Origin of the sequence: Methylobacterium aerolatum (genome assembly GCF_022179085.1) — a bacterium.
Lineage (GTDB): Bacteria > Pseudomonadota > Alphaproteobacteria > Rhizobiales > Beijerinckiaceae > Methylobacterium > Methylobacterium aerolatum.
The window spans coordinates 1-56,241 of the sequence record NZ_BPQE01000033.1; the positions used below are offsets into that span (position 1 = coordinate 1).

The 56,241-nt window shown below is 71.2% G+C and carries 54 protein-coding genes (1 of these 54 only partly in view); 37 read left to right on the top strand and 17 right to left on the bottom strand.

The annotated features are described in order from the left end of the window. Nucleotides 1–396 (top strand): DUF1036 domain-containing protein (locus tag MFF06_RS19780; protein ID WP_238207219.1); only part of this gene is annotated, 396 nt, incomplete at its 5' end. Between the two features lie 151 nt (nt 397–547). Then, nucleotides 548–1,984 (top strand): pyruvate kinase, encoded by a 1,437-nt coding sequence (pyk, locus tag MFF06_RS19785; protein WP_238207220.1) that lies wholly within the window; start codon nt 548–550, stop codon nt 1,982–1,984. A 10-nt stretch (nt 1,985–1,994) separates the two neighbouring features. Here pyk and MFF06_RS19790 read toward each other — a convergent pair whose 3' ends face one another. From MFF06_RS19790 to ubiG, 5 genes are all read right to left on the bottom strand, one after another. After that, complete coding sequence (locus tag MFF06_RS19790) at nt 1,995–3,008, bottom strand: alpha/beta fold hydrolase (protein WP_370876598.1); 1,014 nt, start codon at nt 3,006–3,008, stop codon at nt 1,995–1,997. A 40-nt stretch (nt 3,009–3,048) separates the two neighbouring features. After that, nucleotides 3,049–3,672 carry a tetratricopeptide repeat protein gene (locus tag MFF06_RS19795; protein WP_238207225.1) on the bottom strand — a complete coding sequence of 208 codons (624 nt, stop codon included), beginning with the start codon at nt 3,670–3,672 and terminating at the stop codon, nt 3,049–3,051. Between the two features lie 200 nt (nt 3,673–3,872). Next, entirely contained in the window at nt 3,873–3,998 is a 126-nt protein-coding gene (gene ykgO, locus MFF06_RS19800; protein ID WP_238207227.1) for a type B 50S ribosomal protein L36, read from the bottom strand. A 202-nt stretch (nt 3,999–4,200) separates the two neighbouring features. Further along, nucleotides 4,201–4,764, bottom strand: coding sequence for a YbhB/YbcL family Raf kinase inhibitor-like protein (locus MFF06_RS19805; protein ID WP_238207230.1), 564 nt, complete (start codon nt 4,762–4,764; stop codon nt 4,201–4,203). A 46-nt stretch (nt 4,765–4,810) separates the two neighbouring features. After that, nucleotides 4,811–5,596 (bottom strand): bifunctional 2-polyprenyl-6-hydroxyphenol methylase/3-demethylubiquinol 3-O-methyltransferase UbiG, encoded by a 786-nt coding sequence (ubiG, locus tag MFF06_RS19810; protein ID WP_238207232.1) that lies wholly within the window; start codon nt 5,594–5,596, stop codon nt 4,811–4,813. 271 nt (nt 5,597–5,867) lie between these two features. Here ubiG and MFF06_RS19815 point away from each other — a divergent pair, with 271 nt between their 5' ends. From MFF06_RS19815 to MFF06_RS19840, 6 genes are all read left to right on the top strand, one after another. Continuing rightward, a complete protein-coding gene (locus tag MFF06_RS19815; protein WP_238207234.1) occupies nt 5,868–7,103 on the top strand; it encodes an aspartate kinase in 1,236 nt (411 codons plus the stop codon). 142 nt (nt 7,104–7,245) lie between these two features. Continuing rightward, the gene (gene ptsP / locus MFF06_RS19820) at nt 7,246–9,507 is read left to right on the top strand and encodes a phosphoenolpyruvate--protein phosphotransferase (RefSeq protein WP_238207236.1); all 2,262 of its coding nucleotides are present in this window, start codon (nt 7,246–7,248) and stop codon (nt 9,505–9,507) included. Nucleotides 9,508–9,658: 151 nt separating this feature from the next. Further along, a complete protein-coding gene (gene prfA / locus MFF06_RS19825; RefSeq protein WP_238207238.1) occupies nt 9,659–10,744 on the top strand; it encodes a peptide chain release factor 1 in 1,086 nt (361 codons plus the stop codon). After that, nucleotides 10,741–11,634 (top strand): peptide chain release factor N(5)-glutamine methyltransferase, encoded by an 894-nt coding sequence (gene prmC, locus MFF06_RS19830; RefSeq protein WP_238207240.1) that lies wholly within the window; start codon nt 10,741–10,743, stop codon nt 11,632–11,634. Before prfA ends, prmC begins: the two co-directional genes overlap by 4 nt. A 503-nt stretch (nt 11,635–12,137) precedes the next feature. Beyond that, complete coding sequence (locus MFF06_RS19835) at nt 12,138–13,304, top strand: DUF4167 domain-containing protein (RefSeq protein WP_238207242.1); 1,167 nt, start codon at nt 12,138–12,140, stop codon at nt 13,302–13,304. 206 nt (nt 13,305–13,510) lie between these two features. After that, nucleotides 13,511–14,404, top strand: a complete 894-nt coding sequence (locus MFF06_RS19840) for a cell envelope integrity EipB family protein (protein WP_238207244.1) — start codon at nt 13,511–13,513, stop codon at nt 14,402–14,404. A gap of 132 nt (nt 14,405–14,536) precedes the next feature. On the opposite strand, the gene MFF06_RS19845 is transcribed toward MFF06_RS19840, so the two are convergent. Then, entirely contained in the window at nt 14,537–14,839 is a 303-nt protein-coding gene (locus MFF06_RS19845; RefSeq protein ID WP_283207295.1) for a DUF3572 domain-containing protein, read from the bottom strand. 73 nt (nt 14,840–14,912) lie between these two features. Here MFF06_RS19845 and MFF06_RS19850 point away from each other — a divergent pair, with 73 nt between their 5' ends. The 5 genes from MFF06_RS19850 to MFF06_RS19870 all read left to right on the top strand — a co-directional run bounded on the left by MFF06_RS19850 (nt 14,913) and on the right by MFF06_RS19870 (nt 20,634). Continuing rightward, nucleotides 14,913–15,284, top strand: coding sequence for a response regulator (locus tag MFF06_RS19850; protein ID WP_238207247.1), 372 nt, complete (start codon nt 14,913–14,915; stop codon nt 15,282–15,284). A gap of 83 nt (nt 15,285–15,367) precedes the next feature. After that, nucleotides 15,368–16,741, top strand: a complete 1,374-nt coding sequence (locus MFF06_RS19855) for a PleD family two-component system response regulator (RefSeq protein ID WP_238207249.1) — start codon at nt 15,368–15,370, stop codon at nt 16,739–16,741. A 133-nt stretch (nt 16,742–16,874) separates the two neighbouring features. Further along, entirely contained in the window at nt 16,875–17,837 is a 963-nt protein-coding gene (locus MFF06_RS19860; protein ID WP_238207251.1) for an acetyl-CoA carboxylase carboxyltransferase subunit alpha, read from the top strand. Further along, complete coding sequence (locus tag MFF06_RS19865) at nt 17,834–18,577, top strand: DUF1796 family putative cysteine peptidase (protein WP_238207253.1); 744 nt, start codon at nt 17,834–17,836, stop codon at nt 18,575–18,577. The genes MFF06_RS19860 and MFF06_RS19865 overlap by 4 nt, the downstream gene beginning before the upstream one ends. Nucleotides 18,578–19,023: 446 nt before the next feature. Then, a complete protein-coding gene (locus MFF06_RS19870; protein ID WP_238207255.1) occupies nt 19,024–20,634 on the top strand; it encodes a L,D-transpeptidase family protein in 1,611 nt (536 codons plus the stop codon). A gap of 10 nt (nt 20,635–20,644) precedes the next feature. On the opposite strand, the gene MFF06_RS19875 is transcribed toward MFF06_RS19870, so the two are convergent. Then, nucleotides 20,645–20,818: a YqaE/Pmp3 family membrane protein gene (locus MFF06_RS19875; RefSeq protein ID WP_238207257.1), complete on the bottom strand. Its 174-nt coding sequence runs from the start codon at nt 20,816–20,818 to the stop codon at nt 20,645–20,647. Nucleotides 20,819–20,936: 118 nt separating this feature from the next. Here MFF06_RS19875 and MFF06_RS19880 point away from each other — a divergent pair, with 118 nt between their 5' ends. Both MFF06_RS19880 and MFF06_RS19885 read left to right on the top strand, forming a co-directional pair. Continuing rightward, nucleotides 20,937–21,242, top strand: a complete 306-nt coding sequence (locus MFF06_RS19880; protein ID WP_370876597.1) for an AbrB/MazE/SpoVT family DNA-binding domain-containing protein — start codon at nt 20,937–20,939, stop codon at nt 21,240–21,242. Beyond that, nucleotides 21,239–21,637, top strand: a complete 399-nt coding sequence (locus MFF06_RS19885) for a type II toxin-antitoxin system VapC family toxin (protein ID WP_238207259.1) — start codon at nt 21,239–21,241, stop codon at nt 21,635–21,637. Before MFF06_RS19880 ends, MFF06_RS19885 begins: the two co-directional genes overlap by 4 nt. Before the next feature lie 22 nt (nt 21,638–21,659). Here the strand turns inward: MFF06_RS19885 and MFF06_RS19890 are convergent, their stop codons facing one another. The 8 genes from MFF06_RS19890 to MFF06_RS19925 form a co-directional block, all read right to left on the bottom strand. Next, nucleotides 21,660–23,237, bottom strand: a complete 1,578-nt coding sequence (locus MFF06_RS19890) for a cytochrome c (protein ID WP_238207261.1) — start codon at nt 23,235–23,237, stop codon at nt 21,660–21,662. 25 nt (nt 23,238–23,262) lie between these two features. Next, nucleotides 23,263–23,628 (bottom strand): hypothetical protein, encoded by a 366-nt coding sequence (locus tag MFF06_RS19895; RefSeq protein WP_238207263.1) that lies wholly within the window; start codon nt 23,626–23,628, stop codon nt 23,263–23,265. Then, nucleotides 23,628–24,116 carry a TspO/MBR family protein gene (locus MFF06_RS19900; protein WP_238207403.1) on the bottom strand — a complete coding sequence of 163 codons (489 nt, stop codon included), beginning with the start codon at nt 24,114–24,116 and terminating at the stop codon, nt 23,628–23,630. The genes MFF06_RS19895 and MFF06_RS19900 overlap by 1 nt, the downstream gene beginning before the upstream one ends. After that, nucleotides 24,116–25,384: a geranylgeranyl diphosphate reductase gene (locus MFF06_RS19905; protein WP_238207265.1), complete on the bottom strand. Its 1,269-nt coding sequence runs from the start codon at nt 25,382–25,384 to the stop codon at nt 24,116–24,118. The genes MFF06_RS19900 and MFF06_RS19905 overlap by 1 nt, the downstream gene beginning before the upstream one ends. 4 nt (nt 25,385–25,388) lie before the next feature. Then, complete coding sequence (locus MFF06_RS19910; protein ID WP_238207267.1) at nt 25,389–26,711, bottom strand: BCD family MFS transporter; 1,323 nt, start codon at nt 26,709–26,711, stop codon at nt 25,389–25,391. After that, nucleotides 26,711–27,595, bottom strand: coding sequence for a chlorophyll synthase ChlG (gene chlG / locus MFF06_RS19915; protein ID WP_238207269.1), 885 nt, complete (start codon nt 27,593–27,595; stop codon nt 26,711–26,713). The genes MFF06_RS19910 and chlG overlap by 1 nt, the downstream gene beginning before the upstream one ends. Before the next feature lie 244 nt (nt 27,596–27,839). Then, nucleotides 27,840–29,279, bottom strand: coding sequence for a transcriptional regulator PpsR (gene ppsR / locus MFF06_RS19920; protein WP_238207271.1), 1,440 nt, complete (start codon nt 29,277–29,279; stop codon nt 27,840–27,842). 35 nt (nt 29,280–29,314) lie between these two features. After that, nucleotides 29,315–30,136 (bottom strand): cobalamin B12-binding domain-containing protein, encoded by an 822-nt coding sequence (locus tag MFF06_RS19925; protein ID WP_238207273.1) that lies wholly within the window; start codon nt 30,134–30,136, stop codon nt 29,315–29,317. A gap of 315 nt (nt 30,137–30,451) precedes the next feature. Between MFF06_RS19925 and bchF the strand changes: the two genes are divergently transcribed. The 22 genes from bchF (at nt 30,452) to MFF06_RS20035 (ending at nt 55,132) form a co-directional block, all read left to right on the top strand. Then, the gene (bchF, locus tag MFF06_RS19930) at nt 30,452–30,970 is read left to right on the top strand and encodes a 2-vinyl bacteriochlorophyllide hydratase (protein WP_238207275.1); all 519 of its coding nucleotides are present in this window, start codon (nt 30,452–30,454) and stop codon (nt 30,968–30,970) included. Between the two features lie 8 nt (nt 30,971–30,978). Continuing rightward, nucleotides 30,979–32,253, top strand: coding sequence for a ferredoxin:protochlorophyllide reductase (ATP-dependent) subunit N (locus tag MFF06_RS19935; protein ID WP_238207405.1), 1,275 nt, complete (start codon nt 30,979–30,981; stop codon nt 32,251–32,253). Between the two features lie 4 nt (nt 32,254–32,257). Next, nucleotides 32,258–33,829 carry a ferredoxin:protochlorophyllide reductase (ATP-dependent) subunit B gene (gene bchB, locus MFF06_RS19940; RefSeq protein WP_238207277.1) on the top strand — a complete coding sequence of 524 codons (1,572 nt, stop codon included), beginning with the start codon at nt 32,258–32,260 and terminating at the stop codon, nt 33,827–33,829. After that, nucleotides 33,804–37,610 carry a magnesium chelatase subunit H gene (locus tag MFF06_RS19945; RefSeq protein ID WP_370876596.1) on the top strand — a complete coding sequence of 1,269 codons (3,807 nt, stop codon included), beginning with the start codon at nt 33,804–33,806 and terminating at the stop codon, nt 37,608–37,610. The genes bchB and MFF06_RS19945 overlap by 26 nt, the downstream gene beginning before the upstream one ends. Further along, nucleotides 37,607–38,500, top strand: coding sequence for a ferredoxin:protochlorophyllide reductase (ATP-dependent) iron-sulfur ATP-binding protein (gene bchL, locus MFF06_RS19950; RefSeq protein ID WP_238207281.1), 894 nt, complete (start codon nt 37,607–37,609; stop codon nt 38,498–38,500). The genes MFF06_RS19945 and bchL overlap by 4 nt, the downstream gene beginning before the upstream one ends. 16 nt (nt 38,501–38,516) lie before the next feature. Further along, nucleotides 38,517–39,227: a magnesium protoporphyrin IX methyltransferase gene (bchM, locus tag MFF06_RS19955; protein ID WP_238207283.1), complete on the top strand. Its 711-nt coding sequence runs from the start codon at nt 38,517–38,519 to the stop codon at nt 39,225–39,227. After that, on the top strand, nt 39,224–40,615 hold the full coding sequence (locus MFF06_RS19960) for a BCD family MFS transporter (RefSeq protein WP_238207285.1): 1,392 nt from the start codon (nt 39,224–39,226) through the stop codon (nt 40,613–40,615). The genes bchM and MFF06_RS19960 overlap by 4 nt, the downstream gene beginning before the upstream one ends. 18 nt (nt 40,616–40,633) lie before the next feature. Then, on the top strand, nt 40,634–41,413 hold the full coding sequence (gene puhA / locus MFF06_RS19965) for a photosynthetic reaction center subunit H (RefSeq protein WP_238207287.1): 780 nt from the start codon (nt 40,634–40,636) through the stop codon (nt 41,411–41,413). Then, entirely contained in the window at nt 41,410–42,063 is a 654-nt protein-coding gene (gene puhB / locus MFF06_RS19970) for a photosynthetic complex putative assembly protein PuhB (RefSeq protein ID WP_238207289.1), read from the top strand. Before puhA ends, puhB begins: the two co-directional genes overlap by 4 nt. A 10-nt stretch (nt 42,064–42,073) precedes the next feature. Beyond that, the gene (puhC, locus tag MFF06_RS19975; protein ID WP_238207291.1) at nt 42,074–42,583 is read left to right on the top strand and encodes a photosynthetic complex assembly protein PuhC; all 510 of its coding nucleotides are present in this window, start codon (nt 42,074–42,076) and stop codon (nt 42,581–42,583) included. Beyond that, entirely contained in the window at nt 42,583–42,879 is a 297-nt protein-coding gene (locus MFF06_RS19980) for an O2-dependent cyclase accessory protein (protein ID WP_238207293.1), read from the top strand. The genes puhC and MFF06_RS19980 overlap by 1 nt, the downstream gene beginning before the upstream one ends. Continuing rightward, a complete protein-coding gene (gene acsF, locus MFF06_RS19985) occupies nt 42,876–43,964 on the top strand; it encodes a magnesium-protoporphyrin IX monomethyl ester (oxidative) cyclase (RefSeq protein WP_238207295.1) in 1,089 nt (362 codons plus the stop codon). Before MFF06_RS19980 ends, acsF begins: the two co-directional genes overlap by 4 nt. Nucleotide 43,965: 1 nt before the next feature. Continuing rightward, nucleotides 43,966–44,754 (top strand): putative photosynthetic complex assembly protein PuhE, encoded by a 789-nt coding sequence (puhE, locus tag MFF06_RS19990; protein ID WP_238207297.1) that lies wholly within the window; start codon nt 43,966–43,968, stop codon nt 44,752–44,754. 134 nt (nt 44,755–44,888) lie between these two features. Further along, a complete protein-coding gene (gene hemA / locus MFF06_RS19995; RefSeq protein WP_238207299.1) occupies nt 44,889–46,106 on the top strand; it encodes a 5-aminolevulinate synthase in 1,218 nt (405 codons plus the stop codon). Nucleotides 46,107–46,245: 139 nt separating this feature from the next. Then, complete coding sequence (gene bchI, locus MFF06_RS20000) at nt 46,246–47,256, top strand: magnesium chelatase ATPase subunit I (protein WP_238207301.1); 1,011 nt, start codon at nt 46,246–46,248, stop codon at nt 47,254–47,256. Between the two features lie 176 nt (nt 47,257–47,432). Further along, a complete protein-coding gene (locus MFF06_RS20005; RefSeq protein ID WP_283207296.1) occupies nt 47,433–49,103 on the top strand; it encodes a magnesium chelatase subunit D in 1,671 nt (556 codons plus the stop codon). Between the two features lie 48 nt (nt 49,104–49,151). Next, nucleotides 49,152–50,084 (top strand): alpha/beta fold hydrolase BchO, encoded by a 933-nt coding sequence (gene bchO / locus MFF06_RS20010; protein ID WP_238207305.1) that lies wholly within the window; start codon nt 49,152–49,154, stop codon nt 50,082–50,084. A gap of 42 nt (nt 50,085–50,126) precedes the next feature. After that, entirely contained in the window at nt 50,127–50,894 is a 768-nt protein-coding gene (locus MFF06_RS20015) for a gamma-glutamyl-gamma-aminobutyrate hydrolase family protein (protein ID WP_238207307.1), read from the top strand. A gap of 80 nt (nt 50,895–50,974) precedes the next feature. Next, complete coding sequence (gene larC, locus MFF06_RS20020) at nt 50,975–52,303, top strand: nickel pincer cofactor biosynthesis protein LarC (RefSeq protein ID WP_238207309.1); 1,329 nt, start codon at nt 50,975–50,977, stop codon at nt 52,301–52,303. Continuing rightward, nucleotides 52,300–53,121, top strand: a complete 822-nt coding sequence (larE, locus tag MFF06_RS20025; protein WP_238207311.1) for an ATP-dependent sacrificial sulfur transferase LarE — start codon at nt 52,300–52,302, stop codon at nt 53,119–53,121. The genes larC and larE overlap by 4 nt, the downstream gene beginning before the upstream one ends. A gap of 137 nt (nt 53,122–53,258) precedes the next feature. Then, a complete protein-coding gene (larB, locus tag MFF06_RS20030; protein WP_238207313.1) occupies nt 53,259–53,945 on the top strand; it encodes a nickel pincer cofactor biosynthesis protein LarB in 687 nt (228 codons plus the stop codon). Between the two features lie 77 nt (nt 53,946–54,022). After that, nucleotides 54,023–55,132: an aldo/keto reductase gene (locus tag MFF06_RS20035; protein WP_238207315.1), complete on the top strand. Its 1,110-nt coding sequence runs from the start codon at nt 54,023–54,025 to the stop codon at nt 55,130–55,132. A gap of 247 nt (nt 55,133–55,379) precedes the next feature. Here MFF06_RS20035 and MFF06_RS20040 read toward each other — a convergent pair whose 3' ends face one another. Then, nucleotides 55,380–55,970, bottom strand: a complete 591-nt coding sequence (locus MFF06_RS20040) for a histidine phosphatase family protein (RefSeq protein WP_238207317.1) — start codon at nt 55,968–55,970, stop codon at nt 55,380–55,382. 43 nt (nt 55,971–56,013) lie between these two features. Then, a protein-coding gene (locus tag MFF06_RS20045; RefSeq protein ID WP_238207319.1) for a VOC family protein crosses the window boundary here: on the bottom strand, nt 56,014–56,241 show its 3' portion. 171 nt of this gene lie beyond the right edge of the window; only the last 228 of its 399 coding nucleotides appear in the window; its start codon lies beyond the right edge, outside the window; it ends in the stop codon at nt 56,014–56,016.

A 56,241-nucleotide genomic window follows, 5' to 3' on the forward strand; every position in this document is an offset into this window, starting at 1 on the left:
CTCGCCGTTTCGGCCCCCGCCCGTGCCGACCTCCGCCTCTGCAACCAGACCGAGAGTAAGGTCGGCGTCTCCCTCGGCTACAGGGACACGCAGGGCTGGGTCACGGAGGGGTGGTGGGACCTGAAGCCGAAGGGCTGCGAGACGCTGCTCTCCGGCTCGCTCGCGGCACGCTTCTACTATGTCTACGCCGTGGACTACACGCGCGGCGGCGAGTGGGGCGGGCGGGCGATGATGTGCACCCGCGATCCGGAATTCACGGTGCGCGGCATCGAGGATTGCCTCGCCCGCGGCTTCGACCGCAACGGCTTCTTCGAGGTCGATACGGGCGAGCAGAAGAACTGGACGATCCAGCTCACCGAGCCGGACCGGACGCCGAAGGCGGGACCCAAGCCTTAGAAACGCGCCGGGCTCGCCGGCGTAAACTCTCACGATCGTTGGCGGCGCAGGACGCTTGACGCCGCCGGCGCCGCGATGCTCAGAGCGCAGGCCGCGTCGGCGAAACGCGCCACCCCGCACCGCCGCAGACGCCATCCCGGAGGATTGCCGCTTGAAACGTTCCCGCCGCACCAAGATCGTCGCGACGCTCGGCCCCGCCTCCGACTCGCCCGAGATGATCGAGCGGCTGTTCCGGGCGGGCGCGGACGTCTTCCGGCTCAACATGAGCCACCTCTCCCGGGAGAAGCTGCCCGAAAAGGTGGAGGTGATCCGCGCCATCGAGCGCGAGGCCAAGCGGCCGATCGGCATCTTGGTCGATCTCCAGGGACCCAAGCTCCGGCTCGGCACCTTCGCCGAGGGCGCCGTGGTGCTGGAGGAAGGGGCGTCCTTCGTCCTCGACGGCGACCCGACGCCCGGCGACGTCACCCGGTGTCACCTCCCGCACCCGGAGATCCTCGACGCCCTGGAGCCGGACCACGCCGTCCTCCTCGACGACGGCAAGCTGCGGTTGTCGGTGGTTGAGGTCTCCGAGCGGCGCGCGCTCACCCGCGTGGTCGTCGGCGGGCGCATCTCGAACCGCAAGGGTGTCTCCCTACCCCATACGGTGATCCCGGTCCCGGCGATGACCGAGAAGGACCGCTCGGATCTGGAGGCCGGGCTCAATGCCGGGGCCGACTGGATCGCGGTGTCCTTCGTCCAGCGGCCGGAGGACGTGGCCGAGGTCAAGAAGGTCTGCGCCGGACGCGCCCTGGTGATGGCCAAGATCGAGAAGCCGCAGGCGCTCCTGCGCCTCGACGAGATCGTGGAGGTCTCGGACGGGCTGATGGTGGCGCGCGGCGACCTCGGCGTCGAGATGCCCCTCGAGCAGGTGCCCGGCGTCCAGAAGCGCCTGACCCGCAGCGCCCGGCGCTCGGGCAAGCCGGTCGTCGTCGCGACCCAGATGCTCGAATCGATGATCACCGCCCCGGTGCCGACCCGCGCCGAGGTGTCGGACGTGGCGACCGCCGTCTACGAGGGCGCGGACGCGGTGATGCTCTCGGCAGAAAGCGCGGCGGGCGATTACCCGATCGAGGCCGTCTCGACGATGAGCCGCATCGCCGAGCAGGTGGAGAAGGATGCCCTCTACTGGTCGATCATCCGCGCCCAGAAGGACACGCCCGACCAGACCGCCGCCGACGCCATCGCGGCGGCCGCGCACCAGATGGTGGATGCGCTCGACCTCGACGCCATCATGGCCTGGACGAATTCGGGCTCGACCGTCCTGCGCCTCACCCGCGAGCGTCCCAACGCCTCGGTGATCGCCCTCACGCCCCGCCGCGAGACCGCCCGGCGGCTCGCCATCGCCTGGGGCGTCCACCCGATCGTCACCAAGGACGCGAGCGACGTGGACGACATGGCCTTCCGCGCCGCCAAGTTCGCCGTGCGCGAAAGATTCGCGGCGGTGGGCGACCGGATCATCGTCGTGGCCGGGCTCCCCTTCGGCACGCCGGGCGCCACGAACCTCGTACGCCTGACGTTCATCACCCGGGAACACGCCGACAAGGCGTGACGTCTTCCCCTCATCGCGTTCCGGCCGGCTCCGGCTCCGGCCGCTGACGGGGGGCGGCGAGGCCGGCGACCGCGTCCGCGAGGGCCTCCGGCTGCGTGTAGTGGAGCATGTGCCCGGTGGCGGGCAGGAGCACGAGGCGCGCGTGGGGAATCGCCTGCGCGAGGCGCTTGGCCTGGAGATCGGGCTTCACGATCGGATCATCGGCGCCCGAGACGACCGTGGTCGGAACGCGCAGGGTTCCATAGCGCGGGCTGAGGGCGGCGAGGGCTGAGGGCAGGCCGACGAGGTCCTGAACGTTGGCGAGCAGGGTGTCCGGCCGCAGCACCAGGGCGGCGCGCGACGCCACGAGGTAGCCCGGCACGGGCTCCTCCGGCTTGAACACGCGGGCTCCGGCGTCCCGCAGGAAAACCATCGCCATCGGCGGACCGACCGTCCGGCTGAGCAGCCAGAGGACCGGGGGCTTGAGGGCCAGGTTCCAGTACCAGGGCAGGGTGATCGGCCCCGGCATCGGCATCCCGACGCCGGCGGCCAGGACGAGGCCGGAGACCCGTTCGGGGTGGTCGAGGGCGAGGGCGAGGGCCAGGGCTCCGGCCCAGGAATGGCCGAGGACGATCGCGGGGCCGACACCCATGGTTTCGAGGGCGGCGGCGATCAGCCGGGCCTGGGCGGCGGGGTCGGCGTCGGCGCCGCCGCCGGGCCTGTCGCTCCAGCCGAAGCCAGGCCGGTCGAAGGCGATGACCCGGTAGCCGCGCGACGCGATCAGGCGGCCGACGCCCTCCATCGGGTCGGAGGCGTTGGCCGAGGCGCCGTGCAGGAGCACGACCGGAGGGCCGTCCGCCGGTCCCGCCTGGATCGTGGCGAGGCGGCCGCCCGGAACGGCCACGAACGGGCCCTCGGGCGGATGCTGCGCCCCGACCCGCAGGGTGATGATGAGGCTCGCGACGGCGCCCAGCGCCAGGACGGCCGCCACCGCTAGGACGGGGAGGGAGAGCAGCACGACGAACGCCGTCATGGCGCGGGGCATCACCGGAACCGGTCCCGGCCGGGCAGTCCGCCGCCCGGCCTCACAGGTCGCGGCCGTCCACGGACGGAGCGAGGCGGTCCACCGCCTCCTTCACGCTGTCCATCGTCGGGTAGATCGCCAGCGCCCGCCGGTAGGCCGCCAGGGCCCGCGCGTCGTCGTCCATCGATTGATAGATCTTCCCCAGAGCCGACCACGCCTCGAAATGCCTCGGCTCCAGCACCAGGGCCCTCTGGAGATCGGCCACAGCCTCGCCCTTGTCGGAGAGGAGCCAGAACACCGTCGCCCGGCGGTTCCAGCCCTCCGCCCAGCGCGGCTCCAGGGCCGTGGCCCGGTCCATCAGTTCGGCGGCGAGGGCGAAATCGCGGGACACCATCGCCTGACGGGCACGGCTGGTGAGGAGGTCGACGGTGGCGCTGCCGGAGCGGTCGAGCCGCTGTTCGATGAGCTTGGCAATGCCCTTGGCCTCGGCCACGTCCTCCGTCGCCTTCAGGCGTGCGAACAGGTCGTCGAGGCTCGGTGGCTTCGGCGCCGTCTTCTCCGGCGCGGCCTTGCCGGGCGCGTCCCGGTCGCCGGCGGCGCGGCCGTTCGGGGCGGCGAGGGCGACGCCGCAGGCGGGCAGAACCGTCAGGAGGAGCGCGAGGGCGAGCGGGCTTCGGCGCGTCATCGCCCTAAGCTGTGCCGACCGGAGGCGTCCGTCAACGCGCCGTCGTGCCGCGCAGGACGCCGGAGTTCGAGACCTCCGCGCAGAACACCCGCCCGAGGCCCCCCGGCCGCACGGATGGCCAACGCAGGAAAGCCGCGCCCTCGCGGACGCGGCTTCGCAGAAACCCTGATTTAGAGCCCGGCCGGAGCCGGGCCTCGGCCTCAGCCCTGGCGGGCCTTGAAGCGCTTCTGGGTCTTGTTGATGATGTAGACGCGGCCCTTGCGGCGCACGAGCTGGTTGTCCCGGTGACGGCCGAGCAGCGACTTGAGGGAGTTACGGATCTTCATCGGTCTCTCGGCCGCGGGCGGCCGTCCAAGAAAGGGTTCGTCGAAAACGTCCGGCCGGTCTCGGGACGCGCACGGCGCGCCCGGCGATGACGGCACAGGCATCGCGGGATCGGCGTCGCCATATCAGGATTCGCGCTTCGGAGGCAAGCCTCGGCGGGGGAGCCAGCTCCGCGAGCGCCGTCACTGACAAGGACGGGTTGGCTCACGCCCGCGCATAGGTGCCGATCAGGGCCCCCTTCGCAAGGGTGCATCCCTCCATGGCCGCCACCACCGCCTCGCGACCGCTGCCCGCTTCGAGGTCGAGGCGCCGGGAGAGGGCGTAGACCTGGAACAGGTAGTCGTGGTCGCCATGCCCGGTGGGCGGGTCCGGCGGCAGCCAGCCCGACTTGAGGAAGCTGTTCTTGCCGAGGGCGAAGGCGGCCGTCTCCTCGACCGATGCGGCCCCCTCGGTGAGGCTCCCGGCCGGATCGATGTTCCAGGCGAGCAGGTGGACGAGGGGCTTCGGTGTCGGGCTGCCCGCATCTTCCACGATGACCGCCACGGACACCGTGCCGCCGGGCAGGCCGTCCCAGGCGAGCGGCGGGGACACGCCGTCGCCGTCGGCCGTCGTGCGGGCGGGCAGGGCGCCCCGGTCGGTGAAGGCGGAACTCGTCACGCGCACGCCTTCGGCCACGCCGGACAGGGCGGCATGATAGATGGTCCCGTCGAGGCCGGCCTTCACGCCGGACAGGGCCTCCCCGAGGACACGGGGCATCTTCTCCAGCATGGTGCACTCCTTCTCGCGCCGGACAACGGCGGAGGGAGACGCTGGTTCAGACGGGCGTGCTCATCGGCGGCTTGGCCGCGTGCAGCATGTAGTTCACCGCCTGGTCGCGGCTCAGGCGCCAGCCGTCGGTGAGCGGATTGTAGGCGACGCCGGTGGTCTCCTCGACGGTGAGTCCGCCCGACCGGATCGCGGCGGACAGTTCGTCCGGCCGGACGAACTTGTCCCAGTCGTGCGTCCCCTTGGGCAGCCAGCCGAGGACGTATTCCGCGCCCACGATGGCGAGGGCGTAGGACCGGAGTGTCCGGTTGAGCGTGGCGGCGAAGAGCAGCCCGCCGGGCTTCACGGCGGCGCAGGCGCTGCGCACGAAGGCGGGCATGTCGGAGACGTGCTCCACCACCTCCATGATCAGCACCGCGTCGAAGGTTTCGCCGGCGGCGACCACCTCCTCGATCGTCCGTGCCCGATAATCCACCGCAATGCCCGCCGCCTCGGCATGGGCGCGGGCGACCTCGAGGTTGCGCGCGGCAGGGTCGAGCCCCGTCACCGTCGCGCCCAGCCGGGCCAGCGGCTCGGAGAGCACGCCGCCGCCGCAGCCGACGTCGCAGATCCTCAGCCCGTCGAGGGAAAAGGGCGCCTTCGCGTCCCGGCCGAGATGGCGGCAGAGGGTGTCGCGAATGTAGCCGAGGCGCACCGGATTGAACCGGTGCAGCACGCGCATCGGGCCGGCCTCGTCCCACCATGTGGCGGCCAGCGCGTCGAATCGCGCCACCTCGTCCCGATCGACGAACCCGCCCGCGCCCGTCCCGTCCGTGTTTCTGCTGCCCGAGTCCATGCCGTCCCGCACTCCCGATCCCACCCGACCACCATCCCATCCGGCGGTCCGGCGCAAGCCGCGTCATGCGCGCATCCGGCCCTCCGGTTTCCGAGGAATTGCCGCGCATTCGGGCAAATCCACCACAGGTTGAATGAGCATCGTCTGGCATACCTGGCCGGGCGTTGACAGGGTGGACCGGCGCAGTTACCCGCAGGCCCCGTCGGGGTGGGCCGCCGAGGCTCCCGGCATCTGCCCGCTCCGCCTGTACGGGCCTGGAATCGTTCGAAGAATGCCCCGTCTGGTGATGAAGTTCGGCGGTACGTCCGTCGCGAACGTCGATCGTATCCGCAACGTGGCGCGCCACGTCGCCCGCGAGGTCGCGGCGGGGTACGACGTCGCCGTGATCGTGTCGGCCATGTCGGGCAAGACCAACGAGCTGGTCGAGTGGGTGAAGGACGCCAACGCCCTCTACGACACCGCCGAGTACGATGCGGTGGTGGCCTCGGGCGAACTCGTCACGGCCGGCCTGCTGGCCATCGCCCTGCAGAAGGAGGGCCTGAAGGCCCGGTCCTGGCAGGGCTGGCAGATCCCGGTCCTGACCTCCGACGCCCACGGCTCGGCGCGGATCGCCGACATCCCCTCCGCCAACCTCGATGCGGGTTTCGCCCGAGGCGAGGTCGCGGTGATCGCGGGCTTCCAGGGCATCCATGCCGAGACCGGCCGGGTCACGACGCTGGGGCGCGGTGGCTCCGACACCTCGGCGGTGGCGGTGGCGGCGGCCATCGGGGCCGAGCGCTGCGACATCTACACCGACGTGGACGGGGTCTACACCACCGACCCGCGCGTCGTGCCGAAGGCCAAGCGCATGGAGCGCGTCACCTTCGAGGAAATGCTGGAGATGGCCTCGCTCGGCGCCAAGGTGCTGCAGGTGCGCTCCGTCGAACTCGCGATGGTGCACCGGGTGCCGACCACCGTCCGCTCCTCCTTCGACCCGCCGGACGCGGCACGGCCGGGCACCCTCATCTGCGACGAGGACGACATCGTGGAACAGCAGATCATCACCGGGATCGCCTTTTCCCGGGACGAGGCGCAGATCACCCTGCGCCGGGTCAAGGACAGCCCCGGGGTCGCCGCCGCGATCTTCGGGCCCCTGGCCGACGCGAACATCAACGTCGACATGATCATCCAGACGGTCTCGGGCGACCAGTCGACCACCGACATGACCTTCACGGTGCCCTCCGCCGAGTACCAGCGCGCCCGCGCGATCCTCGACGAGGCCCGGAGCCAAATCGGCTACGCGCAGATCGAGGGCGCGACGGACGTGGTGAAGGTTTCGGCCATCGGCGTCGGAATGCGCAGCCATGCCGGCGTCGCCGCCAAGGCGTTCCGGGCGCTCGCCGAGAAGGGCATCAACATCCGCGCGATCACGACCTCCGAGATCAAGTTCTCGGTGCTGATCGAGGCCGCCTACACCGAGCTCGCGGTGCGGACGCTGCATTCGCTCTACGGCCTCGATCAAGCTTGACCGTGCCGGCATCCGGCCATCCGAAAGCCGTGATGATCTGAACTAAACGCCCCGGGCCGGATTGCCGTCTCGGGGCGATTGGCGCCAAGGTTGCAGGACGGTCGACGCCACGGCCGCCCGCCGACGCTGGAACGACGACACGATGCCCGCTGCGCCCGGAGGTCCGCGCCTTCTGCTGCGCCGTCTCCGCGAAGCGATGGCGGAGCCGGTGAGCCCGCAGGCGCGCCTGGACCGCATCGTCGTCCTGATCGCCGCGAACGTGGTGGCCGAGGTGTGCTCGGTCTACGTGCTGCGCGACGACAACACCCTCGAACTCTTCGCCACCGAGGGCCTGAACCGCGAGGCGGTGCATCTCACGCGGATGCGGGCCGACGAGGGCCTCGTCGGCCTGATCGCGTCCACCGCCGAGCCCCTGGCCCTGTCGGACGCGCAGACCCACCCGGCCTTCTCCTACCGGCCGGAGACGGGCGAGGAGATCTACCACGCCTTCCTCGGCGTACCGCTCCTGCGGGCGGGCAACACGCTCGGCGTCCTCACCGTCCAGAACAAGACCTACCGGGTCTATTCCGAGGAGGAGATCGAGGCGCTCCAGACCACCGCCATGGTGCTCTCGGAGATGATCGCCTCGGGCGAGCTCGACGGGCTCGGCTCCCAGGCCGCCTCCGCCGCAAGGCGGCCGGTGATGGCCCGCGGCGTCGCCCTCTCCGAGGGGATCGGCCTGGGCCACGTGGTGCTGCACGAGCCGCGCCTCGTGGTGAAGACGCTCATCGCCGAGAACGTCGAGAAGGAGGTCGCCCGGCTCGATCAGGCGATCGAGGGCGTGCGCTCCGCGATCGACGCCCTGGTGGAGCGCGGCGACCGCATCGGCACCGCCGAATCGCGGGAGGTCCTCGAGACGGTGCGTATGTTCGCCCACGACCAGGGCTGGCTGCGCCGGATGCGCGAGGCCGTGACCTCGGGCCTCACCGCCGAGGCGGCGGTGGAGCGGGTGCAGTCCGACAACCGGGCGCGGATGCTCCGGCAATCCGATCCCTACCTGCGCGAGCGCCTGCACGACCTCGACGACCTCGCCAACCGCCTCCTGCGGGCGTTGATCGGCCCCGGCGCGGCGGGCACGGCGCCCCTGCCCGAGAACGCGATCCTCGTGGCCCGGACCATGGGGCCGGCGGCGCTGCTCGATTACGACGCGGGGACGCTGCGCGGCATCGTGCTGGAGGAGGGCGGCCCCACGAGCCACGTCGCCATCGTGGCACGGGCACTCGGCATCCCCGCCGTGGGCGAGGTGGAGAACGCCACGGCGCTCAGCGAATCCGGCGACGCGATCATCGTCGATGCCGTGGCAGGCGAGGTCCATGTCCGGCCGGGGCCGGAGATCGAATCCTCGTACGCCGAGATGGTACGCCTGCGCGCCCGGCGCCAGGAACAGTACCGGGCGCTGCGCGACGTGCCCGCCGTCACCCGCGACGGGGTGAAGATCGGCCTCAACCTCAATGCCGGGCTGCTCATCGACTTCAGCCACCTGGACGAGACCGGCGCGGAGGGCGTCGGCCTGTTCCGCACCGAGTTGCAGTTCATGGTGGCGCAGCGGATGCCCTCCGCCGCCGAGCAGCAGGCCCTTTATAGCCAAGCCTTCGCCGCCTCGGGCGGGCGGCCGGTGACGGTGCGGACCCTCGACATCGGCGGCGACAAGATCCTGCCGTACATGGCCAAGCTCGAGGAGGAGAACCCGGCGCTGGGCTGGCGGGCGATCCGCATCGGCCTCGACAGGCCCGCCCTGTTGCGGATGCAGCTGCGCGCCCTCCTCAAGGCCGCCGAGGGGCGGGCCCTGAAGATCATGTTCCCCATGGTCGCCACTGTGCACGAGTTCACCCAGGCCCGGGAGATCGTGGAGCGCGAGAAGGCCCACCTCGCCCGGCACGGCTACAGGCTGCCGTCCCCCTGCGAGCTCGGGGCGATGGTGGAGGTGCCCTCGCTCCTCTTCCAGATCGACGAGATCGCCAAGGAGGCGGACTTCCTCTCCGTCGGCTCCAACGACCTGATGCAGTTCCTCTTCGCCGTGGACCGGGAGAATCGCCGGGTCGCGGAGCGGTTCGATCCGCTCTCGGTGGCGGCGCTGCGGGCCTTCCGGCTGATCGCCGAGCGGGCGAACGCGGCGGGATGCCCGGTCACGGTCTGCGGCGAGATCGGCGGACGGCCCCTCGACGCCATGGCGCTGATCGGGCTGGGCTTCCGCAACCTCTCGATGTCGCCGGCCGCGCTCGGTCCGCTCAAGGCGATGGTGCTGAACCTCGATGCAGGCGATGTCGCGCGCCTGATCGACGCCGAGATGGCCACGATGCACGACGGCCAGACGCTACGCCCGGCACTCATCGCTTACGCGCACGCGCACGGGGTGCCGATCTAACCGACTGCCGACGGTGTCTCGCCGGCTTTGCGAGGGGCGCGAAGCTCGGACGGCGGTCCATTGAGACCGGTCTTGCGGAACCTTCCGCTGGGGTTGTACCCCCACGCAGAATTGGGGCGCCACACCGACGTCACCTCAGAACAAGCGGGCAATGATCCCTTTCCCCCCCGAACGCCTCGACGCCATCCTCGTCCGGCACGACATGGTCACCGGCCAGCTCGCCACGGGCGAGGGCGATGCCGAGACCGTGGTGCAGCTCTCCCGCGAGCTGTCCGACCTCGATCCCGTCGTGGCCGCGATCCGCGCCTACCGGGCCGCGCTGGACAACCTCGCCGGGATCGAGGCGATGATCGACGAGGCCGGGACCGACCCCGAGATGCGGGCGCTGGCCGCCGAGGAGAAGCCGGAGGCCGAGGAGGTTCTGGAGGGAGCGCACCGCGCCCTCCAGCTGATGCTGCTGCCCAAGGATGCGGCGGACGAGAAGAGCGCAATCCTCGAGGTCCGCGCCGGGACGGGCGGCGACGAGGCGGCGCTGTTCGCGGGCGACCTGTTCCGCATGTACGCCAAGTACGCGGAATCCAAGGGCTGGAAGGTGGAGGTGCTGTCGGAGAGCGAGGGCACCGTCGGCGGCTACCGGGAAATCGTCGCCGAGGTGAAGGGGCGGGGCGTCTTCGCCCGCATGAAGTTCGAGAGCGGCGCCCACCGGGTCCAGCGGGTCCCGGACACCGAGACCCAGGGACGCATCCACACCTCCGCCGCCACCGTCGCGGTGCTGCCGGAGGCGGAGGATGTGGATATCGTCGTCAACGACGCCGACCTGAAGATCGATACGATGCGCGCGCAAGGGGCGGGCGGGCAGCACGTCAACAAGACGGAATCCGCGATCCGCATCACCCACCTGCCGACGGGGATCGTCGTCTTCGTCCAGGAGGAGCGCTCGCAGCACAAGAACCGCGCACGGGCCATGTCCCTGCTGCGGGCGAAGCTCTACGACGCCGAGCGCAGCGCCAAGGACAATGCCCGCGCCGCCGACCGGAAGGCGCAGGTCGGCTCCGGCGACCGCTCGGAGCGCATCCGCACCTACAACTTCCCGCAGGGGCGGGTGACGGACCATCGCATCAACCTCACCCTCTACAAGTTGGAGGAGGTCATGGCCGGCACCGCCCTGGACGAGGTGGTGGACGCGCTGATCGCCGAGCACCAGGCCGAACTGCTCGCCGCCGAGGGCATGGCGTGACGGGGCGAGGGGGGCCGGGGGGGCCGCCCGTCGACCCCGCCGCCACCCGCCGGGCCGCCCTGCGCGAGGCGGGCGCTTACCTCGCCGCCGCGGGCATCGCCGACGCGGAGCGGGAGGCCCGCTTCCTGCTCCTCGGCCTGCTCGGCCTGGAGCCCCGCGACCTCGCCCTCGCCGGGGACAGGCCCCTCGGCCCGGAGGGGGCGGCGACCCTCGCGCCCGCCCTCGCCCGGCGGGCGGCGGGGGAACCGGTCGCCCGCATCCTCGGGCAGTGGGAGTTCTGGGGCCTGCCCTTCGCCCTCGTGCCGGAGACGCTGGTCCCCCGGCCGGATACGGAGACCGTCGTGGAGGCGGCCCTCGCCGCCTTGCCCGCCCGCGACGCGCCACTGCGCCTCCTCGACCTCGGCACCGGCTCGGGCTGCCTCCTCGTGGCCCTGCTCAGCGAGTTGCCGGCGGCCACCGGCCTCGGGATCGACCGGTCCTTCGCCGCGCTCGCCGCCGCCCGTCACAACGCGGCCGCGAACGGCGTGGGCGAGCGCGCCGCCTTCGCCTGCGGCGACTGGTGCGACGCCCTCCGTGGTCCCTTCGACCTCGTGGTCTCGAACCCGCCCTACATCCGCGCCGCCGTCATCCCCGGCCTCGACCGGGAGGTGGCCGCACACGACCCCCACGCCGCCCTCGACGGCGGAGAGGACGGGCTCGATGCCTACCGGCCGATCCTCACGCAATTGGGAACGGGCGGGATCCTGGCGTCCGGTGCGACGGCGGTCGTGGAGATCGGCTACGATCAGGCTGAAGCCGTGAGCGCCCTGGGGTGCCGGGCGGGCCTCGGCCCCGGACGCCTCGCCCGCGACCTCGCCGGCCACCCGCGCGCCATCACATTTCAACGGTGAATTGCACGATCCGGCACGACAATCCGGTCTTCGTTCTTGAAATCGAACCGGTCCATGCGAGATTTGGTGCCACCGCAAAGCCCGCCCTGCGGCGCGCGAGGCAAAAAATGCTTGTTGCGGCGTACGGGAGACGATAAAGTCCGCTTGAAGATCGCGAACGTTTCGTTAAGACGAACGGCGATAGGGTCGGTGTGGACCTCGGCCGTACGTAGTTCGCCGATCCCCTAACATTGCCGGAGTACGATGCGCGCGGAGCCCGCGCGTCCGTCCGGCACCGCTCGAACCTGACAACCGGCTGGTGTTTCGCGCTTCACCGCAAGTGCGCGGCGCGAGGGATGGATCAGGCAGCCGGTGAGGCCCGTGCAGAGACAGCCCGGGCGCCTCCGCGCGGCATGTGCCGGATCGGCACGTCGGCGCCGCGCCGGAAACCGGACGCCCCTTTGACTAGTCTGGCGTGAACTGAGGGTCACTGAAGACCGATGAGACCGAACCAGAATCGACGGATGCGTGGCCGCAACCGGCCCAAGGGTCCCAATCCGCTCACCCGGTCGTACGAATCGAACGGCCCCGACGTCAAGATCCGCGGTACCGCTCAGCACATCGCCGACAAGTACGCGCAGCTGGCCCGCGACGCCCTCGCGGCCGGCGATCCCGTTGCCGCCGAGAACTACTTCCAGCACGGCGAGCATTACTTCCGCATCATTTCCGGCGCGCAGGAGCAGACCCGCCCGGCGCAGAGCGGCTACGCGGCCCGTCCCTTCGACGACGAGATGGACGAGGGCGAGGAGGAGAGCCAGGGCGGCCAGTCGAACGGCCAGGGCTATAACGGCCAGGGCTACGCCCAGGACGAGTACGCCGACCCGGGCCAGCAGCCGCAGCCCTACGAGGGGCGGCAGGACAACTACCAGGAGGGCCGCCAGGGCCGCGACCGGTTCCAGAACCGCGACCAGCGCCGCTTCGACCAGAATAACCGCTTCGACGGCCAGGGCCGGCAGGATTACGGCCGGGATCGCCAGCGCCAGGATCACAACCGGCAGGACGGCAACCGTCAGGATTACGGGCGGCAGGACTATCGTGGCCAGGAGGGCGGTCGCCAGGACGCCCCCCGCCAAGACGGCCCCCGCCAGGACGGCCCCCGCCAGGACGGTGCCCGCTACGAGAACGGGCGGCAGGATCATTCGCGCCAGGACTTCGACCGGGGCAACGCGCCCCGCGGCGAGCGCCAGGACTTCCGCAACCAGGAGTCCCGCAGCCAGGAGCCGCGCTCTCAGGAGCCGCGGAACCAAGAGACGCGGAGCCAGGAGCCGCGCACTCAGGAGCCACGCACTCAGGAAGGGCGGGCCGAGCGCCAGGACCGGCGCGAGTACCGTGGCGACGCCCCCCGTGCGGACTACCAGCGCCCCGAGGGCTCGTCCCGCCGCGAGCGCCGTCGCGAGGAGCCCGCTCCGGTCGCCGCCGAGGAGGCTGCGGGCCTGCCGGCCTTCCTGATGGCGCCCGTCCGTCCGGCGCCCGCCGCCGCTGCGCCGGAGCCGGAGCAGCCCTCCGTCGTGGAGAGCGCCGAGGAGGCCCCCGCGCCGAAGCCCCGGCGCCGCCGCCGTCCGCGCTTCGAGGGCACCGCCGAGGGCGCCGAGCCCGCCGCCACGCCGTCGGACGACTCGTCGGCCGAGTGAGCGCGACGGGCCGCGCGGCCGTCTCCCCCGCCGCGCGACCCGTTTTGCCCGTGGCCTTCGCCTTGACCGGAGGCCCCTGCAACGACAGGTTGGACATCCCGCATCCCCCGCCCAGGACCGCACGGTCACCGGCGGAGGGGTTCCTCCAGGATCGTCCTGACCCGCGCGACATCCCGCTCGCGCGTTCGCCCAGAACGGGGCTTTCGATGGTTCACCTGCCGCGCGGCGTCTTCGCCGCTCTGTTGCTCCTCGCGGGCCCTGCGGTGGCGGCGACGCCCGCCGCGCCGCCGGAGAGCCCGGCCGGGGCCGACAAGGCGACCGCCCCCATCGTGCTCGCCAATCACCGCGCGGTCTACGACCTGTCGCTCGCCAGCAGCACGGGCACCCGCCCCGTGGAGGGCGCCCGCGGCCGGATCGTCCTCGATTTCCGGGGCGATGCCTGCCGCGGCTACACGATGCAGACGCGGCAGGTCACGGAGCTGACCTCCGGCGAGAGCGGCACCCGCCTGTCCGACCTGCGCAGCACCACCTTCGAGGGCGGCGACGGCAAGGAATTCCGGTTCAACACGACGACCTCCTCCGACAACCAGAAGGCCGCCCCGGTGGAAGGGTCGGCGACGACGGACGACGGCAAGCTGACGATCCGGCTCAAGGGCACGCCGAAGCCCATCACCGCCACGGGGCCGGCGCTGTTCCCGAGCGCGCACATGAAGCGCCTGATCGAGGCGGCGCGGGCCGGGCAGACCACGGTCTCCGTGAAGGTCTATGACGGCTCGGACGACGGCCGGAAGGTCTACGACACCTTCGCGGTGATCGGCCAGGAGGCGTCGGGCTCGGCCGAGGCGGCGGCCAAGGCCGACCAGGACAAGCCCCTGCAGACCGGATCCATCGCCGGCGTCCGGCGCTGGCCCGTGAAGCTGACCTACTACACCGACGGCGCGGGCGAGCGCACGCCGATCTACACCCTCGCCTTCGACCTCTACGAGAACGGCGTGAGCGGGCGCATCAAGCTCGATTACGGGGAGTTCGTGCTGGCCGGGACGATGACGACCCTCGACCTGGAAGCCGACAAGGCCCCGGAGAAGGGCTGCGCCCGGTAGGGCGCTTTCCGCGGCCGAACGGCGAACGCACCCCTCGGCAGTGAGACGGGGCGTTCCGGCCCCTTTGCGCGGCGCGGGACTTGCCTCCCACTCCCCGCCCCGGGGCGAGGCGGCGGAGGGCGCGGCCGCGCGTCAGCTCCATTCGTCGTCCGGCTGGGGCGAGAGACGCTGCCAAGCCGCGACGATGCGCTCGGGCTTGATGCCGAGGGCGGCGGCACAGGCGATCAGGACAGGTTCGTGCTGAGCGACATGATCGAGCACGCCCGCCAGGAAGGCGGGGTCCTGGGCACCGGCCCTGACCGCCCCCACATCGAGGCCGGTGGCCGCGAGAAAGGGAAAAAGCCGATCCTCGTCCCCCACGATCCACAGCAGAACATCGAGGGCCAAGGCTTGCGCGGGGTCTTCCCCCTGGTGCGGTTTGCCTTTCGTCAACATGTAACCCTTAAAACCGACGCAATGGGGCTGATGGGTCCTTAATCATGATCGGCTCTGACCGAGGCAAGGAACCATGTCGAAGACGGTGCTGATCGTCGAGGACAACGAACTGAACATGAAGCTGTTCAACGACCTCCTCGAGGCGAACGGCTACGCGACGCTCAAGACCGCCAACGGGATCGAGGCGATCGAACTCGCCCGCGCGCATCACCCCGACCTGATCCTCATGGACATCCAGCTCCCGGAGGTGTCGGGCCTGGAGGTCACGAAGTGGCTGAAGGAGGACGACGACCTCAAGTCGATCCCCATCATCGCCATCACGGCCTTCGCCATGAAGGGCGACGAGGAGCGGATCCGGGAGGGCGGGTGCGAGGCGTACCTTTCCAAGCCCATCTCCGTCGCGAAGTTTTTGGCAACGGTTCGCACGTATCTTGAGCCGCGATGACAGGGCGTCGATCCGGTTCGGCGCCCTCGATCCGGTAACCGCACCCGCTCGGCGAGCCCGGTGACGACCCGAAGCGAGGAAGCATGTCGGCACGCGTCCTGATTGTCGATGACTTGTTTCCGAACGTAAAGTTGCTCGAGACGAAGCTCGGCCTCGAATATTTCGACACGCTCGCCGCGATGAACGGCCCCGACGCCATCGCGATCTGCGAGAAGGGCCTGTGCGACCTCGTCCTTCTGGACGTGATGATGCCCGGCATGGACGGGTTCGAGGTCTGCCGCCACCTCAAGGGCAACCCCGTCACGGCCCATATCCCGGTGGTGATGGTCACCGCCCTCGATCAGCCCTCCGACCGGTTGAAGGGCCTCGATGCGGGGGCCGACGACTTCCTGACGAAGCCCGTCGACGACACCGCCCTGTTCACCCGCGTCCGCAGCCTCGTCCGCCTGAAGGCCGTCACCGACGAGCTGCGCCAGCGCGCGCTCGCCTCCCGCGCCTACGGGATCGGCGATCCGCTGGCCACCGCCGCCGCCGAGAGCGGGCTCGACGCGAACATCCTCATCGTGGAGGACCGGCCCGGCGCCGCCGAGCGGATGGCGACGGCCCTGCTCCAGCATCACCGCATCACCGTGGAGACGAACCCCATCGCCGCCATGCAACTCGCGGCGGAGACGGAGTTCGACCTCGCCCTCATCAGCCTCGACCTCGACGGGCACGACGGCCTGCGCCTGTGCAGCCAGCTCCGGTCCCTCGACCGGACACGGGGAATGCCGCTCATCATGATCGCGGAGGCCCATGACCGCGCGCGGATCACCCGCGGCCTGGATTTCGGCGTCCACGACTATCTGATGCGCCCGCTCGACCGGAACGAGCTCCTCGCCCGTACCCGCACCCAGGTGCGGCGCAAGCGCTATTCGGACGTGCTGCGCGGGGCGATGCAGGCCTCGCTGCAGATGGCGGTGACGGACGGCCTCACCGGCCTGCACAACCGCCGCTACCTCGACAGCCACCTCGGCGCCCTGTTCGCGGAGGAGGGCGTGCGCGGCCGGGCGCTGGCGACGCTGATCCTCGACATCGACCGGTTCAAGTCCATCAACGACACCTTCGGTCACGAGGCCGGGGACGAGGTGCTGCGGGCCTTCGCCGACCGCGTGCGCCAGCACACACGGCCCATCGACATCGTCGCCCGCTACGGCGGCGAGGAGATCGTGGTGATCCTGCCCGATACCGGCCTGACCGAGGCCCGCGCCATCGCCGAGCGCATCCGTGAGCGGATCGAGGCGACGCCGTTCCCGGTCCTGCGCCAGACGCGCGCGCTGACGGTGACGGTCTCCATCGGCGTGGCGGTGCGGGGCGCGCACGACGGATCGCCCGGCGACATGCTCCGCCGGGCCGACGAGGGCCTCTACGAGGCGAAGGCCACCGGCCGCAACCGGGTCGTGGCCCAGGCGGCCTGAGCGCGAGGCTTCTGTCCGGCGCCGCGCTCCGCTAAAGGTTGACAGCGTCGGGCTTTCCGCCAACACCTCGCGCCCGCTGCGGCCGGGGATGGATCCGGCGCGATCCGTCCACGACCATTGCAAACGGGACCCCATGGCGGCGACGCGCTCCTATCTCGATTTCGAGAAGCCGGTGGCCGAGCTCGAAGCGAAGCTCGAAGAACTCCGCGCGGTCGGCAGCCAGGACGGCGCCGTCTCGATCAGCGAGGAGGTCGGCCGCCTCGAAGCGAAGGCGCGGCAGGCCCTGGCCGAGATCTACGCGGCGCTGACGCCTTGGCAGAAGACCCAGGTGGCCCGGCATCCGCAGCGCCCGCACTTCGTGGATTACTGCGCGGGCCTGATCGAGGAGTTCACCCCGCTCGCCGGCGACCGCGCCTTCGGCGAGGACGAGGCCATCGTCGGCGGCCTCGGCCGGTTCCGCGGCCGTCCGGTCTGCGTGCTGGGCCAGGAGAAGGGCGCCACCACGGAGGCCCGCCTGCGCCACAACTTCGGGATGGCCCGGCCCGAGGGCTACCGGAAGGCCGTGCGCCTGATGGAGACGGCGGACCGCTTCGGCCTGCCGGTGATCGCCTTCGTGGACACGGCGGGCGCCTATCCCGGCATCGAGGCCGAGGAGCGGGGCCAAGCGGAGGCCATCGCCCGCTCGACGGAGGCGTGCCTCGCGCTGTCCGTGCCGAACGTCGCCGTAGTGATCGGGGAGGGCGGGTCCGGCGGGGCCATCGCGCTCGCCACGGCCAACCGGGTGCTGATGCTGGAGCACGCGATCTACGGCGTGATCTCTCCGGAGGGCGCCGCCTCGATCCTCTGGCGGGACGGCGGCCGGGCGCACGAGGCGGCGACCGCCATGAAGATCACCGCGCAGGACCTCCTGCGCCTCGGCGTCATCGATGCCATCATCCCCGAGGCGGTCGGCGGGGCTCACCGTGACCGGGAGGGCGCGATCCACGCGGCCGGACAGGCCATCGCGGAATCGCTCGCGCTGTTCGACGGCGTCGATCCCGCCACGATCCGCGACCGGCGGGCGGAGAAATTCCTCGAGATCGGCCGCCGTCTATGATCGACACCGCCGGGCTGCGGAGCACGATCGGTCGGGTCGGGCGTCGCTTCGGGCTGCCCATCGGGCGTTTCGACACCCGCGAGCCGGGGGGCTTCAACCACGTTTCCCTCGGCTGCAATTGCCAGATGGCGCATGTGCTGAAGATCCTCGGCCTGCGCAAATGGTCCGGCCCCCTCGACTGGCTGTTCTCCATGCCGGGGATGGCCCGCGACTGCCTCGCGGACGATTTCGCGACGCTTGTCGACCGCGGGCAACTGGAGAGCATTCCGTCCTCGGAGCGGCGCGGGCCCGGCATCTGGCGCGGGCGCCACCGCCTCTACCGCGAGCGGCACGGGCTCGAATGCGTGTTCAACCACCACGACCCCGCCCTCGTACCGGCGGATTACACCTTCCTCACCGAAGGTGTCCGCCGCCTGCGCCTCGCCCTGGATACGCCGGGGACGAAGAACCGGCTGTGGATGATGACGCATCTTTGGACGCCGAAGACCACGGCGGAGGAGATCGCCGGGCTTCTCCGCCAGCGTCCGAGCCGGAACCACCTCACGTTCCTCCAGCTCGAGACCGGCCGCGACCGTGTGGAGATCGTCGAAACCCTCGATCTCGCGCCCGAGCTGCGCTGGATCACGGTCCACACGCCGAGCGAGCCGGTCGGCCTGCGCCTCGCCGACCCGGCGGACGACGCGGTGTTGGTGGCCTTGATCAAGGCCGAGGCGGAGCGCTCACCGGCCATCCTCAACTAGCGCCGGAGCCGACCCTGTCGGCTCAATCGGCTGTGTTCTTGAGCGTTTTCGGGGAACCCTGGATCCGACGCCGCCCCGTTTCTACGAGCATCGGAGAAGCAATCCAGGGCAGCGGGACGTGGCCGTACGAGGCGGATCCCTGGATCGCTCGCTGCGCCCGCGATGACGACGAGCCTCGTTGCGCAGCCTGTCGATGTGCCTTCTGTGATCTCCGGATCCCGGACGTCTTCATCCTCCTGCGAGAGGCGTGTGTGGTACGTCACGCCCGTCGCCGCGACGGCCCCGAAATCGGTGGACCGATGCGTCCGGCGCCGGGCCGGTGTTGCTCCGGCGCCATTGCGGTAACGAAGGCGCAAGCTTAACGACGCTACAGAGTTGGGGGAGTGATGCCCGAAGACGGCCGGTTCGCGTGGCCATCGGGCAGAGGTTCGAGGACGAGGTTCCCCATGACGGCGCGTCCCGCGATGGCGAGGATGCTGGCGGCCGCAGCCTTGACCGCCGTGCTGGTGGCCGGCTGTCAGGATGTCAGCGGGATCAACGGCCCCACCGCCCGCAGCATCGCCCCCATCGCCCCCCAGACCCTTGCGCTGATGCAGAGCAAGGGGATGCAGCAATCCGATCCGATCCTGATCCGCGCCTACAAGAAGGAAGCGGAGATGGAGGTCTGGAAGAAGGGCGGCGACGGGCGCTACGCCCTGTTCAAGACCTACCCGATCTGCCGCTGGTCCGGCCAGCTCGGGCCGAAGGTCCGCGAGGGCGACCGCCAGACGCCGGAGGGGTTCTACACCATCACCCCAGGCCTGATGAACCCGAACTCCTCCTACTATCTGTCCTTCGATACCGGCTTTCCGAACGCCTTCGACCGGGCCAACGGCCGCTCCGGCCGCTACCTGATGGTGCACGGCACCTGCTCGTCGGCGGGCTGCTTCGCCATGACCGACGCCTCGATCGCCGAGATCTACGCCATCGCCCGGGAAGCCTTTGCCGGCGGGCAGCGCAGCTTCCAGTTCCAGTCCTACCCGTTCCGCATGACGGCCAAGAACATGGCCAAGTTCCGGAACGATCCGAACGCGCCGTTCTGGCAGAACCTCAAGGAGGGCTCAGACTACTTCGAGGCCCTGAAGGAGGAGCCGAAGGTCGGCGTCTGCGGCACGCGCTACGTGTTCGGCGGGTCCGACGTGGCGGCGGGCGCCTGCAAGCCCCGCGTCGACCCGGAGGTGGCCGAGAAGCGCGACCGGGATGCCCACGAGGTGGCGGAATTGGTGTCCAAGGGCACCCCGGCGGTGCGCATCGCCTACCAAGACGGCGGCCAGAACGCCGTCTTTAGGCCGCAGAACAATCCCAGCGCCTTCGCGAGCCTCGGCGGCACCGAGACGGTCCTGCCGTACGACGCCAAGGAGTACGGGCGGCACAACCTCGGCGACGTGAGCCGCCCGGAGACCCTGGCCGCCGCGCCGGAGGAGATCGAGATCGACACGAAGGGGCGCCCGGTGATGCTCGCCGCCGCGCCGTCGCCGACCACCACGGCCTCGACCACACCCAAGGCCGAGCCGAAGTCGGCGGGCCGGGGCAGGGGCGCGACGCCGCCCGCGGCCACGCTCATGGCCGCGCAGCCCGATCCGTCCGCCGACGCGAAGGCCGCCGACAGGACGACACGGATCGCCATCGCCGATGCGGATGGCGAATCCGGCTCCTATCAGCAGGTCCTCGGCCAGATCTTCGCCAGGAAGACCGCCGCTCCGGTGACGCCCGCGACCGACGCGACAGTCGTGGAGCCGGTGAAGGTCGCCGCCGCCGTCGAGCCGGCGGCCAAGGCATCGCGGTCCACGCTCTCACACGGCAAGCCGGGAGAAGGCGTGAAGTCTCAGGCGGCGAAGGGCGAACCCGGCAAGGCCAACGCCCCGAAGGCGGAGGCCCACAAGGCCGCGACGGCGAAGGCCGACTCCGCCAAGGTCGTCGGAAAGCCGGGCGCGCCGAAGGTCGAGGGGCTGAATCCGACGCCGATCAAGCCGGCCACGGCGAAGCACGCGCTGGCGAAGATCGACGGAAAACCCTGAGCGCGATCGCTCAGACCAGGGGCCGATCCCGGTTCATCAGCCACAGGGCATGCACGGTCCCCGGCAACCAGCCGAGGATCCACAGCACGATGTTCAACAGGAACTGGATGCCGAAGCCGGTGGTGACCAGCACGGCGATCGGCGGAAACACAATCGCGAGCAGAATGCGAACGAGGCTGGACACGGGCTCTCCCCACACGAGCCGGAGCGGCTCGGCGCGGTAACGATGCGCGACCACGACTGTTCCAGCGCGATGGACCTTCACGCCGCGCCACGCGGACGGCCTTTCAAGTAAGGCGAATGTGCCTTACTATGCCGCTGATGAAGGCGGAGCGCTGACCATGGCGATTTTGACGGTGACCGCGCGGGGGCAGGTGACGTTCCGCCGGGAAGTGCTCCAGCACCTCGGCATCAAGTCCGGCGACCGGATCGAACTCGAATTCCTCCCGAATGGCCGGGCGGAACTGAGGGCGGCCCGGTCGAGGGGCGAATGGCGAGACTTGAGCGGCCTGCTCAAGGACAAGGGTAATGGCGCCACGCTCTCGGTCGATGACATGAGCGAGGCGATTGCCGAAGCCGGCGCCTCGCGCGGTGCCGCACGCCCGTGATGATCACGGCCGACACCAATCTTCTAATTCGCCTCGTCATGGCAGACGACGAAGCGCAAAGCCGCCTCGCGGTCCGCGCCGTGGAAGAGGCGAGCGTGGTCGCTATTGGCGTCCACACGCTCTGCGAGTTCGTCTGGGTTCTGAGCCGGAGCTACGCCGTCCCCCGCGGCGACGTCGCCCATGCGATCCGTCAGCTCATCGAGACACGCAACGTCGTCGTCCATCGTCCCGCTGTCGAGGCCGGCTTGGAGATGCTCGAAGCGGGCGGCGACTTCGCGGATGGCGCCATCGCCTTCGAAGGTCGCCTTCTCGGTGGGGAGACCTTCGTCTCGTTCGACGGCAAGGCCGTCGCACGGCTCAAACGCTTGGGCCACTCGGCGCGGGAGCTCGGTTGAGGGCCGAACTCCCGCGATGCCCTTACTTCGGCGGCGTCGTGGCGCTCGGGATGGCGGCCGGGACGTTGGCGGCCTGCTTCTCCGGGTTCTTCACCTGGCTGTAGGCCACATTCGAGAACGTGCCGATCACGGCGGGCCAGCTCGGGTTGCCGTATTGCGGGTCGTCGCGCCCGACCTTGCAGAAGGCGGTGGTGAGGCCGTTGACGATGTCGTCGTCGGTCACGCCGGTCTGCTCCGACTTGATCTGGGGCACGAGGCGGGCGAGCGTGGGAACGAAGTCCTGCTGCTTCAGACCCTTGAGGCTGTCCTGCAGGCCGATCTTCTGGAAGGCGGCCTTGAGTTTCTCCTGCTCGATCTCGGCGCAGGGCGCGGTCCCGGACAGCATCGTCTGGGTCGCGGCGCGGGCGTCGGAGGCTTCCGTCCCGGTGAGGACCGGCGCCTTGTTGCCCCAGGCGTTGCGGATGTAGTCGGTGACGTTCTTCACCTCCACATCGGTCATCTGCTGCCCGATGGCGACCATCGGCGCGAGGCCGCTCTGCGCCGCGAGGCCGCCGTAAATCACGCGCAGCACGGTCTCCGGCCCCTTGGACTGGACGGAGGTGTTGCCGGCGAGCGCCGGGACCGCTCCTTCGATGCCCTTGCCGTCCGGCTGGTGGCAAGAGGAGCAGTAGGTCAGGTAGGTCGAGGCGCCGGGGGCGTCCGAGGTGTCGAAGGCGGCGAGATCCTTGGCCTTGTAGGTCTGCTTGGCGGGCACCGTGCGCAGGTAGGCCACCATCGCCTTCAGGTCCTCCTCCTTCACCTTGGAGAGGGATTCCATGATGGTCTGGCGCATCGGGCCCGCCGCGACGCCGGGGCGATCACCGGGGGCCGTGCCGGTCTTGAGGTAGGTGACGACCTGCTCGTCGGTCCAGGCGCCGATGCCCTGATGGCCGTCCGGCGTGATGTTGGGGGCGTACCACCCGTCGATCACGCCCCCGCCGAACCGGCCGGCGAAGCTCGAATTGCCCACGAGCTTGTTCTCGTTGTGGCACATGGCGCAGTGGCCGAGCCCCTCGACGAGGTAGCCGCCGCGGTTCACCTCGGCGCTGGCGTTCGGATCGGGCTTAAAGCGCTCCTGCGTAAAGAAGGCGGTTCGCCACGTGACAAGGGCGGTGCGGACGTTGAACGGGAAGGGGATCTGGTTGTCCTTGCGCTTCTCGTTCACCGCGGGGATGGACTGGAGGTAGGCCCAGATCGCCTTGGTGTCCTCGTCCGTGACCTTGGTGTACCAGCCGAACGGGAAGGCTGGGTACAGGTAGCCGACATGCTTGCTGTAGCCGCCCCGGAAGGACTTCTCGAAATCCTCGTAGGTGTAGTCGCCGAGGCCGGTTTCCTTGTCGGGGGTCAGGTTCGGCGTCATGATCACGCCGAAGGGCATGTTCAGCGCGTAGTTGCCCGCCAGGTATTTCCCGCCCGCCGCCGTGTGGCAGGCGGCGCAGTCGCCCATCGTGACGAGATACTTGCCACGCTCCACCGGATCCTGACTGTCCTGGGCCGCGACCGGCCCTGCGAGGATCGTCCCGGCGAGCAGGCCGGAGGCGAGAACTAGGCGACGCTGCATGGTCCGCACCCCTCGTGGCATGTGATCAGAACCGTTCGAATATCCTGCGGCGGCGGAACGCGTCCCGCTCCGCGTTGTTCCTGTCCGGACCGGCGGCGGCCTGCGGCCAAGCGTCCGCGTGAACGTCTGCGGCCCGCACCGGACGGCGGAGAAAGAGATCCGCACCGTGGGCCGCGAGGCCCATGAGCATCCATCCGGCCACGATGGGCCAGGACGATCCGGTCAGCGCCGCCCGCAAGGCCAGCATCAGGGCGGCGCCGGAGGCGAGCGTGGCGGCCAGCGGCGCGAACCGGGCGAGACTACGCGTCAGTGCGAAGAGCAGCGCCGCCTCGGCCAGCACCCCGAAGAGAATCAGATCCACGATGCGGCCGGAGGCGAACAGGGCCTCCATCACACGAGGCTCCGCCGGGGATTCAGCTGGACGATACGCAAGTTCAGGCACGCCGCGATGCTGACCCAGACGAGGTAGGGCAGGTTGAGCCAGCCCGCGACGGCGCTCGTCCGGCCGACGACGAGTATCAGCGCGGCGACGGAGATCCACAGCAGGACGATCTCGCCCAGGGCCCAGTCGGGCCGCCGCAGCCGGAAGAACACCACGCTCCAGGCGATGTTGAGGAGCCCGTTCACCGCGAAGGCGATAGCGATGGCGGGCCGGGCGCCGACGGCGGAGGTCCAGGCCAGGACGCCGGAACTCGCGGTGAGGGCGAAGATCACGGCCCAGATCGGTCCGAAGGCCCAGTCCGGCGGCTTCCAGGCCGGAACGCGCAGGCGGCGGTACCACTCGTCGGTCTTGGTCGCGATGCCACCCGCCGCCGCGACGGCGACCGCGCAGACCGCCGCGACGAGGGCGGTGGTCCAGTCGCCGGGCGCGGGTAGGATCACGGCGAAACCCACCGGAAGAGGTGGGCGAGGTCCTTGAAGAAGATGCGCACATGCGCGGCCGGCTTCGCCCGGACCAGCTCCTTGTTCATGTAGGAGTCCCAGGTGAGCTGCTGCACGTCCTTGTCGCGGCAGATCGAGACGAAGCGCTCGCGCAGCCCGTCGCTCCGGTACCAGACCCACTGCATCATGCCGAGAATCCAGAAGACCCGTCCGTGCAGGCGCATGAAGCGCCGCCGGGCGAGGCCGAGGGCCTTCACCTGTCCGGTGGCGAGAAAGCCCTCGGCTGCCTCGGCCGCGAGGCGCCCGCCGAGCATCGCGTAGTAGATGCCCTCGCCGGAAGCCGGCGCCACGACGCCCGCCGCATCGCCGGCAAGCAGCACGTCGCGGCCGTTGTCCCAGCGCTTCAGCGGCTTCAGGGGCAGGGGCGCGCCCTCCCGCCGGACGGTCTCCGCGTCCGCGAGGCCGGTTTGCTCGCGTAGCGCCCGGATGGAGGAACGGAGGGAGAAGCCCTTGCGGGCGCTGCCCGTGCCGATGCTGGCCGTGTCCCCATGGGGGAAGATCCACGAGTAGAAATCGGGCGAGTGGCGGCCCTGGTAGAACACGTCGCACCGGGTCGGGCCGATGGCGGCGGCACCCGCCTCGCCCGCCTGCGGCACCCGGACGATCTCGTGATAGGCGAAGACCTGTCGCATCTTGTCGTGGCCCGGCACCTCGGCCCGGCCGACGGGGGAGGTGGCGCCGTCCGCCCCGATCACGAGGCGGGCCTGCACCGTGTGGTGCGCCAGCGTCTCGCCCTTGCCGGTGGTGAAGTGGACGAGGGTCGTCCCGTCGGCGGGGCGGGTCACCCGCTCGAAGGCGGCCTCCCGCAGGTCGGCCCCGGCCTCGGCGGCCCGTTGGCGGAGCCAGGGGTCGAAATCCTTGCGGTCCACCATGCCGACGAAGCCTTCGCCGACCGGCATGTCGACCTCCTTGCCGCTCGGCGCGATCATGCGGGCGGCCCGGATGCGGGCGACGAGGAGATGGTCGGGGATCGCGAAATCGCGAATCAGGCGGGGCGGGATCGCGCCGCCGCAGGGCTTGATCCGGCCCGGCTTGTCCAGGAGGAGCACCGAGCGGCCCGCCCCGGCGAGGTCCGCCGCCGCCGTCGCCCCCGCCGGGCCGCCGCCGACCACCACGACGTCGAATCGCCGGGGAATGCCGTCCCCCTCCGCAGGGGATGGGCCATGTGCGGGGGCCGCCGCGCCGTGCAAGTCCTGCCGAGCCATCGCCTCACCTCGCCTCGAACGCCGGATTGAGCGGAAAGGACGCGGGCGCCGCCTCGACGCGCAGCGCCACCGCGACCGCCGCCAGGAACAGCACGCCTTCGGCCGCGAAGACCGCGCCGTAGGCCGTGACCGGATCGGTCACCACGAGGCGCATCGCATCGACCGCCGCCGCGCCGAGCACGCCGCCGCCGCCGAAGGCGACACCCTGCGCCGCGCCCCAGACTCCCATCCGCGTGCCGCGTTCGCGCTCACCCCCGGCACCGGCCAGCGCCATCATCGAGCCGATGGCCGCCACCGCGTAGATGCCGTTGGCGAGGCCGAGCGCGAAGACCGCGCCGCGCAGGGGAAAGTCGGGTCCCGAGGGCCCGCCCGCCGCGATGGCGAAGAGGGCCGCAGCGGACGCGCCGCAGCCGACCACGATCCACAGGCGCAGGGAGGCGAGCGCGGTCCCCTTGGCCAGCAGCGTCACCGCCGCCACGAGGAGCATCCCCGCGAGCACGCCGCCATGCTGGAGACCCGCGAGCTTCGTGGTGGCGCCGGGCCCCATGGCGAAGACGAGGCCGGCATAGGGTTCCAGGATGAGCTCCTGCGCGCTGTAGGCGAGCATCGACACGAAGACGAAGATCGTGAACCGGCGTGCCACGGGGTCGGCGAGCACCGTGCCCAGGACCTGGAAGAAGGGCGGCTTGCTCTCAGCCGTCTCCGGGCTTGGGGCGGGGAGCCCGGCCTCGACGCCGACCAGGGCGAGGCCCGCGAGGCAGAAGGCGATGAGCGACACGGTGCCGGAGACGGCCATCAGCCGGGAGCCGGAGAAGGGCTCGAGGAAGTGCCCCGCGAACGGCGCCGTCAGGGCGAAGCCGAGGATCATCATCACCCAGACCAGGGTCGCCGCGGCGCCGCGCCGGGCGGGCGCCACGCCCCCGGCCAGGAGCACGAGGAGCGATGTCCCCGCCGCGCCGACCCCGAGGCCGACGAGAAGGAAGGACAGGGCGGCCAGCGCGAGCCCCGCCGCGAGGTGGCTTTCGGCCAAGGCCGTGCCGCAGGCGGCGCCGAAGCCGCCGAGGCAGAGGGCCGCCATGCCGCCGAGGATCCAGGGAGTGCGCCGCCCCGTCCGGTCGGAGCCGTAGCCCCAGCGCGGGCGTAGCACCTGCACGGCATAGTGGATCGCCACGAGCAGGCCCGGCACCAGGGCGGGCAGGGCGAGTTCGACCACCATCACGCGGTTGAGGGTCGAGGTCATCAGCACGACCACGCCGCCGAGCGAGGTCTGGACCAGGCCGAGGCGCAGGATTGACGGCCAGGAGAGATGGGTCTGGGCCCGGGCCATCAGGCGCCTCCCACCAGCGGCCTCAGGGCGAAGGCGGTGGCGAGCATCCCGAGCACGTAGAGCGTCGTGCCGGTGCCGTTGTACCACGCGGCCCGGCCCCGGGGATCGTCGAGGAACTTCACCATCAGCGCGGCCTGCCCTGCCAGCAGGGCGGCGACGATGCCGGCGTGCCAGGGCCGGCCCCAGGCGAAGAGCAGGGCGATGACCACGACCTGCGGCACGGCCATCACGAGGCAGGCGAGCCGGGCGGCGTTGTCGGGGCCGAGCTGCACCGGCAGGGATCGAACGCCCGTCGCGATGTCGCCCTCGACGGACTTGAAGTCGTTGAGCGTCATGATGCCGTGGGCGCCGACCGAGTAGAGCAGGGCGGTCACGAGCACCCGCCAATCGGGCATGGCGGCGGCCATTACCGCCGCGCCGGTGAACCAAGGCAGCCCCTCGTAGCAGAGGGCGACCGCCGTGTTGCCCCACCAGCCGTTGACCTTCAGCCGCAGCGGAGGCGCCGAGTAGATCCAGGCGAGCACCAGCCCGAACAGGGCGGCGCCGAGGATCCAGGGGCCGAGGGCCGCGGCGACGGCGAGCGACAGGGCGGTCCAGCCGAGGGCGAGATAAAGGCCCCAGCGGCCGGGGATGCGGCCGGAGGGAATCGGCCGGTTCGGCTCGTTGATGGCGTCCACGTGCCGGTCGAACCAATCGTTCGCGGCCTGGCTGGTGGCGCAGACCAGCGGCCCGGCGAGCACGATGCCCGCCGCGATCACCGGCCATTGCCCATGGGCGGAGACGCCCGAGGACACGACCCCGCAGCCGAAGGCCCACATCGGCGCGAACCACGTGAGCGGCTTCAGGAGTTCGACGACGGCACTAGGAGCGGGCGTGGCGGCCATAGGCGGAGGCTATGCCAGCCCCGGGGAGTGTCAAGTCAGAATGACAGTGTTTGCCGGGCCCATATCGTCGCCTGCAGGAAAATGCAGGTTCTCAGGGTGTAAATTCGTCATTTACACGGCGAGGCCGGTCCCCGTCCGTCGCGATGGGCACTCCGTCCAGGACGTGACAGGGGCGGACCCGTCGTGTTCGCGGTCACAGAGACGCCGGAGCGGAACGGTCGGGAGAGGCCGGGGCGACCCCGACTCACCCCTCCTCGACGGCGTCGAGGTCTCCCACGCCGTAGCGCCGCATCTTGGCATAGAGGCCCTGGCGGGAGAGGCCCAGCATCTCGGCCGCCGAGGCGCGGTTGTCGCGGGTGATGCGCAGGGCCGCCTCGATGCACAGCTTCTCGATGAGGTCCGTGGTCTCGCGGACCAGGGTCTTCATGGAGACGCGGCCGACCAGCTCGGCCATCTGCTCGACGGAGCGCGGCTCCGTGCGGGTCCCGATGTTGAGGGACGAGCGTGGCGGCAGGGCGCGGATCGAGAAACCCACGCACCCCGGCGAGCCCGGCGCGGTGACGGCCGCGATCTCGACATCCTCCAGCGCCCCGTAGGCGCCGCGCACCACGCTGGCGTAGCGCCGGACGGAGCCGTGATCCTGCAGGGTGGCGAAGAGGGTGCGCGCGTCGGTCTCGTCGCGGCACAGCCAGCTGTCGATGGGGCGGCCCTTGGCCTGCCCCTCGGCGGCGAGTTGCGCGAGTTCGAGGAAGGCGGCGTTGGCCCACAGGACCCGGCGCCCGGGATCGGTCAGGACGAAGCCTTCGGGCATGGCCTCGATCAGGGCGCGGATCGGCAAGGGCCCGGCCTGCTCCTCGGAGGCCGCGCCGTCGGCCGCGCGCTCGGGGAGAAGCCGCAGGATCGCGCTGGTGCCGCCCTCGCCCCGGAACAGGGACGCGGAGACCGTCACCTCGCCCCGACCCTGCAGGAGGATGGCCCGGCAATCGGGCGCCTGCCCGGAGGTCCGCAGGGAGGCGTGCTGCCCCTCCAGGATGCGCAGGCTCGCCGGGTCGAACAACTCGACGGTGTCGATGCCCACCAACCGCCGGACGGGGCGCCCGAGCAGGCGCGCGGCGGCGGGGTTCGCCTCGATCACCCGCCGCGTGGTGGCATCGACCACCAGCACGGCCTCGCCGCAGATCTGGAACAGGAGGCGGTAACGCGTCTCGGCCGCCCGCAACCGGTCATAGTCGCGCTCGAGGGTCTGCTGCGTATCGGCGAGACGGCGCTGAAGGGCGGCCACCGCGCGCATGTCGCGCCCAAGCACGAGAATCGGGCCGCCCGCGTCGGGCCGGAGGGCGGCGTAGCGAATCGGCAGGTCGGTGCCCGTGGGGGAGGGGTGGTTCACCTGCCGCCAGCGCGTCACCTCGCCCGGGGCGGCGTCGCGCAGCAGCTCATCGACCTTCGGACGGCTCTCCACCGTCACCGTGTCGACGAGGCGGCGACCGAGCCATCCTGTGATCTTCTCGTCGGCGAAGTCGCCGCCGCCGGTCGCGCCCTGGATCACCCCGTCCGCATCGACGATGAGGGAAAGGTCCGAAGCAGCCGTCACGGCCAGTCCGGCCGTGGTCCCTCCGAGGAGGGCGGCGACCTTGGGCAGCGCCTCGTGGGGCACGGGCTCGGCAGGGCGTGGGCGGGGCGGCACGTTCGTCTGTCGCAGTGCGTCGATGGGAGAACCTATCAGCAAGCCAGCGCCGGTCTGTCTAGCATCGCTTCCGCGAGATCGGGAGCCGACCATGCATCGGGCGCATAGGCATCAGCTCCGACCTCCGAGGCGGAGGCGCCTGACCGGGCGAAATACGGTCCACCAACCATCACGAAGAGGGAAGGGTTGCACGAGGCCCGGCGCAGGACCGGGACCAGCGCCGCGAGGGCGGGGACGCACACGTCGCACGACAGCGACAGGCCCACAATATCATACCACCCTTTGCGCACCTCTTCGGCGGGGTCGTCGCCGTGGCGGCCGAGGGTGGTCACGTCCCACCCCGATTCGCGGAAGAAGCTCGCCAGGATCGACAGGCCGAAGGCGTGGGTCTCGCCGGGGGAGGGCATGAGCAGGATGCTGCGGCCGCTCGGGCTCGCCGCCCGCTCCATCGTCGCGCACAGGCGCCGGGTCACGGCCTGAAGCCGGCCGAGGCCCTCCGTCACCGCGACGAAGTCGCAGGTGTCGTGCTCCCACATCGTCCCGAGACGCCGCGCGGCGGGCGCCAGGATGTCGAGGAGCGTCCGGTTGAGGGGCAGGCCACTTCCGAGGAGCCCGTCCACCACGCCGCCGAGGTCGAAGGGGTCCGACGCAACGAGGAGGTCCGCCAACCTCTCCGAATCCCGCAGCGGCAGCGCAACGGAGGCACGTGCCGACGGGCGGTGGGCGAGCATCAGGCGGGGGAGGATTTCCGCCTCGACGAGCCGGGCGAGGGCCGCGAGGTCGTCGCCGTCCGCCCCCGAGCGATCGCAGATCAGGTCCGCGAAGACGTCGTCGCCGAGGTGCGCAAGATCATCCATCGGCATCCCTCCCGGCTAGACCGCCATTCGGAGACTGTCACTCTACGATCGCGTGATCATTCCACAATCGAGTCGCTCGATCCGGCATTCCCGGCGGAGAACCGGTCGCTCGCGCATCACGCGATCCCCGATCTCCCGCAGGGGTTCCACCCTACGCAGGAAAATTCCGTTGGCAATGAGCAATTCACGGTGGTCCTGCTGAAAGTGTCACCGAACGAAAGCGTCAAGCGGGATTGACACTTTGGGGTGGCCCGGTAGGTTCTTGGGAATACCGGGGCCCATCGGCGACCCGGATAGGCAGGCGAGGGCGCACCCATGGGTCGGCAGGACCTCGGTCGCGGAAACCGGCCGGTCGCTCCACTTTACACGGCCGAGGAGCGGAGGCGGCGCGACGCGTCGCCCTGGACGCTGGTGCAGGGCATCCTCGCCCCCCTCCAGTTCGCGATCTTCCTCATCAGCCTCGCCCTCGTGCTGCGGACGCTCGCCACCGGCGAGGGCGCCGGCGCGGCGCTCGCCTCCGTCGTCGTCAAGACCCTCGCCCTCTATGCGATCATGGTGACCGGCTCGATCTGGGAGAAGGACGTGTTCGGGCGCTACCTGTTCGCCCCCGCCTTCTACTGGGAGGACGTGGTCAGCATGCTGGTGCTGGCCCTCCACACCGCCTACCTCGCGGCCCTGTGGACGGGCGCCATGGCCGAGCGGGCGCTGTTGCTCCTCGCGCTCGCCGCCTACGCCACCTACGTCGTCAACGCCGGCCAGTTCGTCCTGAAGCTGCGGGCCGCCCGCCTCCAGGGCGCCGGGCCGGCCCTACATCCGGCGGGGGCGCTATCGTGAACGCGCCGCTGACCACTCCCCTCGCCCCCGCGCCGGGCTGCGGCGCCATCGATCTCCACCGGGAGGACGGCCAGCGCGCCGTGTTCTGCGGCCTCACCGGCATCGTCTGGCTGCACCGCAAGATCCGTGACGCCTTCTTCCTCGTGGTCGGCTCACGCACCTGTGCCCACCTCATCCAGTCGGCGGCGGGCGTGATGATCTTCGCCGAGCCGCGCTTCGCCACCGCCATCATCGACGAGCGCGACCTGGCCGGGCTCGCCGACTGCAACGACGAGCTGGACCGCGTCGCCGCCCGGCTGATCGAGCGGCGGCCGGACATCAAGCTCCTGTTCCTCGTGGGCTCCTGCCCCTCCGAAGTGATCAAGCTCGACCTCAGCCGCGCCGCCCAGCGCCTCACCGCCAAGCTCGGCTCCGTGAAGGTGCTCAACTATTCGGGCTCGGGCATCGAGACCACCTTCACCGAAGGCGAGGATGCCTGCCTCGCCGCCCTGGTGCCGGACCTGCCCCGCGAGGCGCCCGAGGCCGCGCCGTCGCTCCTCGTGGTCGGCGCGCTGGCCGACGTGGTGGAGGACCAGTTCCTGCGGATCTTCTCGGCGATGGGCATCGCCGACGTGCGCTTCCTGCCCGCCCGCAACGCCGCGGCGATGCCGGCGGTGGGGCGCAACACGCGTTATCTCCTGGCCCAGCCCTTCCTCACCGGCACGGCGCGGGCGCTCGACGAGCGCGGCGCCAAGCGGCTCGCCGCCCCGTTCCCCCTCGGCGCAGAGGGCACAACCGGCTGGCTCGCCGCCGCCGCCGAGGCCTTCGCCGTGCCGCAGGCGACCTTCGAGGCGGCCACCGCCGCCGGACGGGCCCGCGCGGAGACCGCCCTCGGCCCCTACCGCGAGAAGCTCGGCGGCAAGCGGGTGTTCTTCTTCCCCGATTCGCAGCTCGAAGTGCCGCTGTCGCGCTTCCTGGCGCGGGAGGTCGGCGCGGAACTGGTCGAGGTCGGCACGCCCTACCTGCACCGGGCGCATCTCGCCGCCGAGATCGACCTCCTGCCCGAGGGCACCCGCGTCACGGAGGGCCAGAGCCTCGACGACCAGCTCGACCGCTGCCGCGCCGCCCGGCCCGACCTGACGGTCTGCGGCCTCGGCCTTGCCAACCCGCTGGAGGCGGAGGGGCTGGCGACCAAGTGGTCGATCGAACTGCTTTTCACCCCCGTCCAGGGCTACGACCAAGCGGGCGACCTCGCCGAACTCTTCGCCCGGCCGCTCGGCCGGCGCGCGCTGCTGGAGGTCTAGGCCGATGCAGCTCACCCTCTGGACCTACGAAGGCCCGCCCCACATCGGCGCGATGCGCGTGGCGACCGCCATGAAGGGCCTGCACTACGTGCTGCACGCGCCCCAGGGCGACACCTACGCCGACCTGCTGTTCACGATGATCGAGCGGCGGGACCACCGCCCGCCGGTCACCTACACCACCTTCCGGGCGCAGGATCTCGGCCGGGACACGGCCGAGCTGTTCAAGACCGCCTGCGCCCAGGCCCATGCCCGCTTCCAGCCGCAGGCGATGATCGTCGGCGCCTCATGCACCGCCGAATTGATCCAGGACGATCCGGGGGGGCTCGCCAAGGCGCTCGACCTGCCGATCCCGGTGATCCCCCTGGAACTGCCGGCCTACCAGAAGAAGGAGAACTGGGGCGCCTCGGAGACCTTCTACCGGCTGGTCCGCGCCCTGGCCGCGCCGGTGGAGAAGCGTCCCGCCGGCAGCCGCCCGCTCTGCAACATCCTCGGCCCCACCGCGCTCGGCTTCCGCCACCGGGACGACCTGATCGAGATCAAGCGGATCCTGTCCGAACTCGGCATCGACGTGAACGTGGTGGCGCCGATGGGCGCGAGCCCCGCCGACCTCGCCCGCCTCGGCGCGGCCGATTTCAACGTGGTCATGTATCCCGAGACCGCCCGCGCGGCGGCGGAGCACCTGAAGCGCGCCCTCAAGCAACCTCATACGAAAGAGATCCCCATCGGGGTCGGCGGCACGCGGGCTTTCGTGGCCGAGGTGGCGGCCCTGGCGGGCGTCGATCCGGCGCCGGTCCTGGAGGGTGAGGGCTCGCGCCTGCCCTGGTACTCGCGCTCGGTCGATTCGACCTACCTTACGGGCAAGCGCGTCTTCGTGTTCGGCGACGCCACCCACGCGCTGGGGCTCGCCCGGGTCGCCACGAAGGAACTCGGCTTCAAGCTCGTCGGACTCGGCACCTACACCCGCGAGTTCGCCCGCGAGGTCCGCGCCGAAGCGGAGGCGCACGGCATCGAGGCGACGATCTCCGACGACTACCTGGACGTCGAGGCGGCCATCCGCGCGGCGGCCCCGGAACTGGTGCTCGGCACCCAGATGGAACGGCATGTTGCCAAGCGGCTGGGCCTGCCTTGCGCGGTGATCTCGGCGCCGGTCCACGTGCAGGATTTCCCCGCGCGCCACTCGCCGCAGATGGGCTTCGAGGGCGCCAACGTCCTGTTCGACACCCTCGTCCATCCGCTGATGATGGGCCTCGAAGAGCACCTCCTGGGCATGTTCCGGGAGGATCCCGAATTCCACGATGGCGTCGGGCCGTCGCATCTCGGCGCCTCGCCGGTGGTGCGGCCCGAGGCCGTGGAACGGGTGCCGGCTTCCTCCCCTCCGACACCGGCACCCGTTTCTGATTCGAGCGGCGCGATCGTCCTGAACTGGGCGCCGGACGCGGAGAAGGAGCTGAGGAAGATCCCGTTCTTCGTGCGCGGGAAAGCGCGCAGCAACACGGAGAAGTTCGCGCGAGAGCGGCGCCTTCCGCTCATCACCCTCGAGACCTTGTACGATGCTAAAGCGCATTTCGGTCGCTAGAGCATCCGCCGTCGAATCGGCCGCCGGTTCGGCGTCGGCGGATGCCACACGCGCAGGAACGGGATCCGTCGCCCGACCCAAGGGGTCGGGTCGCGGGGGCCGGCCGGAGATCCGCGTCGTCATCGTCACGCTCGACAACCACTTGGCGAGCGCGGTGGAGCGGGCGCGCGTCCGCCTCCAGCGGGAGATGCCGGGCCTGCACCTCGGCTTCCATGCCGCCGCCGAGTGGGACAACGACCCGTCGGCCCTCGAGTCCGCCAAGGCCGACGTCGCCCGCGCCGACATCGTGCTCTCGGCGATGCTCTTCCTCGACGAGCATGTCCGCGCGATCCTCCCCACCCTCCTCGCCCGGCGGGATTCCTGCGACGCGATGGTGGGATGCCTCTCGGCGGGCGAGGTGGTGAAGACCACCAAGCTCAACCGCTTCGACATGAGCGGCACCAAGCGCAGCGCATTGGATTTCCTCAAGAAGCTGCGCGGCAAGCCGGGCGCAGAGGGCAACGCCGCGCGGCAGATGGCCCTCGTCCGCAAGCTGCCGAAAATCCTGCGATTCATTCCCGGCTCGGCGCAGGACGTGCGGGCCTACTTCCTGACCCTGCAGTACTGGCTGGCGGGTTCCGACGAGAACGTCGCCGCGTTGGTGCGCTTCCTCGTCCAGCGCTACGCGGCGGGCGAGCGGGCCGCGTGGCGGGACCTGCCCGCCGCGCCCGCGCCGCTGCACTACCCCGAGACGGGGCTGTACCATCCGCGCATGGCGGGTCGCGTCGGCGAGGATCCCTCGCGCCTGCCCCGGCGGCAGGGCGCGAAGGGCCGGGTCGGCCTGCTCCTGATGCGCAGCTACGTGCTCGCCGGGAACAGCGCCCATTACGACGGCGTGATCACGGCCCTCGAAGCGCAGGGGCTCGACGTGGTGCCCGCCTTCGCCGCCGGGCTCGACAACCGCCCGGCGGTGGAGGCCTTCTTCATGAAGGACGGCCGCCCGGCCATCGACGCCCTCGTGTCTCTCACCGGCTTCTCGCTGGTCGGCGGCCCCGCCTACAACGACGCGAAGGCGGCCGAGGCGGTCCTGGCCCGGCTCGACGTGCCCTACCTCGCCGCCCACGCCCTGGAGTTCCAGACGACGGAGCAGTGGGAGGCGGGCACGCGGGGCCTCTCCCCCGTCGAGGCGACGATGATGGTCGCCATCCCCGAACTCGACGGCGCCACCGCGCCGACCGTGTTCGGCGGGCGGACGCTGGCCTCCGGCGCCGACAATTCCCGGGACATGCGCGCGCATCCCGAACGGGTCGCGCGGCTCTCCGAGCGCGTCGCCAAGCTCATCGCCCTGCGCCGCACCGCCAAGGCCGCCCGCAAGGTCGCGGTGGTGCTGTTCAATTTCCCGCCCAATGCCGGCGCCACCGGCACCGCCGCCTTCCTCTCCGTCTACGCCTCGCTGCTCAACACCCTGAAGGGCATGAGGGACGAGGGCTACACCGTCGCGGTGCCCGAGAGTGTCGATGCGCTCCGCGAGGCGATCCTGAAGGGCAACGCCGAGCGTTACGGCACGGCCGCCAACGTCCACGCCCGCATCCCCGCCGACGACCATGTCCGCCGGGAAAGGCACCTCGCCGAGATCGAGGCCCAATGGGGTCCGGCGCCCGGCCGCCACCAGAGCGACGGCGCGGGCCTGTTCGTGCTCGGCGCGCAGTTCGGCAACGTCTTCGTCGGCGTGCAGCCCGCCTTCGGCTATGAGGGCGACCCGATGCGGCTGCTCTTCGAGAGCGGCTTCGCCCCGACCCACGCCTTCAGCGCCTTCTACCGCTACCTGCGCGAGGATTTCGGCGCCGACGCCGTGCTGCATTTCGGCACGCACGGGGCGCTGGAGTTCATGCCGGGCAAGCAAACCGGCCTGTCGGAGGCGTGCTGGCCCGAGCGGCTGATCGGCGCGCTGCCGAACGTCTATCTCTATGCCGCCAACAACCCCTCCGAGGGCACGCTCGCCAAGCGCCGCTCGGCGGCGACACTCGTCAGCTACCTGACCCCGAGCCTCGCGGCGGCGGGCCTCTATCGCGGCCTCCTCGACCTCAAATCCTCCATGGAGCGGTTCCGGGGCCTCGACGCCGAGGCGGCGACCGAGCGCGCCGACCTCGCGGCACTGATCCAGTCGCAGGGCGCCGCCGTCGATCTCGTACCCGCCGAGCCGGCCTGGGACGGCGATCTCGTCGGGCGCGTTTCCGCCCTCTGGACGGCGGTGGTGGAGCTGGAGCAGACCCTGATCCCCCACGGCCTGCATGTGGTCGGCGAGGGCGTCCCGGCGGCGGAGCGGATCGATCTCCTCGCCGCCGTGGCGGAGGCGTCCCACGGGCTCAAACCGGCGCGGGACGCCATCGCCGCGCTGGTGGCGGGGGAGGGCGCCGAGGCGGCCTTCCGCCTCGCCGGCCTGCCCGCCTCGGAGGAGAACCGCGCCGCCTTCGCGAGCCTCGCCGAGACCGACGCGCTGCTGGCGCGGGACCACGAGGTGGCGGGCCTGCTGCGGGCGCTGGACGGCCGTTTCGTTCCGCCGGTGGCGGGCGGCGACCTCCTGCGCAACCCGGCGATCCTGCCCACCGGCCGCAACGTCCACGGCTTCGATCCCTGCCGCCTGCCCTCGGCCTTCGCCGTGGCGGACGGCGCCCGGCAGGTGGCCCGCGTGCTCGCCCGCCACGCCGAGGAGGGCAAGCCCCTGCCGGAGAGCGTGGCGATCGTCCTCTGGGGCACCGACAACCTCAAGAGCGAGGGCGGCCCCATCGCCCAGGCCCTCGCCCTCATCGGCGCCGCCCCCCGCTTCGACGGCTACGGGCGGTTGGCGGGCGCGGAACTCATCCCGCTCGACACCCTCGGCCGCCCGCGCATCGACGCCGTCGTCACCCTGTCGGGCATCTTCCGCGATCTGCTGCCGTTGCAGACCAAGCTCATCGCGGAAGCTTCCTATCTCGCGGCGACCGCCGACGAGCCTGTCGAGCAAAACTTCGTCCGCAAGCACGCGCTGGCCATCCAGGCCGAGCAGGGCTGCGACGTGGAGACGGCGGCGCTGCGGGTGTTCTCGAACGCCGAAGGGGCCTACGGCGCCAACGTCAACCACCTCGTGGATTCCGGCGCCTGGGACGACGAGGACGAGCTGTGCGAGGCGTTCTCCCGCCGCAAGAGTTTCGCGTATAACCGCTCGGGCAAGCCCGCCCCGCAGCGGGCGCTGATGAAGGCCGTCCTGGCCTCCGTCGATCTCGCCTACCAAAACCTCGATTCCGTCGAGGTCGGGGTCACCAGCGTCGACCACTACTTCGACGGGCTCGGCGGCATGGGCCGGGCGGTGGCCCGCGCCAAGGGCGAGGCGGTGCCGATCTACATCAGCGACCAGACCCGCGGCGAAGGCCGGGTCCGCACCCTGCCGGAGCAGGTGGCGCTGGAAACCCGCACCCGGATGCTCAACCCGAAGTGGTACGAGCCCCTCCTCGGCCACGGCTACGAGGGCGTCCGGCAGATCGAGGCGCATCTCACCAACACGGTGGGCTGGTCGGCCACCGCCAACGCGGTGCAGCCCTGGATCTACGAGCGCATCACCGAGACCTTCGTCCTCGACCCGGCCATGCGCGAGCGCATCGCCTCCCTCAACCCCACCGCCTCCGCCAAGGTCGCCCAGCGGCTGATCGAGGCTCACAAGCGCGGCTTCTGGACCCCCGACGCGGAAACCCGCGCCGCCCTCGACCGGGCGGAGGAGGAACTGGAGGACCGGCTCGAAGGCGTTTCCGCAGGAGTGGCCGCATGAACATCGCCATCCGCAACCCGGTCGTTGCCCGGAAGGAAGAGGGGAGCCTCCAGGTCGCCCTCGACCCGGATCTCAAGATCGACACCGCCAAGGTCTTCGCCGTCTACGGCAAGGGCGGCATCGGCAAGTCGACCACCTCGTCGAACCTGTCGGTGGCCTTCTCGAAGCTCGGGAAGCGCGTGCTGCAGATCGGCTGCGACCCGAAGCACGACTCGACCTTCACCCTGACCAAGCGCCTCGCCCCCACGGTGATCGACGCGCTCGAATCCGTGAACTTCCACTCGGAGGAGCTGCGGGTCGAGGATTTCGTGGTGGAGGGCTTCAACGGCGTCATGTGCGTCGAGGCGGGTGGCCCGCCGGCCGGCACCGGCTGCGGCGGCTACGTCGTCGGCCAGACGGTGAAGCTCCTCAAGGAGCATCACCTCTTGGAGGACACCGACGTGGTGGTGTTCGACGTGCTGGGCGACGTGGTTTGCGGCGGCTTCGCCTCGCCCCTCCAGCACGCCGACCGGGCGCTGATCGTCACCGCCAACGACTTCGACTCGATCTTCGCGATGAACCGGATCGTGGCCGCCATCCACGCCAAGTCGAAGAACTACGGCGTGCGGCTCGGCGGCGTCATCGCCAACCGCTCGGCCAAGACCGACGAGATCGACCGGTTCAACGAGGCGGTGGGCCTGAAGCGCCTCGCGCACTTCCCCGACCTCGACGTGGTGCGCCGCTCGCGCCTCAAGAAGTCCACCCTGTTCGAGATGGAGCGCAGCCCCGAACTCGACGCGGTGACCGACGAATACATGCGGCTGGCCGAGACCCTCTGGGCCGGGGGCGAGCCCTGCGAGGCGGCCCCGATGAAGGACCGCGACCTGTTCGAGTTCCTGGGTTTCGATTGATTCTGGGCTTCGACCGATGACCAGCGCCAGCTACGACGCCCGCCGGGGCGAACTCACCACCTACTTCGACCGCACCGCCGTCGAGGCGTGGTCGCGCCTCACCTCCGACGCCCCCGTCAGCAAGGTCCGCGCGACGGTGCGCGCGGGCCGCGACGCCATGCGCGGCACGCTGCTGTCCTGGCTCCCCGCCGATATGACCGGCCTGCGCCTGCTGGACGCCGGATGCGGCACCGGCGCGCTCGCCGTCGAGGCGGCCCGGCGCGGGGCGGAGGTCGTGGCCATCGACGTCTCCCCGACCCTGATCGGGCTGGCGCAGGAGCGCCTGCCGCAGATGGCCGGCGCGGGCAGCATCGACTTCCGGGTGGGAGACATGCTCGACCCCGGCCTCGGCCGGTTCGACCACGTGGTGGCGATGGATTCGCTGATCCACTACCGCCCGGCGGACATCGCCCGCGCGCTCGCACAGCTTGCAGAGCGCACCGACGGTTCGGTTCTGTTCACGGTCGCGCCGCGCACCGCCTTGCTCACCGTGATGCACGCGGCCGGGAAGCTCTTTCCGCGCGGCGACCGCTCGCCGGCCATCGTGCCCGTCACGGAGCGGGGGCTGAAGCGGCGCATCGCCGAAGAGTCGGCGCTCGACGGTTTTACGTGGGCAAAGAGCCATCGGATCAACAGCGGCTTCTACCTCTCGAACGCCATCTCGCTGACGCGGAGCGCCGCGCGATGAACTTCACCCGCACCCTCATGCGCCTCGGCCCCAGCATCCTGCCCTTCGCGGATGCGGCGACCGTCGAGCTGCCGATGGGTCGGTTGCTGCGGCTCGCCCTGTTCCAGGTCACGGTCGGCATGGCCGCCGTCCTGCTGATCGGCACCCTCAACCGGGTGATGATCGTCGAACTCGGGGTGCCCGCCTGGATCGTGGCGGTGATGCTGTCGCTGCCCCTCGTCTTCGCGCCGCTGCGGGCGCTGGTCGGGTTCCGCTCGGATACGCATCGCTCGGTGCTCGGCTGGCGGCGGGTGCCCTACATCTGGTTCGGCACGCTGCTCCAGTTCGGCGGGCTCGCCATCATGCCCTTCGCCCTGCTGATCCTGTCGGGCGACACCACCGGTCCCCTCTGGGTCGGCGACGTGGCGGCGGCGCTGGCCTTCCTCCTCGTCGGCGCGGGGCTCCACACCACGCAGACCGTGGGGCTGGCACTCGCCACCGACCTCGCCCCGGCCCATGCCCGGCCGAAGGTGGTGGCCCTCCTCTGCGCCGCCCTCCTCGTCGGGATGATGGCGAGCGCCCTGGTCTTCGGGTTGGCGCTCTCGAACTTCTCGCAGGTCAGGCTCATCCAGGTGATCCAGGGCGCCGCCCTCGTGACCATCGTGCTGAACGGCCTCGCCCTGTGGAAGCAGGAGCCGCGCGATCCCAACCGCGGCCGCGAGGCTCCCCGCCAGACCTTCAAGGATTCCTGGCGCGCCTATGCCGGACAGGGCCATGCCCGGCGGCGCCTGCTGGCGATCGGCCTGGGCACGGCGGGCTTCTCCATGCAGGACATCCTGCTCGAACCCTATGGCGGGCAGATCCTGCACCTGCCCGTGGCGGCCACGACGGCGCTGACCGCCATGCTGGCGGCCGGAGGCGGGCTCGGCCTCGTCCTCGCGGCCCGCTGGCTGAACCGCGGCGGCGACCCGTTCCGGGTCTCGGCGGCGGGCGCCGGGATCGGCATCCTCGCCTTCTCCGCGGTGGTCTTCGCCGCGCCGCTCGCCTCGCAGAACCTCTTTGCCCTCGGCGTGAGCCTGATCGGCCTCGGCGGCGGCCTCTTCGCCCACGGGACGCTGACCGCCTCCATGGAGAAGGCCGGACCGGAGGATACGGGCCTCGCGCTCGGCGCCTGGGGCGCGGTGCAGGCCACCGCCGCCGGGCTCGCCATCGCCGCGAGCGGCATCGTCCGCGACGTCGGCGCGGCCGTGGCGCAGACGGGCATCCTCGGCGAGGGGATGAACGAGCCAGCCATCGGCTACCTCATCGTCTACCACATCGAGATCGCGCTGCTCTTCGCCGCGCTGGTGGCGCTGGGACCGCTGGTGCGCAGCGCCGACCGCTACCGACTCATCGAGAGAACCGCCTGAGACCAGGGGGAGGATCACATGCCAACGGGTGCCTTGACCGGATACGTCGACGTCGCACAACTCGTGCTCTACGCCTTCTTCCTGTTCTTCGGGGGGCTGGTCTTCTACCTCCGCCGGGAGGACCGCCGCGAGGGCTACCCGCTGGAGGACGAGGCCGTCGGCCTGCGCCACTCCATCAACCCGTTCCTGATTCCCTCGTCCAAAGCCTTCGTCCTGCCCGGCGGCGAGACCACCTACGCGCCCCAGGCGATGCAGGGCCGCCAGGACATCGAGACCGGCATCCCCGCCCGCAAGGTCGAGCCGTGGCCCGGCGCGCCCTACGAGCGGACGGACTCGTCGCTGGCGGCGGGCGTCGGGCCCGGCTCCTACGTCGTCCGGCACGACGTCACCGACAAGACCTTCGAGGGCGAGGACCGGATGGCGCCCCTGCGGATCGCGACGAAGTTCGTGGTCCACGAGCAGGGCCCGAACCCCATCGGCATGACGGTGTTCGGCTCCGACAACGCGGTGGCGGGCGTCGTGGCCGACCTCTGGGTCGACCGCGGCGAGTCGCTGGTGCGCTACTACGAGGTCGAGCTGGCGGGCGGCGGACGGCGGCTGATGCCGTCGGTGTTCTGCCGGGCGGGCGGCTTCACCCGGACCGTGAAGTCCGAGGCCCTGCTGGCGGAGCAGTTCGCCGGCATCCCCACCACGAAGAACCCCGATTGCGTGACCTTCCTCGAGGAGGAGCGGATCATGAGCTACTTCGGCGCCGGCACCCTCTACGCCACGCCGCAGCGTGGGGAGCCCCTGCTGTGAGCGCCGACGACTTCCTCCCCGAGGGCACCCTGCGCGGGTTGCCCGGCCCGCTCCCCCGGGGCGAGCACCTCCTCTGGCAGGGGGCACCGACCACGGCCGGCGTCTTCGTCCGGGTGTTCCACGCCCGCCTCGTCGCCCTGTGGTTCTGCGGCTGGGCCGGCGTGTTCGCGGCTGGCGCGGCCACGCCCCACCGGGCGATCATGGTCGGCGGCGCGGTGCTGCTCACCGGCCTCGTGGGCCTCGGGATCCTGTGGATCCTGTCCTGGCTCACCCACCGGACCAGCGTCTACACCATCACCACGAAGCGGGTCGTCCTGCAGACCGGCATCGCCCTTCCGGTGACCCGCAACATCCCCTTCACTCAGATCGAGAGCGGGGCGCTGCGGGCCTTCTCCGATGACACCGGCGACATCCCGTTGCGGTTGCGGCCGGGTGTACGGATCGCCTACCTTCAACTCTGGCCACACGCGCGGCCCTGGCATGTGTCGCGGACCGAGCCCATGCTCCGGTCCGTGCCCGAGGCCGGGACCGTCGTCCGGACCCTGGCGCAGGCGCTCGTCGCCCACGCCGAGGCTTCGGAGCCGGCGATGCCGGTCAGGGTGGTCGCGCGGCCGGCGCAGACGGCACCCCGCCTCGTGGCGGCGGAATAGGGAGGACGGCATGGGCGGAGCGATCCCACGACAGGGCGCCAGGCGGCAGGAGGTCGGACCCGTTCCGGCCCTGCTCCTGATCGGCGCGGGCGCGCTCCTCGGTTTCACGATGCTCGCCGTCGCCATCGGCCGCTCCGAGGGCGTGGGGCTCACGCAGTTGCCCGCCGCCAAGGCGGTCGCCCGCCTCGAATTCCAGGCCGAGGATCAGGCGGACGGCTCCATTGCCCTGCGCAACGCCGCCGACCGAAGCATCGTCGCCTGGATCAAGCCCGGCGAGGACGGGTTCCTGCGCGGCACCCTCCGGGGCCTCGCCCAGGCGCGCCAGCGGGACGGCCTCGGCCGCGAGCCGCCCTTCAGCCTGACCCGCTACGACGACGGCCGCCTCGACCTCGCCGACGACGCCACCGGCCGCCATGTGCCGCTGGAAGCCTTCGGCTCCACCAACGCCCAGTCCTTCGCCCGGCTGCTGCCGGGGCAGGGCGCCCCGGGACCCGGGGCTGCCGCGACGGAGACCCGGTGATGGGCTGGCCCGGCTCCCGCACCGTCACCGTGCCGTGCACGATCGAGATCGAGCACACCTCGGAGAGCCTGCACGCGCACGTCACCCTCGATGCCGGCTTCGACATCGAGCCCGGTGACGAGGTGCAGGTCCACGACGCGCCGACCGAGGTGCCCTACGGCGAGCGCCTCACCGTGCGCCGCACCGCCACCGTCACCCGCGCGGGCGCGCTGGAGCGCGCCTGGACCAAGCTCATCGCCCATCTCGAACTGACCGAACTCTACGAGGTCAGCTTTTCCGAACGGAGGACGCTGTGAACGCTCCCGTCCCGCCCCTCTCGGGCCAGCCGATCCCGAAGCAGCCGATCAACGAGTCCACGAAGGCCGCCCAGGAGACGACCTTCCTGAGCCCGCGCTTCTACACGACCGATTTCGAGGAACTCGACCGCACCAACGTCGAGCCGGTCCGCCGCGATTGGGACGTGCTGATCGCGGAGTTGAAGTCGGACCCGAACAAGCGCCACTTCACCCGCAACGAGGAGTTCGATTGCGACCTGTCCGGCATGGAGCCGGAGTTGCGCAAGGAGTTCCTCGACTTCCTCGTTTCGTCCATCACGGCCGAGTTCTCGGGCTGCGTGCTCTACGCCGAGATGAGGAAGCGCGCCAAGAACAAGGACATCAAGGAACTCTTCGGCCTGATGAGCCGCGACGAGGCCCGCCACGCGGGCTTCATCAACGACACGCTGAAGGATTTCGGCATCGGCGTCGATCTCGGCTTCCTGACGAAGACCAAGAAATACACATTCTTCCGGCCGAAATTCATCTTCTACGCCACGTACCTGTCCGAAAAGATCGGCTACGCCCGCTACATCACCATCTACCGGGAGCTTGAGAAGCACCCGGAGCGGCGCATCCACCCGATCTTCAAGTGGTTCGAGAAGTGGTGCAACGACGAGTTCCGCCACGGCGAAGCCTTCGCCCTGCTGATGCGCGCGAACCCGAAGCTGACGAGCGGCGTGAACCGCTACTGGATTCGCTTCTTCCTGCTGGCCGTCTTCGCGACGATGTATGTCCGCGACCATCACCGCCCGTATTTCCACGCGGCGCTCGGGGTCGATCCGACCGACTACGACTACAAGGTCTTCCGCATCACCTCGGAGATCTCGAAGCAGACCTTCCCGCTGGAACTCGACATCGACCACCCGAAGTTCCGGGCCGGCCTCGACACGTTGCTCGCCCATTCCCGCGGCATCGCGGCGGCCAAGGCCCGGGGCGGCATCGCGGGCAAGCTCAGCCAGGGTCTGCACGCGGCGGGCGCCGCGCTGACTTTCGCGCGGCTCTACCTGCTGCCGGTCAAGGCGAACGCCCTGCCCGCCGACATCCGCCTCGAACCGGTCTGGTAGGATGGCCACCTACGCCGCGCCGATCGTCTACGCGCTGGTGCTCTGGTGGTTCTCCACCGGGGTGATCCTGCTCCTCGACCACGCCCCGCGCCGCACCCACCCGTGGAGCATGGCGGGCGCGACGCTGCTGCTGGCGGCGGCGCTGGTGGCCGTGCGGACGAGCGCGGGCGAGACGGGGGCGGGGGCCGCCTACACGGCCTTCACGGCGGCCCTCATCGTCTGGGGCTGGCAGGAGATGAGCTACTACATGGGCTTCATCTCGGGCCCGCGGCCGGCGGCCTGTCCGCCCTCCTACCGGGGGAGCGAACGGTTCTTCGCGGCGCTGGCCACCAGCCTGTGGCACGAATTCGCCATCGTGATCGGCGGGCTTGCGATCCTCGCCCTGGTGTGGGGCCAGCCGAACAAGTTCGCCCTCTGGACCTATGCCGGCCTCGTGGTGATGAACCTCTCGGCGCGGCTCAACCTGTTCCTCGGGGTGCGCAACCTCCACTCCGAGTTCCTGCCGGACCATCTCGGCTACCTCGCCTGCTATCTGACGCGGGCGCCGATGAATCGGCTGTTCCCGCTCTCGGTCACCCTCGGCACGGTGGGCGCCGCGCTGCTGGGTCGCGCCGCCCTTGCCGAGGACGTGCTGGCCCACGAACTGATCGGTTTCACCGTGCTGGCCACGCTGATGGCACTGGCGACGCTGGAGCACTGGTTCCTGATGCTGCCCCTGCCCTCCGCCGTCCTGTGGCGGTGGAGCCTGCCGGGGCGGAGCCTCGACGGCGCGCGCGGCGCGCCGGACTGACCACACCGTGCACGGAATTCGCTCACGCGGACCCGTGCGCCTCTCGATTTGGAATTCGTCGCATGCGAATTTCAAAAGGATCCGAATGCTACGGCACAAGCGGGACGAACCCGCGGAAGTCGGGGAGTAGGGGAATGGACTACGAAGGCTTCTTCGGCGCCGAGATCGCCGGTCTCCACCGGGAAGGGCGCTACCGCGTCTTCACCGACCTGGAGCGCCACGCCGGCCGTTTCCCGCACGCGACGCACCACCATGCGAGCGGCACCCGCCCGGTGACGGTGTGGTGCTCCAACGACTATCTCGGCATGGGCCAGCACCCGAGCGTGCTCGGCGCGATGCACGAGGCCCTGGACCGCTGCGGCGCCGGGGCCGGTGGCACCCGCAACATCTCCGGCACGAACCACTACCACGTGCTGCTGGAGCGCGAGCTGGCCGACCTCCACCGCAAGGAGGCGGCGCTCCTCTTCACGTCCGGCTACGTCTCGAACTGGGCGGCGCTCGGCACGCTCGCCTCGCGCCTGCCGAACTGCGCGGTCTTCTCGGACTCCGAGAACCACGCCTCGATGATCGAGGGCATCCGGTTCTCGCGCGCCGAGCGCCATATCTTCCGCCACAACGACCCCGAGGACCTCGACCGCAAGCTCGGGCTCGTCGATCCCGCCAGGCCGAAGCTGGTGGCCTTCGAATCGGTCTACTCGATGGACGGCGACATCGCCCCGATCGGCGAGATCTGCGATGTGGCCGAGAAGCACGGCGCGCTCACCTACCTCGATGAGGTCCACGCGGTCGGCCTCTACGGCGAGCGCGGCGGCGGCATCTCGGAGCGGGACGGCGTGGCCCACCGCCTCGACGTGATCGAGGGGACGCTCGGCAAGGCCTTCGCCGTCCACGGCGGCTACATCACGGCCTCCGAGAAGCTCTGCGACTTCGTGCGCAGCTTCGCATCCGGCTTCATCTTCACCACCTCGCTGCCGCCCTCCGTGGCGGCGGGCGCGGCGGCCTCGATCCGCCACCTGAAGGACAGCGGCGTCGAGCGCGCCCGCCATCAGGAGCGCGTCGCCAAGGTCCGCGCGGCCCTGGAGGCCGCCGACATCCCGACCATGCCGAACGACAGCCACATCGTCCCGGTGATGGTCTGCGACCCCGTGCTGTGCAAGGGAATCTCGGACACCCTGCTCGACGAGTTCGGCATCTACGTGCAGCCGATCAACTACCCCACCGTGGCGCGCGGCACCGAGCGCCTGCGCATCACGCCCTCGCCCCTGCACACGGACGCGGACATCGCGCATCTGGTCGAGGCGCTCACCACGATCTGGGGCCGCATCGGCCTCCGGCAGAAGGCGGCGGAGTAGGAGGCTTCTGTCCCTCCCCCTTGTGGGGAGGGGTAGGGGTGGGGGTGGCGCAGAAGGCACCGCTCCGCTTAATCCTGAACCACCCCCACCTCCGGCTCCTCCCCACACCGGGGAGGAGAGGGCCAGTCGTGAGTCCTTCGTGCCCACCTTTCCCTTCTCGGCCATCGTCGGCCAGGACGAGATGCGCCAAGCGCTGCTGATCGCGGCGGTGGATCCTTCGGTCGGCGGCGTGCTGGTCTTCGGCGACCGGGGGACGGGCAAGTCCACGGCGATCCGGGCGCTCGCCGCCCTGCTGCCGCCGATGACGGCGACGGTGGGCTGCCCGTACAATTGCGACCCCGCGAGCCCGGCCGGCTCCTGCCCCCACTGCGCGGCGGGGGGCCCGCGCAAGAGTCACAAAAAACCGGTGCCGGTGGTGGACCTGCCGCTCGGCGCCACCGAGGACCGCGTCGTCGGCACCCTCGATCTGGAGCGGGCCCTCGGCGCCGGGGTGAAGGCCTTCGAGCCGGGTCTGCTCGCCCGCGCCAACCGGGGCTTCTTGTATATCGACGAAGTGAACCTCCTTGAGGACCATCTCGTCGACCTGCTGCTCGACGTGGCGGCCTCGGGCGTGAACACCGTCGAGCGCGAGGGCCTGTCCCTGCGCCACCCGGCCCGGTTCGTCCTCGTCGGCTCCGGCAACCCGGAGGAGGGGGAGTTGCGCCCGCAGCTCCTCGACCGCTTCGGGCTGGCCTGCGAGGTCGCCACCCCCACCGACATCCCCACCCGCGTCGCCGTGGTGCGCGCCCGCGACGCCTACGAGCGCGACCCGCAAGGTTTCTGCGCCGCCCACGCCAAGGCCGAAGCCGCCACCGCCAAGCGGATCGAGGCGGCCCGCAAGCGGCTCCCCGCCGTGACCGTGCCGGACGACGCCCTGGAACAGGCGGCCCGCCTCTGCCTCGCGCTCGGCACCGACGGATTGCGCGGCGAGCTGACCCTGATGCGCACCGCCCGCGCGCTGGCGGCCCTCGACGGCGCGCCATCCGTCACCACCGACCATCTCCGCCGGATCGCCCCGGCGGCGCTCCGCCACCGCCTGCGCCGCAATCCGCTGGACGAGTCGGGCTCGACGGCGCGGGTAGACCGGGCCCTGGCGGAGGTGTTCGGGTGAGGAGGACGCCGCCTGTCCCTCTCCCCTCTGCGGGAGAGGGTCCCCTGCGTGGCAGGGGGGGAGAGGGGGGCGACGTTTCCGGGGACGTCGCGACGAATGCACGATCCGGCATTGTCGCGCCCCTCTCCCGCCCCCCGCCGACGCAAGGGGCGCCCACCGGGCCGATTTCCCCCGCATTGGGGGGAGGGGATGGCGGTTCGCCCTGGTCCGACGCCTTGCTCGCCGCGCGTCTCCTCGCCGCCGACCCGCACGGTCTCGGCGGCGCGGTGGTGCGCGCGGGCCCCGGGCCGGTCCGCGACCGCTGGCTCGACCGGCTCCGTGAAGCCCTCGGCCCGGACCGCCCGTGGCGGCGGATGCCGCCGGGGATCGGCGACGAGCGGCTGCTCGGCGGGATCGACCTCGCCGCGACGCTCTCCGCCGGGCGGCCGGTGGCACAGGCCGGGCTGCTGGCGGAGGCCGAGGGCGGGGTGATCGTGGTGCCGATGGCCGAGCGGCTGGAGCCGGGCACCGCCGCCCGCCTCGCCGCCGCCCTCGATACCGGACGGGCCGGGCCCGACGGCGCACCCGCCCGTTTTGGCCTCATCCTCCTCGACGAGGGGGAGGGCGACGAGGCCGTCCCCGCCGCGCTCGCCGACCGCCTCGCCTTCCGGCTCGACCTGCGCGGCCTCCGTGCAAGCGACGCGGACGGTACGGAACCGAGCCCCACGGCCGGGGCGGCCGAGGCCGATGCGGTGGCCTTGCTCTGCACGATCGCCGACGCCTTCGGCATCGCGTCTCCGCGGGCGCCGATTCTGGCCCTGCGCGCCGCCCGGATGCTGGCGGAGGGCGCCGAGCCCTCGGACTCCGCGGCAGTCGCCGCCGCGCGGCTCGTCCTGGCGCCCCGCGCCGAGCGCCTGCCCCAGCCCGCAGAGGCTCCCCCACCACCGCCCGAGGAGGCGGAGAGATCTTCACCGCCGCCGGACGAGGGTGACCGGCAGGACCCCGCTCCGCCGGACGACGTGGTGCTCGACGCCGTCCGCGCCGCGATCCCGCCCGGCCTCCTCGAAGCCCTGATGACGGGCGGCCCGCGCCGGTCCCAGTCCAAGGCGGGGCGCGGCGGGCGCGAGGAGGCCGTGGCCCGCACCGGCCGCCCGGTGGGCAGCCGGCCGGGCGATCCCCGCCGCCATCGCCTCGATCTCCTCGCGACCCTCAGGGCCGCCGCGCCCTGGCAGCGTCTGCGCCGGGGCGAGGGGGACGACGCCTCCCGCCTCCACATCCGCCGGGACGACCTGCGCATCCGCAAGCTGCGCCGCCGTGTCGAGACGACCACCGTGTTCTGTGTCGATGCCTCCGGGTCGGCGGCCCTGGAGCGTCTGGCCGAGGCGAAGGGCGCCGTGGAGGCCCTGCTGGCGGAGGCCTACGTCCGGCGCGACCGGGTGGCCCTCGTCGCCTTCCGGGGACGGGGGGCGGATCTCGTGCTGCCGCCGACGCGCTCCCTCACGCGGGCCAAGCGCGGCCTCGCGGGCCTGCCGGGGGGCGGGGGCACACCGCTTGCCTCGGGCCTCGACGCGGCCCTCGCCGTCGCGCTGGGTGTACGCCGGGGAGGGGGCCAACCGGTGGTGGTGGTCCTAACGGACGGGCGGGCCAACGTCGCCCGCGACGGCGAGGGCGGACGCGCCCGCGCCGGGGAGGAGGCGCTGTCCGCCGCCCGCGCGATCCGGCTGGCCGGGCTCCCCGCCCTGGTGGTCGATACCGGGGCCAGGGGCGGGGGCGCGAGCGCGGTGGCGGAGGCGATGGCCGCCCGCTACCTCGCCCTGCCGCGCATCGACGGCGGGATGATCGGGGCGGCCGTGAAGGCGATGCGGTGAGTCGCGCCGCGTCGGGTATGTGTCAGGAAACGTGAGGTCCCGTTGCTGATGTTCGACGAGCCTGACCGCCCCCGCTGGGACACGGACGGGAAGGATTGGCCCCACCGGGCGGCGAGCCGCTTCGTCGAGGCCGGGGGCCTGAGGTGGCATGTGCAGGAATTCGGAGCGCCCGGCGCACCCGTCCTGCTGCTCCTGCACGGCACGGGGGCCGCCACCCATTCCTGGCGGGGTCTCGCGCCCGTGCTGGCGCGGCATTTCCGCGTCGTCGCGCCGGACCTGCCCGGCCACGGCTTCACCGATCCGCTGCCGGCCGGAACCCTGTCCCTCCCCGGCATGGCCAAGGCGGTGGCGGCCCTCGTCGCCGCCCTCGGCGTCACGCCGACCCTCGCCGCGGGGCATTCCGCCGGGGCCGCAGTGCTGGCGCGGATGTGCCTCGACGGGTCGGTCGCACCCCGCCTGCTCGTGGCCTTCAACGGCGCGCTGGCGCCCCTGCCGGGGGCGGCGAGCCTGCTGTTCCCAAGCATGGCGCGGCTGTTGTTCCTCAATCCGTTCACGCCGAGGATCTTCGCCTGGACGGCGGACCGCGCCGCCGTGCGGCGCCTGATCGAGGGGACGGGCTCGCGCCTCGACCCCGAGGGACTCGACCTCTACCGGCGCCTCTTCGCCAAGGCGGGCCACGTCCGGGGGGCGCTCGGCATGATGGCCAACTGGGACCTCGACCGTCTCCACCGCGACCTCGCCCGCCTCGGCACGCGGACGCTGCTGATCGTCGGCGGCGACGACAAGGCCATCGCCCCGGACACCGCCTTCACCCTGGCGAAGCGGCTGCCCGATGCGCGGGTCGCCCTCATCCGGGGACTCGGCCACCTCGCCCACGAGGAGAACCCCGAACGCGTCGCCGCCGTCCTGTTGGAAGAGGCCGAAGCCGCCGGTGTCGCAGAGGCGCCGCGCGGGGTGGCGCCGGGGGACACGCCGGTCTAGAGCCGGAGCCCTCTGCCGGGGGGCGAAAGGTGGTTTGACGGCATGGCCAGGCCCGTGATCGGCGTCATCGGCAACGCGCGCCTCTTGGACGACCGGTTTCCGGGACAGACTGTGGGCACGAGCAACCTCCGCGCGCTGGCGGAGGTGGCGGGTGTCCTGCCCCTGGTCTTCGCCGCCGACCCGGCCATCACCGATCCCGGCGCGCTCCTCGACACCGTCGACGGCATCCTGCTCACGGGCGGGCGGGCGAACATCCACCCGGCCCGGTTCGGCGAAGAGCCGTCGCCGGCCTACGAGCCCTTCGACGAGCGCCGCGACGCCCTCGCCCTGCCCCTCGTGGCCGCCTGCATCGAGCGGGGTATCCCCCTCTTCGGCATCTGCCGGGGCTTCCAGGAGATCAACGTCGCCTTCGGGGGCACCCTCGATCCCGAGATCCGCGACATCCCCGGCCGGATGAACCACCGGATGCCGCGCCTGCCGAACGGCGAGCCTCACCCGGATCTCGACGTGCTGTTCGAGGACCGGCACGAGGTCCGTTTGACGCCTGGGGGCGTGTTCGCCGGGCTCGTCGGGCGCGAGGTCATCCGGGTCAACTCCCTGCACGGCCAGGGCGTCCGCGAACCCGGCGGGCGCATCGTGGTGGAGGGCGTGGCCGAGGACGGGACGATCGAGGCGATCCGGGTCGATGCCGCACCCGGCTTCGCCCTCGGCGTGCAGTGGCACGCGGAGCACGAGACCGCCGCCAACCCCGTGAACCGCGCCCTCATCGCAGCCTTCGGGAAGGCGGCCTCACGGCGGGCGGCGCGATGAGCCGGGACACCACCATCGCAATCGCATGAGGACGCGACGCCGCGCTCCCCGTGGCCGCACGGCGCCCTAGGTCGCAATCGATGCAGATCCATCTCGACGCGCTCGGCGGCGTGGCGGGCGACATGGTCGCCGCCGCCCTGCTCGACGCCTTTCCCGAACACGAGGCCGGCGTGGCGCGCAGCGTGCGCGCCGCCCTGGCCGAGGCCGCGCCGGACGCCGCCGCCTCCGTCCGCTGCACCCTCTCCGCCCACAACGACGGCATCCTCACCGGCCGCCGCTTCACGGTGCTAAAGGGCGGCGCCCCGGCCGAGGAGAACGGCCCGGAGCGGCACGATCACGCCCACGATCACCATTCCGGTCACTCTCACGCCCATCACGACCACGGTCACCACTCCCACGGCGATCACGGCCATTCCCATGCCGCGCACGGCCACCGGCATTGGGCGCAGATCCGCGACGGCCTGGCGCGGGCGGACCTCGACCCGGCGGTGGCCGGGCACGCGCTCGCCATCTTCGGGCATCTCGCCAAAGCCGAGGCGCGGGTCCACGGGATCGCCGTCGAGGCGGTGGCCTTCCACGAGGTGGGCGCCTGGGATTCCATCGCCGACATCGTCGCCGCCGCGCACCTCGCCGCCGCACTGAAGCCCAGCGCCTGGACGGTCTCCGCCCTGCCGCTCGGAGGCGGCCGGGTGCGGACGCAGCACGGCCCCCTGCCGGTGCCCGCTCCGGCCACGACGCTGCTGCTCGCCGGCTTCACGATGATCGACGACGGCATTCCCGGCGAGCGGGTGACTCCCACGGGCGCGGCGATCCTGCGCCATCTCTGCGGCGGCCGTGCCGGAGCGGCGCCGGGACCGCGCATCCTGGCCCGCTCGGGCACCGGCTTCGGCACGCGGCGCCTGCCGGGCATCAGCAACTGCCTCAGGGTGCTGGCCTTCGAGGACGAGGCGCCTGCGCGGGAGGGGCACCGCGAACTCGGCGTCATCGAGTTCGAGGTGGACGACCAGACGGCGGAGGACCTCGCGCAGGGGCTCGACCGTCTCCGCGCGGAGGCGGCGGTGCTCGACGTGGTGCAGATGCCGGTCTTCGGGAAGAAGGGCCGGATGATGACCCATGTCCGGCTGCTGACCCGCGCGGACGGGATCGAGGCCGCCATCGGCGCCTGCTTCCGGGAGACCACCACCATCGGGTTGCGGTACCGGACCATGGCCGGCATCGCCCTGCCGCGGGAGGCCGTCACCGTCGAGGCCGAGGGCCGGCCTGTCCGGGTGAAGACCGTCGCGCGGCCGGGCGGGCGCACCGCCAAGGCCGAGGCCGACGACGCGCTGGCCGGCGAGGACCACGCCGCCCGCGCCCGCCTGCGCCGGACGGCCGAGGGCATCGCCCTCGCGAGAGGAGAGACGCCATGACCGGCTCCGCGCGCCCCCGCCTGGAGGAAGTCCTGGGCGAAATCGGCCCGCTCACCGTGGCCGTCAGCGGCGGCGTCGACAGCCTGACCCTGGCCGCGCTGGCCCACCGCGTGCTCGGCCCGGCCGCGTCCATGGTCCACGCCGCCTCCCCCGCCGTCCCGGCCGAGGCGACGGCGCGGGTGCGGGCCGAGGCGGCCCGCGAGGGCTGGGACCTGACCGTCGTGGAGGCCGGCGAGTTCGCGGACGACCGCTACCGGGCCAACCCGGTGAACCGCTGCTTCTTCTGCAAGACCAACCTCTACGGCACGATCCGCACCGTCACCGACCGGCAGATCGTCTCGGGCGCCAACCTCGACGACCTCGGCGAGTACCGGCCCGGTCTCGATGCCGCCCGCGAGCACGGGGTGCGCCACCCGTACGTCGAGGCCGCGATCGACAAGGCGTCCGTCCGGGCGCTCGCCCGCGACCTCGGGCTCGGCGACGTGGCGGAGTTGCCCTCGGCCCCCTGCCTGTCGAGCCGGGTCGAGACCGGCCTGCGGATCGAGCCGGAGACGCTGGCCTTCATCCACGCGGTGGAGGGGATGGTCGGCACCGCACTGGGGGCGAGCCATGCCCGGCAAGCCGTCCGCTGCCGGGTGCGGGCGGCGGGGGTGGTGATCGAACTCGATCCCGCAAGCCTCGATGCGCTGCAGGACGGAGCGCGGGAGGATCTCGCCCGGCGGATCGCGACTCTCGCTCCACCCCGTCTCGCGGAGAACGGCGTGCGCTTCCTTCCCTACAAGGTCGGCAGCGCCTTCCTCACCGGAGACGCCGCGTGAGGAGCACCAACTTTTGTCAGTGCGCGGGAAGCGAAGCAATTCCGGATAGCGGGCCCGTTCCAGGCGTCGCACATCCCTGGATTGCTTCACTGCCTTCGCAATGACGGCGTGAACGGATCGAGCGGGGTCAGACGACCGTGACGACCAAAGACGAATTCCTCCTGGATTTCGGCCGGGCCGAGCGGATCGGCCTGGAGGAGGCGATCTACTGCGCCGGCAAGTCGGCCGAGCAGATCGACGCCATCCTCGATGCGGCCGCCGAGCGGGGTGCCCGCTTCCTGCTGACGCGCCTCGACACGGCAAAGGTCGAGGCGCTGTCGGCGGCCCATCGCCGCCGCCTCGACCATTGCCCGGTCTCGCGCACCGCCTTCTTCGGCGAGCCGCGCCCGGTGGAGGCGAAGGCCGCCGTCGCGGTCGTCGCGGCGGGGACCTCCGACGTACCCGTCGCGCGGGAGGCCCTGCGCACGCTCCACTACCAGGGCCGGGGCGCGACGCTCATCGCGGATGTCGGCGTCGCCGGGTTGTGGCGGCTGACGCAGCGGGTCGAGGACATCCGCGCCCACCCGGTCGTGATCGTGGCGGCGGGGATGGATGCGGCGTTGCCGAGCGTGGTGGGCGGCCTCGTCGCCTCGCCGGTGATCGCGGTGCCGACCTCCGTCGGCTACGGCGTCGCGGAGGGCGGGCACACGGCCCTGAACTCCGTGCTCGCGAGCTGTGCCCCCGGCATCACCGTCGTGAACATCGACAACGGCTACGGAGCCGCCTGCGCGGCCCTGCGCCTGCTCCACGCGGCCGAGCGGCTGGTCCGCCCGGCCGAACGATGACGCCCCCCGGTCGTTGATCCCGAGACGGCCCGGAGCGCCCCGATGACTTGCCCCCGACAATCCTCAAGGAGACGGACATGGAACGCCGCGACTTCCTCAAGGGCGCTGCCCTCGGCGCCGGCCTCGCCGCCGCGAGCCCTGCGGGTGCTGCCGTGAGCGACCCCGGCCTGCCCAACACCCGGCCGCAGGATCCGGCGGATCTGCCCTTCGTCACCGATGCGGGCGAGCGCCGGGGCGAAATGCTGTACCGGCCGTTCGGGAACACGTCGGAAAAGATCTCCGCCATCGGCATGGGTGGGTTCCACCTCGGCAAAAGCGCGGTCACCGACGACGAGGCCACCCGGCTGATCCATGCCGGGATCGACCGCGGCATCACCTTCATGGACAATTGCTGGGACTACAACCAGGGCCGCTCCGAGGAGCGGATGGGCATCGCCCTGGAGCAGAACGGGTACCGCAACAAGGTCTTCCTGATGTCCAAGATGGACGGGCGGACCAAGGAGGAGGCCCTCAAGCAGATCGAGCAGTCCCTCCGGCGGCTCCGCACCGACCACATCGACCTCGTGCAGCACCACGAGATCCTGCGCTACGACGATCCCGACCGGGTCTTCGCCGAGGGCGGCGCCATGGAAGGCTTCATGGAAGCCAAGAAGCAGGGCAAGCTTCGCTACATCGGCTTTACCGGCCACAAGGACCCACGCATCCACCTGCAGATGCTCTCCGTGGCCCAGGAGCGGGGCTTCCACTTCGATTCCTGCCAGATGCCGGTCAACGTGATGGACGCGCATTTCCGCTCGTTCAGCCACCTCGTCCTGCCGCATCTGGTCCGCGAAGGCATCGCGCCGCTCGCCATGAAGACCTTCGGCGACGGGGTGATCCTGAAGTCGGACGCGCCGATCAAGCCGATCGAGTACCTGCACTTCTCCCTGAACCTGCCGGTCTCGGTGGTGATCACCGGCATCCAGAACCAGCGCGACCTCGATCAGGCCTTCGAGGCGGTGAAGACCTTCAAGCCGATGGACAAGGCGACAGTGGCCGAGTTGCTCGCGCGCTCGAAGCCCTACGCGCTCGAAGGCAAGTACGAGCTGTTCAAGACCAGCGCGACCTTCGACGGCACCGCCAAGAACGCCGCGTGGCTCGGCGAGGACGTGCAGGGCGTGAAGAAGCTCGCTCCGGTGATGGAGTAGGGGCACCGGCCGTCACTGCGAACGCAGTGAGGCAATCCACGGTCGACGCAAGGGCTCAAGACGTGGCGCGGATGCGCTCTCCTCCCCTTGTGGGGAGGAGCGGGAGGTTGGGGGTGGGGCCGTCTGCACCACCCCTCACCCTCCCCACACGGGGGAGGGAGCACGCGGTCATCCCCACAATGCCGTGGTCCCACTCGACCCGGCAGACGCTCACCCAGGACGGCATCACCATCGCGGCGTGAGGTGTTCACGCCGCCGCGGGCGTCGCATCCAGGTCGAGCTCGATGCTCGCGCAATTCTCCAGGAACGTCCCGGTCAGGTGGTAGAAGAACGTCCCGTGGCCCACCACGGCGATGGTCTTCTCCGGCCGCGCCCGCAGCCACTCGCGGAAGCCCGCCACGCGCCGGTCGAAAAGCGGGCGGGGCTCGATCGGCAGGCCGAAGGTGAGGGCGGCGCCCTCGTCGGCGTGCCACCAGACCTCCGGCAGGTGCCCGACATCGAGATGCGGGAACTCCGCCGCCAGCTCGGAGGCCGCCCGGCCGACGTCGCAGCTGCTCTCCTGGCACTCCCGGTGCAGCACCTCCACAAGGATGCGCGGCTCGGAGGGATGACCGTCGAACAGGATCGAAGCGGTCTGGATCGCCCGCGTCAGGGGAGAGACGACGACGAGCTCGAAGGGAATGTCCCTGAGCCGCCCCCGGGCCGCCTTCGCCTGCCCCTCGCCCCGGGGGGTGAGACGCGCATCGCGGTGGTTGGGGTCCTCCCCGGTCGCCCGGTGGGCGGCGTTAAAGGTCGATTCCCCGTGGCGGATGCAGACGATGCGCGTTGTCGTTCCCATGGTACCTGAAGCTGGCCTGTCGAATGCGTGAATGGGCAATGGCTTACGCGAAGCGGCCGCCACGCTGGATGACCTCGATCTTGTAGCCGTCGGGGTCGGTGGCGAAGAAGAACGTGGCGAGCGCCGTGTCGCCGTTCTTGAGGGTCTTGACGTCGGTGACCGTGAAACCGGCCGCCTTGTGGCGGGCGTGCTCCGCCTCCAGATCCTCCACCACGAAGGCGAGGTGCCCGTAGCCGTCGCCGATGTCGTAGGGCTTGTCCCCGCGATCCTT

What these genes read in the sequence shown, in the direction of transcription:
- MFF06_RS19790 (WP_370876598.1), bottom strand. Translation starts at nt 3,008, where the DNA reads ATGCCCCGCGCCATGACGGCGTTCGTCGTGCTGCTCTCCCTCCCCGTC.
- MFF06_RS19795 (WP_238207225.1), bottom strand. Translation starts at nt 3,672, where the DNA reads ATGACGCGCCGAAGCCCGCTCGCCCTCGCGCTCCTCCTGACGGTTCTG.
- ykgO (WP_238207227.1), bottom strand. Translation starts at nt 3,998, where the DNA reads ATGAAGATCCGTAACTCCCTCAAGTCGCTGCTCGGCCGTCACCGGGAC.
- MFF06_RS19805 (WP_238207230.1), bottom strand. Translation starts at nt 4,764, where the DNA reads ATGCTGGAGAAGATGCCCCGTGTCCTCGGGGAGGCCCTGTCCGGCGTG.
- ubiG (WP_238207232.1), bottom strand. Translation starts at nt 5,596, where the DNA reads ATGGACTCGGGCAGCAGAAACACGGACGGGACGGGCGCGGGCGGGTTC.
- MFF06_RS19815 (WP_238207234.1), top strand. Translation starts at nt 5,868, where the DNA reads ATGCCCCGTCTGGTGATGAAGTTCGGCGGTACGTCCGTCGCGAACGTC.
- ptsP (WP_238207236.1), top strand. Translation starts at nt 7,246, where the DNA reads ATGCCCGCTGCGCCCGGAGGTCCGCGCCTTCTGCTGCGCCGTCTCCGC.
- prfA (WP_238207238.1), top strand. Translation starts at nt 9,659, where the DNA reads ATGATCCCTTTCCCCCCCGAACGCCTCGACGCCATCCTCGTCCGGCAC.
- MFF06_RS19835 (WP_238207242.1), top strand. Translation starts at nt 12,138, where the DNA reads ATGCGTGGCCGCAACCGGCCCAAGGGTCCCAATCCGCTCACCCGGTCG.
- MFF06_RS19840 (WP_238207244.1), top strand. Translation starts at nt 13,511, where the DNA reads ATGGTTCACCTGCCGCGCGGCGTCTTCGCCGCTCTGTTGCTCCTCGCG.
- MFF06_RS19845 (WP_283207295.1), bottom strand. Translation starts at nt 14,839, where the DNA reads ATGTTGACGAAAGGCAAACCGCACCAGGGGGAAGACCCCGCGCAAGCC.
- MFF06_RS19850 (WP_238207247.1), top strand. Translation starts at nt 14,913, where the DNA reads ATGTCGAAGACGGTGCTGATCGTCGAGGACAACGAACTGAACATGAAG.
- MFF06_RS19855 (WP_238207249.1), top strand. Translation starts at nt 15,368, where the DNA reads ATGTCGGCACGCGTCCTGATTGTCGATGACTTGTTTCCGAACGTAAAG.
- MFF06_RS19860 (WP_238207251.1), top strand. Translation starts at nt 16,875, where the DNA reads ATGGCGGCGACGCGCTCCTATCTCGATTTCGAGAAGCCGGTGGCCGAG.
- MFF06_RS19865 (WP_238207253.1), top strand. Translation starts at nt 17,834, where the DNA reads ATGATCGACACCGCCGGGCTGCGGAGCACGATCGGTCGGGTCGGGCGT.
- MFF06_RS19870 (WP_238207255.1), top strand. Translation starts at nt 19,024, where the DNA reads ATGACGGCGCGTCCCGCGATGGCGAGGATGCTGGCGGCCGCAGCCTTG.
- MFF06_RS19890 (WP_238207261.1), bottom strand. Translation starts at nt 23,237, where the DNA reads ATGCAGCGTCGCCTAGTTCTCGCCTCCGGCCTGCTCGCCGGGACGATC.
- MFF06_RS19895 (WP_238207263.1), bottom strand. Translation starts at nt 23,628, where the DNA reads ATGGAGGCCCTGTTCGCCTCCGGCCGCATCGTGGATCTGATTCTCTTC.
- MFF06_RS19905 (WP_238207265.1), bottom strand. Translation starts at nt 25,384, where the DNA reads ATGGCTCGGCAGGACTTGCACGGCGCGGCGGCCCCCGCACATGGCCCA.
- MFF06_RS19910 (WP_238207267.1), bottom strand. Translation starts at nt 26,711, where the DNA reads ATGGCCCGGGCCCAGACCCATCTCTCCTGGCCGTCAATCCTGCGCCTC.
- chlG (WP_238207269.1), bottom strand. Translation starts at nt 27,595, where the DNA reads ATGGCCGCCACGCCCGCTCCTAGTGCCGTCGTCGAACTCCTGAAGCCG.
- MFF06_RS19925 (WP_238207273.1), bottom strand. Translation starts at nt 30,136, where the DNA reads ATGGATGATCTTGCGCACCTCGGCGACGACGTCTTCGCGGACCTGATC.
- bchF (WP_238207275.1), top strand. Translation starts at nt 30,452, where the DNA reads ATGGGTCGGCAGGACCTCGGTCGCGGAAACCGGCCGGTCGCTCCACTT.
- bchB (WP_238207277.1), top strand. Translation starts at nt 32,258, where the DNA reads ATGCAGCTCACCCTCTGGACCTACGAAGGCCCGCCCCACATCGGCGCG.
- MFF06_RS19945 (WP_370876596.1), top strand. Translation starts at nt 33,804, where the DNA reads ATGCTAAAGCGCATTTCGGTCGCTAGAGCATCCGCCGTCGAATCGGCC.
- bchL (WP_238207281.1), top strand. Translation starts at nt 37,607, where the DNA reads ATGAACATCGCCATCCGCAACCCGGTCGTTGCCCGGAAGGAAGAGGGG.
- bchM (WP_238207283.1), top strand. Translation starts at nt 38,517, where the DNA reads ATGACCAGCGCCAGCTACGACGCCCGCCGGGGCGAACTCACCACCTAC.
- MFF06_RS19960 (WP_238207285.1), top strand. Translation starts at nt 39,224, where the DNA reads ATGAACTTCACCCGCACCCTCATGCGCCTCGGCCCCAGCATCCTGCCC.
- puhA (WP_238207287.1), top strand. Translation starts at nt 40,634, where the DNA reads ATGCCAACGGGTGCCTTGACCGGATACGTCGACGTCGCACAACTCGTG.
- puhC (WP_238207291.1), top strand. Translation starts at nt 42,074, where the DNA reads ATGGGCGGAGCGATCCCACGACAGGGCGCCAGGCGGCAGGAGGTCGGA.
- MFF06_RS19980 (WP_238207293.1), top strand. Translation starts at nt 42,583, where the DNA reads ATGGGCTGGCCCGGCTCCCGCACCGTCACCGTGCCGTGCACGATCGAG.
- puhE (WP_238207297.1), top strand. Translation starts at nt 43,966, where the DNA reads ATGGCCACCTACGCCGCGCCGATCGTCTACGCGCTGGTGCTCTGGTGG.
- hemA (WP_238207299.1), top strand. Translation starts at nt 44,889, where the DNA reads ATGGACTACGAAGGCTTCTTCGGCGCCGAGATCGCCGGTCTCCACCGG.
- bchO (WP_238207305.1), top strand. Translation starts at nt 49,152, where the DNA reads ATGTTCGACGAGCCTGACCGCCCCCGCTGGGACACGGACGGGAAGGAT.
- MFF06_RS20015 (WP_238207307.1), top strand. Translation starts at nt 50,127, where the DNA reads ATGGCCAGGCCCGTGATCGGCGTCATCGGCAACGCGCGCCTCTTGGAC.
- larC (WP_238207309.1), top strand. Translation starts at nt 50,975, where the DNA reads ATGCAGATCCATCTCGACGCGCTCGGCGGCGTGGCGGGCGACATGGTC.
- larE (WP_238207311.1), top strand. Translation starts at nt 52,300, where the DNA reads ATGACCGGCTCCGCGCGCCCCCGCCTGGAGGAAGTCCTGGGCGAAATC.
- MFF06_RS20035 (WP_238207315.1), top strand. Translation starts at nt 54,023, where the DNA reads ATGGAACGCCGCGACTTCCTCAAGGGCGCTGCCCTCGGCGCCGGCCTC.
- MFF06_RS20040 (WP_238207317.1), bottom strand. Translation starts at nt 55,970, where the DNA reads ATGGGAACGACAACGCGCATCGTCTGCATCCGCCACGGGGAATCGACC.